Genomic DNA, 57671 nt, shown 5'->3' with positions numbered 1-57671 from the left:
GTTATTGGACGAGATGATGAAATTAGAAGAGTCATTCAGGTTTTATCGCGCCGTACAAAAAATAATCCTGTTTTAATTGGTGAACCAGGTGTTGGTAAAACAGCAATTGTAGAAGGACTTGCCCAGAGAATAATTCGGGGTGATGTACCTGAAGGATTAAAAGATAAGAAAGTAATTGCACTTGATATGGGTGCATTAATTGCAGGAGCTAAGTTTCGTGGTGAGTTTGAAGAAAGATTAAAAGCAGTCTTGAAAGAAGTTCAATCTCATGAAGGTGAAATTATTTTATTTATTGACGAGCTGCACACTGTAGTAGGTACTGGCACTACAGGTGAAAGCTCAATGGATGCAAGTAATCTTTTAAAACCTGCACTTGCCCGTGGAGAACTTCATTGTATTGGAGCTACAACGCTTGATGAATATAGAAAACATATTGAAAAAGATGCAGCACTTGAAAGAAGATTTCAGACGGTTCTTGTAGATGAACCTACTGTTGAAGAAACAATTTCAATTTTAAGAGGACTAAGAGAAAGATACGAAGTTCATCACGGAGTAAGGATTAAAGATGCAGCACTTGTTAGTGCAGCAGCACTAAGTCATAGATATATCTCAGATCGTTTTTTGCCTGATAAAGCAATTGATCTTGTAGATGAAGCAGCAGCAAAACTAAGAATTGAAATTGACTCAATGCCTGTTGAATTAGACGAACTAGAAAGAAGAAGAATTCAGCTTAGCATTGAAAGAGAAGCTTTAAAAAAAGAAATAGATGTTGCATCAAAAGATAGACTTGAAAAACTTGAAAAAGAACTTTCTGAAATTGAAAGTAAATCAAATGTCTTAAAAACTCAATGGCAAAAAGAAAAAGGAAGCATTTCAAGTATTCGTCAAATTAAAGAACAAATCGAAGAAACAAAAAGAAAAATTGAACAAGCAGAAAGAGAAACAGATCTTGCTCGTGCTGCAGAACTTAAGTATGGAAAACTCAACGAACTTGAAAAAAAATTAAAACAAATAGAGGCGTCCCAGCAAAGCATCTCTACAAATGGTCGCCTCTTAAAAGAAGAAATAGATGAAGATGACATTGCAGAAGTAGTTTCAAAATGGACACATATTCCTTTAAGCAAATTACTTGAGAGTGAAAAACAAAAATTAATTAAACTAGAAGAAGAAATTCATAAACGTGTAATTGGTCAGGATGAAGCAGTTATAGCTGTTTGCAATGCAATTAGAAGATCTAGATCCGGTTTAAGCGATCCTAATAAACCTGTTGGTTCATTTATATTCCTTGGACCAACTGGAGTTGGAAAAACTGAGCTTGCAAAATCTCTTGCTTATGTTTTATTTGATGATGAGCAAAATATGATTAGAATTGATATGAGCGAATATCAAGAAAGACATACTGTGAGCAGATTAATTGGTGCACCACCTGGTTATATTGGATATGAAGAAGGTGGGCAACTTACAGAACAAGTAAGAAGAAAACCATATTCAGTGATTTTGTTTGATGAAGTTGAAAAAGCTCATGCAGATGTTTTTAATCTCTTGCTTCAAATTTTAGATGATGGAAGACTAACTGATTCACAAGGAAGAAAAATTGATTTTAAAAATACAATAATTATTATGACAAGCAATATTGGAAGTCAGATTATTCTTGAGCACCAGCTGAGATTAAGTCTTGATAAGGTAAATTCAGAAATTGCTTATGATCAAATTAAAGAACAAGCATTTGAACTTTTAAAAGAACGGTTTAGACCAGAATTTTTAAATCGTGTTGATGAAATAGTTGTATTTAATCCACTAAGAACTGATGAACTTAAAAAGATTGTTGATATTCAGGTAGAAAGAGTAAAGAAAAGACTTGAAGATAAAAAAATTAAGCTAGAACTTACAGATGATGCAAAAGATTATTTAGGACGGATTGGCTATGATCCAAAATTTGGAGCCAGACCATTAAAAAGACTTATCCAAAAAGAACTTGAAAATGAACTTGCAAAAGAGCTTTTAGCCGGGAAGTTTCGAGACGGTGATATAGTAAAGGCTGATCATGATGGAGATAAAATGACTTTTTCAAAGGTAGTGGAGAAAGTAAAAGCCTAACTTATAATAGTAACCATGGGTTACATTAAACAGCTTCCAGAAGATTTAATAAAAAAAATTTCAGCAGGTGAAGTTATTGAAAGACCTGCATCTGTTGTAAAAGAACTTATTGAAAATTCTATAGATGCAAATGCTACAAAAATAGAAATAGAAATTAAAAGAGCAGGGAAATATATTAAAGTTTCTGACAATGGAAATGGAATTGAGCCAGATGATGTCCCTTTACTTTTTTCAAGACATGCAACAAGTAAGTTAAATGATTTTAATGAACTTTGGGAAATTAATACACTAGGATTTCGTGGAGAAGCACTTGCTTCAATTAGTTCAGTAAGTAAAATTATTTGTAGATCAAAACATAAAAATCAAGAATGTGGTTTTGAAATAACTTTTGCTCACGGGGAAGTAAATAAAAAAAGCTCATCAATATCTATTGGTACTGTTTTTGAGATAGATGACTTGTTTTATAATGTTCCAGCCAGACAGAAATTTTTAAAATCAGAAACAACAGAAGTTAATCATATCTATGATGTAGTTATTTCAGAAGCTCTTTCTCATTCAGAGATTTCTTTTTCTCTTTTAAATAATGATACTGTTCTTTTAAAATCAAGCGGTTCAAATGATTTGAAACAAGTGGCTATAGAATTATTAGGTACTGATTTAAAAGACAGATTAATTTCTCTATCTACAAAGAATAATTTTTTAGATCTTAATGGTTATGTAAGCGCTTTGGAGATTTTTAGATCTGATCGTAAATCAATTTTTATTTTCATAAATAAGAGACCTGTTAAGTGTCAAATAATTTCAAAGGCTATTACAAGTGCATTTGAAGGCCTTTTGCCAGGCGGTAAATATCCAATTGTTGTTTTAAATCTTACTTTTAAACCCGGATTTGTAGATGTTAATGTACATCCTACTAAAAAAGAAGTTAGGTACATGCAGCCAAACGATGTCTATAACTTGGTTTTGCATAGTATTCAAAACGCTGTTTCAGAATATTATAAAAAAGAATATAAGAAGAAGGCAGTTTATACTTTGGAAGAGGTCGCTATGCCAAAAGAGTTTACAGAAGCAGCTTTTGACTTTTATAGACCACAAGAAGAAAGACTAGAGACCAGAGACCAGAGACCAGAGACTGATGAACTACAACCGTCAAAAGAACAATTCGAAGGTCTGGCCTCAATGGTCAGATCTCTACTTAATATATCTAACTTAAAATGCAACCTAATCTACTCAGATAAACCAATAGCCAACATGTCAAAAATTGGAAGTAAAACAATTTTTGAAGTTGGTTCGATATTCAATGATAATTTACAAATTGTTTTTAGTGGAGAAATTATTGGAGAGGAAACATATCAAAAGAGCTTTTTTAATTCTTTATCAGATATAAGTGAAGAGATTTATAAAACAGTTTCTAGTAAAGAAGAAATAATTCAAAAAAAACTTATTAATCCTGACTTAGAAGAAGATGAGCAAAAAGAGATACAAAGAAAAAAACCACCAAAGTCCCTTCTTTACAAGATTTGGGAAAGAGATAACTGGACTTGTGTTTATTGCGGGAAACAACTTTTAGATCCAGAAGTTGTAAAAGAAGCTATTCCAAAAGCAAAAGATGCCTTTGTAAGTTATATAAATAATAATGGTGAAAAAGTTACAGTTCATATTTTGCAAGAACATAGTGCATCTTACGATCATTATTTACCAGTAAGCAAATTGCCTCAGTTTAATTTTGAAGAAGAGAATTTATTTGCTTGTTGTATTGCGTGTAATAGAAAGAAATTAAATTCGATGGAATTAAATGCCTGGAAACCAAATAGGCAGAATGGCTGGGATAAACCACTTGAAATAGCAAGCTTATGTTTTAATACCCCGGGGTCAATTATTTTACCAGTGTAACCTTCTTATCCAAACATGAAATCCCAGGCAATGTTTTTCCTTCAATAAACTCCATCGATGCACCACCACCAGTGCTTACATGAGTGAATGCATCAAAAGATATTTTTAATTTTTCAAGTGCTGAAACTGAATCCCCACCGCCAACTACTGTAACAGACTTCTTTTTTGTAGCTTCTACAAGTGCTTCTGCAACAGCTTTAGTACCTTTTAAAAATCTGTCATCTTCAAACATACCCATTGGGCCATTCCAGAATATTGTCTTTGACTGGCTGATTAGTTTTGAAAACTTTTCAATTGTTTTTGGACCAATATCTAAACCTTTATAGCCTTTTGGAATTTTGTCTATTGGGAAAGTGTGAAGAGTTGAGAGCTCAGTACAGATCATATCTTCCGGCAGTATTAAAGCAACTGCATGTTCTTCTCTTAGATTTTCAATTTCTTTAATTAATGGAATGCGGTTTTCTTCATATAATGAGTCTCCAATTTCACCACCTTTTGTTTTTATAAAAGTAAATGCCATTGCTCCACCAATTAATAAGGTATCTACTTTAGGGATTAATTGTTTTATTACTTCAATTTTACCTGAGATTTTGCTTCCGCCAAGAATTGTAGTAAATGGTCTGATTGGATTTGAAAGTACTTTATTTAAAGAGTCAACTTCTTTTTGTAAAAGAAGCCCGCCAAGACTAGGGTTTAAATAAGCACAAACACCCGCAGTGCTTGCATGTGCTCTATGACTAGTTCCAAAGGCATCGTTTACATATATTTCAAAAGGTTTAGCTAATTTTCTTGCGAATTCTGAATCGTTTTTTTCTTCTTCTTTATAAAACCTAATATTTTCAAGTAAACAAACATCACCTGGTTTTAAGTTTTTAATTTCTTTTTCAACCTCAGGTCCAATTGAATCATTTAGTTTTAATACTTTTTTATCAAGTAAATCTGAAAGTCTTTTAGCTATTGGATCCATCTTAAGATCTTCATCAAATCCTTTTGGTCTGCCTAAGTGTGAAGCAAGTATAACTTTTGCTTTTGAATTTATTAAGTATTTTATTGTTGGCAGTGAAGCTTTAATTCTTAAGTCATTTGTAATAAGAATCTGGCCATCTTTTTTTTCTATTGGAACATTAAAATCTACTCGTACAAGAATACTTTTATTTTCTAATTCTTTTTGTGGAATATCTTTTATTGTTAGTTGGTCCATAATAAAAAATTCAATGCTACTTACGTGCATTCACAAATGCTTTTAAGACAGCATTCATCTTGGTTTGATACTTTTCTCCCTGAGACTTAAACCATTCTAGTACATCACTATCTATTCTAAATGATATTGCGGTTTTGGTTCTGGGCATTTCAAGACTTGCACTTTTAAAAAAACTTTCACTTAGTTCTGGAATATCTGAATAATTTATATCTTCATCCTTAATTGATTGTATTGCTTTAGCTCTTTTTTTTGAGATACTCATAATATAATGTCCTTTCTTTTTATCCCATTCAAATTTCATTTATTGTATACACAATCTGTATATATTGTACCAACTATGGGTTAAGATTAACAAAGTGGGAAACTCTTACACTAAGCCTCCCCCAAGTTTAAAATTTAGTACTAAATTTTAAAGTATAGTTAAAATTGTAGGATTCTATTTAGCGTTTGCATAAGCATCATAAGCTACTAATTTATTCTTTCTTTTCTTTACCAGAACCACACATTCCTTCGCCACATTTTCCTTCAGTTGATTTAGCTTTAGTAGTGGTTTCTTTCTTTGCTTTTTTATCCTTTTTAAACATTTTCTTCATCATTTTTTTGGCACCGCATTTTCCTTCACCACATTTACCTTCACCACATTTGCCTTCTTGTGCAACTGAAATAGTTGGTACCCATGTCCCTATTGCAATGGCTAAAGCTGTTATTGTTGCAATTTTAGCTATATTTTTCATAATTTTCTCCTTTTATCATTTATTACCTTCTGACCTGGAGACGTAATAAATAAATATTTTATTCACGTCATTTATAAATAACTATAATATTATATAACTCTTCCTTTAGAGTGAGACTATATATAACAGCTTGGATACCCCTAAGTAAGTTCTATTAAAAATGCAACGTGTAAAAAAATTTAATATGAACAGGCGTGATTTTCTAATCCGAGTTCTTGCATTACCTGGCATTTTATCAGCTGTGCCGTTGTTTTATTACTTAAATCAATTCAAAAAAAAGATTCTTGATATTGATTGGTTAACTTTAAGAGTAGTCCAGGAGCATTTATTTCCATCTGATACAGATTCTCCAGGAGCAAAAGAGATTAATGCAACAAGCTATTTACAATTTGTCCTTTCTGATCCGTTTATTGAAAAGGAAGAAAAAAAAATAATTCTTTCTGGTATTCATCAATTAAATGAAACAGCAATGAAAAGTCATAAAAAACAATTTGTCCAGTTAACATGGAATAAACGTGAAAAATTGCTCGGCAACTTTTCTGAAACTAAAGATGGTGAAGAATGGTTATCTACTTTAATTACTTACATCTTCGAGGCTTTGTTTAGTGATCCTGTTTATGGAGGTAATCCCGATAGCATTGGATGGAAGTGGATTGGATATAAACCACCTTACCCACGCCCTCCAAAGAACAAACGTTATTTTGAACTAAAAAAATTATGACAAGAGATTTTGATGTATGTATTATAGGAAGTGGTGCTGGTGCTGGTCCTGTTGCATGGACAGTTGCACAAAGTGGTTATTCTATAGTAGTCCTCGAAAAGGGGCCATACTTTTCTAGTAAAGATTTTTTTAAGGATGAATTAGCTTGTTGTAGGCGGGATGTTTATACCCCACTTCTTAAAGATGAACAACATGTAATTGAAGAACTAGATGACGATGGCAAGTGGGAAGCAATTCCTACATCTATTTCAGGTGAAAGCTTTTGGAATGGAAATTGTGTAGGAGGTTCTTCAAATTTTATGAGTGGTTTTTTCCATAGACTAAAGCCTGAAGATTTTCACTTGCTATCTAGTTTTGGGCCTATTGAGGGTGCAAATGTTGCAGACTGGCCTATTTCTTATGAAGATCTGGAATCATATTACACTAAAGTAGAATCACAAGTTGGGATATCAGGTCAAGTTGTTTCTCATAAATACTTAGAACCTCGCTCAACAAAAAATTTTCCATATCCACCAACACAAGAACATCCTTTAGCTAAACAAATTGATCATGCGTGTCATATGCTTGGACTAAGTCCTCTACCAGTTCCAAGGGCTATTTTGCCTTACTCAACACTTAATAGAAATGGCTGCAGTTATTCTGATTATTGTGGCAGCTACGGATGTCCAACTGGTGCAAAAGGCTCATCTAGAGCAGCATTACTAGATCATGCAGTTAGATCCGGTCACTTAGAAATAAGACCTCATTCTAAAGTTTATAAACTAGCAAGCAATGAGCAAGGTAGAGTAATATTTGCTGAGTACTACGATAAAGCAAGCAAAAGACAAAAAGTTAGTGCAAAGATCTTTGTAGTTGCTTGTCAGGCAATTGAAACTTGTAGACTGTTGCTTTCTTCAATAGGGCCTAGACATCCAAATGGTTTAGGAAATAATTATGGTCAGGTAGGAAAAAATTTAATTTTTTCAGGTGGTGGCACTGGTAGTGGTGATTTATTTTACAGTGATTTTGATAAAGAACAAGCAGATGATTTAAAGGCTCAAAGACCTTTTATAAATAGAGCACTACAAGATTGGTATTTTATTGAAGATCTTGTGCCAAATAAAAAAATAAAAGGTGGCGTGATTAATTTTCTTTTTCGTCATCCAAATCCAATCTTACAAGCACAAAGACTAAAATGGTTAGAACAAGATGACCATGAGCAGTTGATTTGGGGATCCAAACTAAAAAAACGTTTAAAATCTTACTTTACTGAAGCAAGGCATCTTATGTTTGAAGTATATTGTGATTGGCTACCAAATGATGATTGTTTTGTTACCTTAGATCCACACGTTAAAGACACATGGGGAACACCAGTTGCTCGTGTCCGTGTTGGATCTCACAAACATGATCTTAAAATTGGGAATTATCTAGCAAACAAAGCAAAAGAGGTACTCTATAAACTTGGGGCTAAAAATATTGTTTCTAATATTAGTGGTTCACCACAACCAAATTTAGTTGTTGGTGGTTGTCGTTTTGGAAAAGATCCAAAACATTCTGTCCTTGATAAAAATTGCCTAGCACATGAGTGTGATAATTTATATATAACTGATGGTAGCTTTATGCCTACAGGAGGTAGTGTTCCTTATACATGGACGATTTATGCAAATTCATTTCGTGTAGCAGAGAACATTCTTCGTCACTTGTGAGATTTAGGATATCCCTACCTCGAATAAAATTAAGTAGTTATGCGTCTCTATATTGATGATTTTATTTTCACAAAACCAAGTCAAAACCACCAGTAGAAAAAATTAACAGACAGTATAGTTTAAGGATATCTAAAATAAGCTTTTCTAATTTCTTATTTGCTTTTTTAACATTTTTTAAAACTTCTTCGTGTGATGGTTTGTGATTTTTATTCCAAACATTGCTTATTACAGATATTGCTGCAAAGTCTAATCCAAGACTTTTTGCACATATAATTTCTGGAACAGTTGACATACCAACTGCACTTGCTCCTAATGATTGTAATAATTTAATTTCAGAATATGTCTCATATGTTGGACCTAAAACACCTGCATAGATTCCTTGTTTTAGATAGAGCTGAGAGCTCAATTTTGTTTTAAAGCCATAAGGTGGTTGTGTTATTCCATTTAAAATTCCTCTTTCAGTTGGTTGCATTAAATCTATAAATCCTGTGATTAGCATTAGATCTCCTACTTTAAATTTTTTATTTATTCCTCCAGCTGCATTTGTAATTAAAACTTTTTTAATGCCAAGTTCATAGATAAGTCTTATATTTGCTGCTACATCAGTAATGCTTAAACCTTCATACAAATGATGCCTGCCAGAAAAAACAAGAATATATTTGCCTTTTATTTTATATAACTTTAGGGAATGTTCGTGTCCTTTTATATTAGAGCTGAAAGCTGTCCTTTTATCTTCAAAAAGTTTTATGCCTGAGCCAGTTATAATTGCAATCTGGGGGATAATTTTTATATTGTCAAATTTTTTTAAAATTAAATGTTTTGTTTTTCTCATCTTTTTGCTTTTTGGCTACAAGTGTAGTTTAGCAAGTGTTCAAGCTAGTGAAAAGGTTGGGGTTTTATACAGCTATAAAAATGAAGATTCATATAAGACTAACAACATTATTGGGTTTGAAAAAGTTTGGGAATTGTTTCTTGAAACATTTGAGAAAACCTATTTAGATTACCAATTTTTATGTAACATTACAAAAGAGACAAAAATTGAAGATGTTGGTGTAAACGTAATTTATTTCCCGCTTGCAAATGATATCGATGAAGATGAACAAACTTTTCTGGCTAATTTTATAAATTCTGGTGGAAAATTAATTATTTCAAGTGGTATAGGGCCTGTTTCTGATACTCTAAAACTTTTTTTGTCTGAAAATGGAATTGATTTAAAACAAAACCTAATTGCAAAAAGTACTTTAACCCTAACATACAAAATTAATGACTCATTCGTTGAATTACCAGCAGATGATTTTTATTCTGAATTTTCTTTAAGTGGCTCAGTAAGAAAAGTAATAGCCAGGTGGAGAGAAAACAATCAGCTTGCAATTGGAAGTACAAAAAATATTGCTTATATTGGTTATAGCTGGGGGCAGGATATAGATAAAAATATTGATGTCAATGTTCTTTATTTAACCATTGAAAACTTTAGTATAGATTTACTTACTAGGCTTGTGAAACCTATTACAAGAGATGAGTATGCAACAATTTTAAAAGATATTGTACTTCTTAAAGAGCAAGCTTCTTCAGTTATTCAAATAGCAGAACAACTAGGACTGCCATTACCAAGGTATAAGCTTAAAAAACACTATGATGATGGTCTTGATCTTTTACATAGTTTTAATTCTAATTACTTGTTTAATAATTACAAACTAGCAAGAGAATATGCTGAGGCTGCAAAAAGTGAATTTGCAATTACTTACTCGTCAGGTGTACCTGCAAGAGATATAGAAATTCGTGCAATATGGTTAGATCGTGGAACCATAGTTGGTTCAAAAAATCCTCTTGAACTTAGAAAATTAATTAAAGATCTTGCAGCTGTAGGTTTTAATGTTATTTTTTTCGAAACAGTTAATGCAGGATTTCCAATTTATCCTTCAAAACTTTTGTCACAAAATCCACTTATAGAGGGATGGGATCCTTTACAAGTAGCTATTGATGCTGCTCATACAGCCGGAGTTGAGTTACATGCATGGGTGTGGACATTTTCTGTAGGCAACACAAGACACAATCTTTTAATTAGTAAGGAAGTAAATTATCCAGGACCTATAATTGAAAAATATGGGAGAAGCTGGATTTTATCCGGGGTAGATGGAAAATTAAGGGTTGAAATGCAGCCAGAGTTTTGGGTAAGTCCAGCAAATAAAAAAGCTTGTGTGTTTTTACAGGAATTATTTGCCGAGATTGTTAGTAACTATGATGTAGATGGATTACAGTTTGATTATATTCGGTTCCCATTTCAAAAGAAATATACACAGGTTGGTTATGATTTTATAACTAAAAATTCATATAGAAACGAAAAAAATAAATTACCAAAAACTGAAGAAATAGAAAACAAGATTTGGATGGAGTGGAAAGCAATGCTTGTAAGTGACTTTGTAAAAGATACAAGCATGAAGCTAAGAAAAGTAAGACCTAAATTAAAAATTTCTGCTGCTGTATTTGCTTTTGATCATTTAACTAGGATGCAATTAATTCAACAAGATTGGGAAACATGGCTTATAAATAATTGGATTGATGCAGTTTATCCATTTTATTATTCATTTACAAAAGAAGAAATCAAAGAAAAATACGAACGTGCTAAAAAAAATGTCAACGAAAAAGCAATTATAGTACCAGCCTTTAATTTAAGAGCATTAAGTGTTGGTGAACTAGCAGAAAGGATTACTACTGCAAAAAATCTAGGTACGCTTGGAATTGCATTGTTTGCAACAGAGCATCTTGGTCCTTCAAAGAAAGATCTATTAAAAAGAGGTCCTTTTAGAGAACAAACTCTTTTTATACCTTATAACGATCCCTTGCAAGCATCTCAAAGGCTTTTAGATGAGTTTACAACTATTGTTGAAAAAATTACTTTTAGGCAAGCTCAGTCAGTGCTGGCAGATATTGAAACTGAGAAAGAAGTATATTTTTTAAGTCAGGGATTAAGAAATGATTTCAGGAATTACACTTCTGACAAAGCTCCTGAGATAGAAAAAAAATTGCTTGATTTACAATTTAAAGTTAAAAATTGGCTTGGTTTAGAAAAATATTTAAATAGAGAACAAAGAGCAATGTACATTAATAGCTATCTAGATCAAATAAAAGTACTTTTAAATTATATGAGAACAAGAAATGTTAATTAGTTAAGAGTGTCGAATGCTTTATTACGCTCAAAGAGGGCCTGGAAGGTAATGTGGTCATCAGGCTTTCTTTCATCAACAAAACTAAAACGGCAAATCTGGCAGACCAGCACCAGAAAAATTCACAGGCACATTTTTAAATGTACATTTTACAATTACTCTACCGTTTTCATCCGTTTCAACATCTTCTTCTAACTTTTCAATAGTTCTAAATGTGTTGGTAAAAGTGGTTTGAAATGTACCACTAGCTTTATTGTCAACAAAAGTATCTACTAAGATTGTGACAGTACCTTGTGTCCTTTCTCCTTCTGGAGTTTCATTTGTAACTTCAATGATCTTCCCATCGCTTTTTCTTTCTTTAGAGATAGAAAACTCAAAATCAGTGCTTTCAAAAGTTACTGACTCACCACTTAAAAGGGTAGCTGGATTTGATAATGCTTCAACTACAGTGAATATATTTGCATTAATGGTGTTCTTTTCTGTATCCAGCTCTGAATTAATAGAGACTTCAGTTCTACCTGTAGATGCATCAGTTACAATGTTGTTATTGCTAGCTTTTATTCTTCGGAAAGGTACTTTACCATTAAATCTACAATTTGCCTGTCCACCAGTTATAAGCTCAACTTCAATCCCTTCGTCTTGTGCAAAAGTATAAGTACTGCAAAAAATTGAGCATGCCATGAAAATAAATAAAGAAAATAATAATCTTTTGAACATTTGATCCTCCTTAACTTTAGAAATGGATAAAACAAATATATTGTATCGCACTAAGCAAAGAAAGAAACCCTTGAACCTTATATTTTAAGAAAGCTGTTTGATTATCTTAACTCTTTCTCCATAAATATTTTTTTAGATCTATTTTTTCTTTTTTATTAAATTTTATTCCTTCTTTTTCAAGAAGCTTTTTTTGCAGATCAAGAGGAATGTTTATTAGTCTGTTTGTGCTTATTCCACCTTTTGAGTTTATTACTCGTTGCCAAGGGACTGAGGACGACTGGGCGAGACGGCGAGACGGCGAGATGGTGACTTGACAAGCCAATTTTTTCTTACGCCCATTCGCTAGTCTATTCAATGCCCATCCAACAACTCTTGGGTCAAGATTTAAAAATTGTCCTATTTGTCCATAAGTAGAAACTTTTCCTTTTGGAATTTTTTTAACAAGATTGTAAACTTTCCGATAGGTTTTCATAGTAAAATAATTAAACCATGTTAGCAACAAACCAATCAATTGGTACCATTTTGCAGCAAGATACTAAATTATTAAAATCCAAACTTTTAACTATACTTGCTAAACAAAGTTATAAAGAAGGAAAAGTTACTTTAGTTTCTGGCAAAGAAAGTAATTATTACATTGATGGGAAGTTAACTACCCTTGATGCAGAAGGAGGTACATTAGTTTCAATTTTGCTATTAAGAATGTTAAAAGAAAGTGTTACTGCAATTGGTGGTATAAGCGTTGGAGCTTGTCCTTTAAGCAGTGGGATTTCACAAATTAGTTATTTACTTGGAAAGAAATTAAATGCTTTTTATATTAGAAAAGAACCTAAAAAACATGGAACCATGAAATGGATTGAAGGCCCAATAAAACCATTTGATAAAGTTGCAATTTTAGAAGATGTAGTAACTACAGGGATCTCTTCTTTAAAAGCAGTTGAAAGAGTTAAAGAATTTGGTTGTACTGTTGAACAAGTAATTTCAATGGTAGATAGAAATGAAGGTGGCAGAGAAGTATTTAAACGACAAGGCTTAGATTACAATTACTTGTTTGATATACAAGAAGTTATTGAGAGATCAAAGATTTCACGTTAATATGTTCTACCTATGCCAACTGCAACAACAATTTCTGTAATCTTAAAGGATGGCTCTAAAAAAGAAATTCCAGCAGGTAGCACTGGACTTGATCTATCCAGATCAATTAGCAACAGCCTTGCTAAAAAAAGTGTTGGTCTTTTGTTAAATGGCGAGTTAAAAGATTTGGTCACTGTTTTAAAAGATGGTGATAAAGTAGAGATTATTACCCAGGATGATCTAAGAAGCTATGAATTCTTAAGACACAGCACAGCACATATTCTTGCTGAAGCTGTACAAAACTTATTTAAAAGTGCAAAGATTGCAATTGGTCCTGTTATAGAAGATGGATTTTACTATGATTTTGAAATCCCTGATCATAAGTTAACACCAGACGATCTAGTTAAAATTGAAAAAGAAATGCAAAGGATTATTAATGAGGATCAAAAATTTGTAAGAGTTAATATAAAAGATGTAGATAAACAATTAAAAGAATTTAAAAGTCAAGGAGAAAAATTTAAAGCTGAACTTTTAGAACAATATAGAAATGAAAATCCCATCTTATATGTTTTAGAAGATAAAAATGGAAAACCAGTTTGGAATGATTTATGCAGGGGACCACATGTTGTAAGTTCTAGTCAAATTAAAGCATTTAAACTACTATCAATTTCTGGTGCATATTGGCGGGCTGATGAAAAAAAAGAATCTTTACAAAGAATTTATGGAACATCTTGGTGGTCAAAAAAAGAGTTAGATGATTACCTAAACAAGATAGAAGAAGCAGAAAAAAGAGATCACAGAAAACTTGGCAGGCAGCTTAATCTCTATACAATGCATGAAGAAACTGGTCCTGGCTTAATTCTTTGGCATCCTAAGCTTGCATATGCAAGAAATCAAATTGAAAATTATTGGAAAGATTTACACCAAAGCAACGGTTATGAATTAGTTTACACACCACATATTGCAAGAAATGAATTATGGAATATTTCTGGACACAATGAATTTTATAAAGAAAATATGTTTTATATGACTATTGATGAACAGGATTATGTTTTAAAACCAATGAATTGTCCTTTTCATGTACTTATTTATAATTCAACTAGACATAGTTACAGGGAACTGCCAATTAGACTTGCTGAACTAGGAACAGTTTATAGATATGAACGTTCTGGTGTAATGCATGGCTTAGCAAGAGTAAGAGGGTTTACACAAGATGATGCTCATATTTTTTGCAGGCGAGATCAATATGTAGAAGAAATAAAAGGAGTTATTAAGTTAGTTGCTCTTATTTATGAAACATTTAAATTAAGTTATGAGGTAGAACTTTCTACAAAACCAAAAGATTCGATTGGGTTAAAAGAGATTTGGGATTTTGCTGAAGCAGGACTTGAAAAAGCTTTAAAAGAATATGGTTTAAATTATAAAGTTAATCCAGGGGATGGTGCTTTTTACGGGCCTAAAATTGATTTTAAATTAAAAGACACACTTGGAAGAATTTGGCAAGGAGCAACAATCCAGCTTGATTTTAATTTACCTGAAAGATTTAAATTGTTTTATATAGATAAAGATGGAAGTCAGCAGCAACCAGTTATGATTCACCGTGCAATTTATGGAGCACTTGAAAGATTTGCAGCTATTGTTATTGAACATTTTGCAGGTGCTTTTCCACTTTGGTTATCATATAAGCAAATTATTGTTTTACCAATTAGCGATCGCCATTTTGAATATGCAAAAAAAGTACAAGCTACTTTAAAAGAAAAAGGTATAAGGGTTGAAGTAGATGAGAGAGCAGAGTCAGTCAATGCAAAAATTCGTGATGCAGAACTTGAGAAAATTCCTTACATGATAATAGTTGGTGATAAAGAAGTAAGAGAAAATATAATTTCAGTTCGTGCAAGGAAAAAAGGTGATCTAGGTTCAATGTTACTTAATGAGTTTACAGAACAATTAATTAAAGAAATTAACTTAAAATCCATTTAATTTTTGATAATTGGTTAATTTATCTTTATCAATTTCGTATTTCAATTAAACTTTGTTGTAAAAGATATGTAAGTTATGACTATATGTTTTAGAAATATTTATAAGTTTTTTGTGCATTGTATCTTTATTCAATGTTTACTGATTTTTTCTTGCTTAATGGCCAATGCTTTATTAAAAGAGGAAATTAAACAAATATGGAAATATGGAGGTGAAACACCTCTTCGTGGAGAAATTTGGTATGGGCATGCATCTTGGTATGGTTCAAAATGGCATGGTAAAAGGACATCAAGTGGTGAAAAGTTTAGCAAAAATAAATTAACAGCTGCACATAAGACACTTCCTTTTAATACAATGGTTCTAGTTACAAATTTAAAAAACAATAAGTCAGTAATGGTCAGAATAAATGATAGAGGTCCATTTATTAGGGATAGAATAATTGATTTGTCTGAAAAAGCAGCAGAAAGAATTGATTCAAAGAAAGAAGGAATTGCTTACGTAAAACTTCAGGTTTTAATGCCAAGCAAATAGTTTATCTTCATAACCTAAGTTAAGAAGTCTTTCTAGCTAAAAATTAACAATCATTTAATAAATTTTCCTTCTCTATTTAACAGTTAGAGGTTATATTTTATATAGATGTCTAATTTGATTTCTAAAGCTTGTACCTGATTTAAGCTGAATAAGCAAATAAAAATAAAATATAAAATTAATCAAGGTATATAAAGTCAAATCTATTGGACATTGAATAAAAGAATTTGGATTGAGAAACATTTTATGAATTTGGTAGGTGTTTTGTTCGGTTAAAGCAAAGCATGGAGTGTACTTCAATGTGGAAAAAAGGAGCAGGCATGGCAGATATTGGAAAAGGAGCAATTGCTAATTTAATAGTTGACAGTGGATTACCTGAAGCAGAACAACTTGAACAAATTGAAATTGATTCTGGATTTGAAGATGCACTTCTGGATGATGATTTAGATTTAGGAACTATAGAAGAAGATCTTTTTGATCCAAGGCTTGAGCTAGGAACTGATGACTCAATACGATTGTACTTAAGAGAAATTGGAAGAATACCACTTTTACGTGCTGAAGAAGAAATAGATTTAGCAAGAAGGATTGCAAAAGGTGGATACGATGGTATTGTTGCAAAAAGGCAATTGGTCCAAGCTAACTTAAGACTTGTAGTTTCAATTGCTAAAAAATATTTAAACAGAGGTTTACCATTTCTTGATTTAATTCAAGAAGGGAATCTTGGTTTAATTCGTGCTGCTGAAAAATTTGATCCAGAACGTGGCTATAAGTTTTCTACTTATGCAACTTGGTGGATAAGACAAGGTATTACAAGAGCACTTGCTGATAAATCAAGAACAATTCGAGTCCCTGTACATATGGTAGAAACTATAAATAAGTTTAAGAAAATTACCAGAGAGCTTTCACAAGGATTAAATCGAAGGCCAACAGAACATGAGTTAGCAGCAGCCCTGGATGTTTCTGTTACAAAGGTAAAAGAAATTGTATCTGCAAACAGAACCCCAGTTTCTCTTGAAACACCGCTTGGCAAGGAAGAAGATAGCAGGCTAGGTGATTTTATTGCAGATGCTGAATCAGCTAGGCCTGACAGCTCAGCAACTGATGAGCTTCTTCGTGGTGATATTGAACAAGTCTTAAACTCGCTTTTACCAAGAGAACGTGAAGTAATCAGACTTCGCTATGGCTTGGATGATGGACGGGAAAGGACTTTAGAAGAGGTTGGCCAGCTATTTGGTATAACTCGTGAGCGTGTTAGACAAATAGAATTTAAAGCTATGAGAAAACTTAGACAGCCTGACAGATGTACAAAGCTTGAAGGTTATTTGACGCATTAAAGACCTCGTGACATTTGTAACAGAACATTAACCTAAACAGGGCACTTTTATTATCTTAATAAGTCCTTTATCTTAATATAGTTTCATTATTAACAAGGAGAAGTTGAAAGTTAAATGAACTATTCAATTCAAAAATTGGTAAATGATTTTATTAAGCGAATAGGACCAGATGATTTAAAAATGCTTGAAACAGTTCAGTCTGATATGGCATTAAACTATATGTATTTTTTGTATAAAAAAATCTATGGTGCTTATCCAACCGGTGAAGTGTATGAAGTTTTAGCAAGTATGTTTACTAGACTGAAAGCTGCTTAGTACTTACGTGTTCTTAGAATATAAATTAATTCTATAATTCCTGTAATTTTTATTTTTTTAGTTGTACCATATTTCACTAATATGATTTACAAGGATGAAATACAATTAAGCCAAAGTAAAATTACATTAGGTGGAAAAAAGATTGTACGCAGAACATTTGGTTTTGATGAAGTATCCTTAGTTCCTGGAAAAATTACACTTGATATTGAGCTTTGTGACACAAGTTTTATTTTAGGAAAACATAAATTTGATTTTCCAATTATTGCATCAGCAATGGATAGTGTAATTAGTCCACAAACAGCAATTGAAATAAATAAACTAGGAGGCCTTGGTGTTTTAAATTTACAAGGACTTTATACAAGATATGAAAATTATTCTGAAGTTATAAAAAAAATTACTGAGATTGACAATAATGGTTTTGTTCCACTTATGCAAGAACTTTATCAAGAGCTAGTAAAAGAAGATCTAATTAAAAAAAGAATTAAAGAAATAAAATCAAGTGGAGCAGTTTGTGCAGTGTCATGCACTCCCAATCTTGCAAGTCATTATGGGCTTCTTTCACAAGAAGCAGGTGCTGACATTTTTGTAGTGCAAAGTACAGTTGTTTCCATAGAACATAAGTCAACCGAGAAATCATCTTCTTTTAACTTAAAAGATTTTATTCAAAAAATGAAAATCCCAGTTATTGTTGGTAACTGTGTTACTTATGAAGTAGCACTTGAACATATGAAATCAGGAGCAAGTGCAATCCTTGTAGGAATTGGTCCTGGTGCAGCTTGTACAAGCCGTAGTGTTTTAGGTATTGGTGTTCCAATGGCAACAGCAATAGCTGACTCAGCAGCCGCTCGTGATGATTATTTTTCAAAAACAGGACGTTATGTTCATGTAATTGCAGATGGTGGAATGTCTGTAGGTGGAGATATTTGTAAAGCAATTGCATGTGGAGCTGATGCAGTTATGATAGGTTCTCCACTTGCAAGAGCAAAAGAAGCTCCAGGACAAGAGTTTCATTGGGGTATGGCAACACCAAGCCCTGTACTTCCACGTGGAACAAGAATTAAAGTAGGATCAATAGGGACACTAAAAGAAATCTTACTTGGACCTGCAAAGTTTGATGATGGTTCACAAAATTTAGTGGGTGCACTAAAAACATCCATGGCAACACTTGGTGCTCAAAATATAAAAGAAATGCAACAAGTAGAAGTTGTCATTGCTCCATCAATTCTTACTGAAGGAAAAACATTTCAAAAAGCTCAGAAGTTAGGGATGGGGAAGTAGTTTAATGTTTACATCATAAGCTTGCATTTTCCCAAGCTAATATTGATGCTTTTACTTCTAGGAATTAAAGTCTATTGCAACATGAAGTGAACTCGTCTTACACCAAAGGTATACGGTATACTATTCTTCATGCCAAAATTACACACAAACCATGCTGCTAAGAAACGCTTTAAAATTACAGCTAGTGGTAAAGTCTTGGCCAAAAGCTCAGGCAAGCAACACTTAAATGAGCATATGTCCAGCAAGAAAAAAAGACAAATAAAAACACCAAAGCTTCAAGTACATGAAACATTAGTTGATCATGTGATGAGACAGTTACCATACAAAAATTATGCGAGGTAAGAAATAGTGAGAGTTAAAAGAGGCAGAGCTACAAGAAAAAAGCATAAAGCAGTTTTGGAAGCTGCAAAAGGTTATGTAGGTTCTAAAAGCAAACTTTTTAAATCAGCAAAACAAGCTGTAATGAAAGCTTGGAGATATGCATACAAGCATAGACGTCAAAAGAAAAGAGATTTTAGAGCACTGTGGATTACAAGAATCAATGCTGCATGCAGAGAACACGGTTTAACTTACAGCAAATTTATAAACGCATTAAATAAATCAAATATAAAACTAAACAGAAAAATTCTCGCTGATTTAGCAGTAACTGACAAAGATGCCTTTAAACAATTGGTTTCACAGGTGAAGGCGGCTTAAATACTCTTGCACAAAATCATCCAAGTCTCCATCTAAAACCCTTTGAACATCACGTGTTTCATGTTTTGTACGGGCATCTTTTACACGGCCTTCATCTAAAACATAAGATCTAATTGCATTTCCAAAGGTAGCAGAAACTGTTTCTCCTTTTATTTCTTGAATCTTTGCCTCGTGTTCTTCCTCACGTTTTGCAAATAATTTACTTCGTAAGATTTCCATTGCTCGTTCTTTGTTTTGGAGTTGGCTTCTTTCTTGATCACAACGTACAACAATTCCACTGGAAATGTGTTTTATCCTAACTGCTGTTTCTACTTTGTTTACATTTTGACCACCAGCTCCTCCTGATCTCATTGTGTCTATTTCAATATCTTCTGGTTTGATTTCTACTTTTGAGTTTAATTCTGGAATTACTGGTGTAACTTCAAGTCCTGCAAAACTTGTTTGACGACTGTCTTTCCCAGCTTTATACGGTGACTTTCTAACTAATCTATGTACGCCTTTTTCAGATCTTAAATAACCAAATGCAAAAGGACCAGAAATTTTAAAAGTAGCACTTTTTATTCCTGCTTGTTCTCCATCAGATCTTTCAAGCATTTCAAACTTATAACCATGAAAAATCTCTGCCCACCTTTGATACATACGAAGTAACATCTCTGCCCAATCTTGTGCATCTGTCCCACCAGCTCCTGCATTAATTGAAACAATTGCATCTGAGTTATCATATTCTTCACTTAAAAGCTGTTCTATTTTATAAGACTCAAGTTCTTTCCTTAATTTAGAGACTTCAGTTTCAATTTCTTTTAAGATATTATTTTCATTTTCTTTTACTGCAAGAGTAAATAAATCATTTACTTCAGAAAGCCTAGTAGACCACTTTAAAAACTTTTCTTTTTTATTTTTTAAATAACTAAAATTACTACTTAATTTTCTTGCTTTATCTTGATCACTCCAGATATCTGGCTTTGCAAGTTCTTCTTCAAGTTTCCTTATTTCAGAATTAAGATCATTTAAATCAAAGCAACCCCCTTATGGATTGCCATGTTTCATTTAGGTTATTTAATTTTATTTGTAATTCAGTTATATCCACGAGGAAAAATATATCACACTTGCTATCTTTTTAACTTTCAAGTTCATATAATCTTTTTTTCATAAGTTCCATTAAAACATTTTCCTTTTGTTTAGGACTTGTTGCTTTAAGCCATTGAGAACCTGGATGTTGAGATTGTTCAAATATTTTTCTATGAGGATTTGCAACTTCTATTTCTTTGTTCCTAGGCCAAGCTGGATTCTTAGCTAGATGATTTATTACTTGTCTAATAGTATTTGCCATAACTAGTAATAATTAGTAAATCATTTGAAACACTTATTCAAGTTAAGATAAAAATATATTAAAAATTCTAAAAAAGACAACTTGGTTAAGATTTTCTTCTTAACCAAATCAGAGATTTTACCTGATTATATTTTTTTGTTAAATCATGTACCATTATCGATTAAGTTCAAATTATAAAAAATAAAAAGGAGAATATCATGACAACAACAATAACTGACGCGACTTGTAAACCCTCAGGAAGAAGGTGGGATACTCTAATTCGTTCGGCAACAGCAGGAAAAATGAATTGGCAAGCACTAATAAACAACCAGAAAAGGTTAACCAAAGAGATGGGGGAAGAAAGATTTAATCAACTCTTAGAAACTGCTTTAGCAGGCAGAGGTCAAGGTAACTTTATTTAAGACACTTGTTAATAACACAGTAATATCTGCTGGTGAAATACCACCTATTCTTGATGCCTGACCAATAGTAATTGGTTTAATTTTGTTTAGCTTTTCTTTTGCTTCATTTGAAAGGTGCTTCATTGATTTAAAATCAAGATCTTGTGGTATTTTTATTTTTTCAAATTTATTAGCTTGTGAAACTTGATAAAGCTGTCTTGTAATATAACCTTCGTATTTGATTTCGGTTTCTATTTCATACTGATGAGCTGACGGCTGACAGCTGATAGCTGACAGCTTTTCTGTACACTCATATGTAACACCTGGCCTCTTCAATAAGTCAATTAATGAAATTGGTTCATCAATAGTTTGATCATACTTAGCTAAAATCTCATTGTTTTCTTTTGTTGGTTGGATCTTTGTTTTCTCAAGTCTAATTTTTTCTTCTTTAATAATTTTTATTTTTTCATTAAAGATTTTCCATCTAAAGTCATCAACCAAGCCAATTTCTCTTCCTAGTGGAGTCAATCTTTGATCAGCATTATCTTGGCGTAAAAGAAGTCTGTATTCAGATCTTGAAGTAAGCATTCTATAAGGTTCATCCATTTCTTTTGTAACTAAATCATCAATTAATGTCCCTATATAACTTGACTCTCTGTCAAAAATAATCAAGTCTAAATTTTTTATATATCTTGCTGCATTAATACCAGCTACTATGCCTTGAGCAGCAGCTTCTTCATATCCACTAGTGCCAAGCACCTGACCTGCTATAAACAAACCTTCTACCTCTTTTGCCATAAGTCCATGATTAAACTGAGTACCAGGAAAATAATCATACTCAACAGCATAAGCTGGTCTTATAATTTTTGCATTTTCAAGTCCAGGCAAAGAATGTACAATATCCCATTGAATCTCAATGGGCAGACTTGTAGAGCAGCCTTGCAAATAAATTTCTTTTGTATTTCTTCCTTCAGGTTCTAAAAATAAATGGTGTGATGGTTTGTCTTTAAATCTAACTACTTTATCTTCAATAGAAGGACAATAACGTGGTCCAACACACTTTATAATGCCAGCATAAATTGGAGACTTATTTAAATTTGCTCTTATAATTTCATGTGTTTTTTCATTTGTTCTTGTCAAATAACAAGGGACTTGTTCTCTAATTATTTTGTTTGGTAAGAAAGAAAAGAACGATGGTGTTTTATCTCCCCAGTGTTTTTCTAAAATTGAAAAATTAATTGATCTATCATCAAGCCTTGGTGGAGTTCCTGTTTTAAGTCTTTTGGATTTAAAGCCTAAAGATACAAGTGACTCTGTTAAACCATATGATGCAAACTCTCCTGCACGCCCACTAGAACTGGATTTTAAACCTATGTGGACTTTTCCTGCCAAGAATGTACCAGTAGTTACTATTACTGCTTTTGCATAGATAATTTCTCCAAGTGAAGTCTCTATTCCTGTAACTTTTCTTGATTGTAAAGTTTCTTCAACAAAAACTTTAGTTACCATTGCTTGATAAATATCTAGGTTGGGTATATTTTCAAGGTGGTGTTTAACCCACATTGAATATTCTTTCTTATCTGATTGAGCTCTAAGTGATCTAACTGCTGGTCCTTTGCTTAGATTTAAAGTCTTTAGCTGAAGATAAGTAGCATCAGCTGCAATACCCATTAGTCCGCCTAGAGCATCAATTTCTTTAACAAGATGAGATTTTGCTGGTCCACCAATAGCAGGATTACAAGGCATCATAGCAATGGTATCTAAATTTAAAGCAAGTAAAAGAGTTTTAACCCCAAGTTTTGCACAAGCATGTGCTGCTTCACATCCTGAATGCCCTGCTCCAATAATAACTACATCGTAAAATCTATCCATATGATTTAAGATCTAAAATTATTGTACAGGATCAACCTGAAACATGAAACACAAAAAAGAAAATTTAACTCAAATCAATGATTTTTCTGTTGTAAAGCATAATGGAAACACTGATCATAGTAAGAATGAAATACCAAGCATAAAACCAACCAATGTTGAAGGACATTATCCACGCTTCATGTTACATGGAGCAGTCAACTTGCTTAATGAGGATTTAAGAGAATTAAGCATCATCCTTGAAAGCTTTCTTCCACACATAGATAAAATTGGAATCCAATTAAATGAGACAAAACCATTAATAAAAGAAATAATTGCTGGTACAGAAATTTTTAGAAGATTAAAAGGTGTAAGTCAAGTTGAGTTATTACCTTTTGCATTTAAACAAGTACCTTGGTTTACAAGATATACTCACTCTTGCCTAACTTATGTATTTGGAGATCATATTATAAATAAGCTCCGGCCTACATTAAATTTAAATGACATAGAACTACAAGCAACCAAACTTTGTTTTTTAATTCATGATATAGGTCACGGACCATTTAGCCATTTAACTGAAAGAGCTTTTAAAAAACCAAAAGGTAGAAGTGGAAAAATACCAAAGGAATATGACCATGAATATTGGACAAGAATACTTTTAAACGAACTTCAAGATCAATTATTTGACACAAACAATAATCCATATTTAAATAAAAAAACAAACAAAGAAGAAAAAGAGAAACTTGAGGTATTTTCAAAAGCTAAGGAAATTATTTCTAAAGAAGATAAAATCATTTTTTCCCGGCTGCTTTCTAGCCAGATTGATTTAGATAGACTGTCAAACTATCTTGGTGACAGGATTGTAGTAAATGCGATTTTAGAAGAAAAGGACATAAAAGACGAAGAAACAATCAAACTTTTAAGTACGACAAATGAAACAATAGAAAACATAAAACGTATAATTAATAATTTTGTAGTAATAGGAAAAGATGAAATTGCTATTCATGAAGATGCAGTAAATCCTGTCATTCATTACTTACTTGACAGGCATATAATTAGGTACTACCTTTTAAAACATTATCGCCGCGAAGCAGCAAACAATTTACTAGAAAAAATTCTTTTACGTGCACAATATCTTGTTAGAAATAATCAACTGGATTCTTTAGGCAAAACAGACTTGCTTGTTCAAACATGGCTTTTTGGGAACCATACAGAAGCAGAATTTATAGAGTTAGATGATCAGCTCGTGTTTAATCAAATCCGAAAGTGGGGGAAATATACAAACGATCCAATACTGCATGATCTAACTCTTAGATTTACAGCACATAATTTCTTCTTGTCATATTCTTGTGAAAAAAACAACAAGCCTGTAAAACCAAATAAAGAATTAATTGATCATATAAAAGATAAAGTAAACAACGAACTAAATGTGGATATTTCTTTTTACTCTAAAGAATTAATAACTGATTATTACTTTACTTATGAAGAAACTACATCAAAACCATATCATACTGACAAAGATGAAATTACTATCTATACCTCTGACAAAAAAGTTAAAAAACTATCGTCTTACATCAAAGACACAAAAAATGAGCTTGGTGAAATTCTCTTAAATACTGAGTTCGAAAGATATTTATTTGTGGTGCCGCAGGAAGTAGAATTGTAAATCGAAAATCGATTTATATTCCCATCCCATGGATATAATCATCAATATTTTGAATGGTATCTTTCTTTGGTTCTCTGCCATTATCTTCTAAGAACTTTGGCAATGGTTGCTGGTCTAGAATCTTATCTACTTGGCTTGATGTATTTGTTTCTTTTGAAAGAAGTTTTACTGCTTCTTCAAGTTCTTTTATTTTTGTAACTAAACACTTAATTGCATCTGCTTCTGGATCTGGTAACAAATTGTGGTTTAAAGGATCTCGTTCTGAAATTTTTCTACCTTCATAAACTACAATCCTTGCTGGAATACCTACTACAGTTGAGTTTGCTGGAACATCTCTTATGACAACTGAGTTCGCACCAATTTGACAATTATCTCCTATCTTTATATTCCCTAAGATTTTTGCACCACAACCAACTACAATATTGTTTCCTAAAGTTGGATGTCTTTTTACTTTTTTTGTACTAGTCCCGCCTAATGTAACTCCTTGATAAATAACTACATCATTACCAACTTCACTAGTTTCACCAATTACAACTCCTTTTCCATGATCTATAAAAAATCTTTTTCCTAATTTTGCTCCTGGATGAATCTCAATTCCTGTAAGCCATCTTGAAACATGGGAAATAAACCTCGGTAAAATTGGAATTCTAGTCTTGTAAAGAAAATGTGCAGCCTTATGAGAAATAAGAGCATGTAAACCAGGATAACAAAACAAAACCTCAATCCAGGAAGTACTTGCTGGATCTTTTTTTTGGATATTTTTTATTTCTTCATTTAGCCAGAATAACACAACATCCCTACTTAGCTACTGCCATTGCTGGTTCTAATAAATTAGCAAAAAGTGCAGTTGATAAATATCTTTCACCAGTACTTGGCAATATTGTTACTATTAGTTTACCCTTATTCTCAGATCTCTTACCAATTTCTAAAGCTGCATAAACAGCAGCCCCTGAACTAATACCAGCTAAAATTCCTTCTTCTCTTGCAAGCTTACGACCAAACTCAATAGCTTGATCGCTACTTACATGAAAAATTTCATCAATAACTGATCTGTCTAAAATATCAGGAACAAAACCAGCTCCAATACCTTGGATCTTATGAGGAGATGGTTGACCACCAGCAAGTACAGGAGATTCTTTTGGTTCAAGAGCAATAAGCTTTAAAGATGGTTTTCTTGGTTTTAAAACTTGCCCACAACCAGTTATAGTTCCACCAGTACCTATACCACTAATAATAATGTCTACCTTGCCGTCAGTATCCTTCCAGATTTCTTCTGCTGTTGTTTGTCTATGAATTAAAGGGTTAGCAGGATTTTTAAATTGTTGAGGCATAAAAGCATTTGGCGTTTCCTTTACAATTTCTTCTGCTTTTGCAACTGCTCCTTTCATGCCAAGTGCACCTGGAGTTAAAACAAGTTCAGCACCAAAAACTTTTAATAGCATTCTTCTTTCTATGCTCATAGTATCTGGCATTGTAAGAATAAGTTTATAGCCTTTTGCACTAGCTACAAATGCAAGTGCAATTCCAGTATTTCCACTTGTTGGTTCAACTAAAACCGTTTGCCCGGGTTTTATTTTCCCTTCTTTTTCTGCCTCACGTATCATACTCACACCAATTCTATCTTTTACCGATCCAAGTGGATTTTGACTTTCTAATTTACATGCAATAATTGTTGAAGGATCTAAGCCATATTGTTTATTTAACTTATTTAATCTTACAAGTGGCGTGTTGCCAACCAGTTCTGTAATATCGTTTGCTATATTCATATATTTCTCCTTATCTGATTAAATTATATCCTTACTTAAACAAGTGTTGCAATCTTTTAAACTCCTCACTTCCTGCTTCATAGGCTATTTCAAAAAGTATAGTTTCAACTGAACTTATAATTCCTCCAGCACTTTTAATTTTTTCTAATGCAATTTCTTTATTATGAGGTACCATTGTTGAAATTGCATCTGATGCTAGATGTACCTGAAAGCTATTATGTATAAGATCTAAAGAAGTTTGTAAAACACAAACATGAGCTTCAATCCCACAAATAGCAACCTTTTCAATTTTATTTTTTTTTAAGTCTTCAACAAAATCAGGCTTTCCACAACAACTCATTGATTTCTTAGAGAAAAATTTTGCATCTTTTAAAAGTTCTTTTAATTCACCAATTGTAGGTCCTAATTTTTCTGGGACTTGTTCAGAGACAATTATTGGTACTTTATATATATTTGCACCTGATAAAAGCAATTTAATATTTTTAATAGTTTCTTCATTGTTATATAAATGAGGAACAAATCTTTCTTGATAGTCTATAAGTAAAACTACTGAGTTTTCCTTAGTAAAAAGATTTGGATGTCTTTTTTTAGAGATCATACTACCAGTTACTTCTTTCATCTCGTGTTTTTTTATTCTCAATTTGTTCTTTTAAGGACTGAATTTGGTTTTCACCAATCTCTTTTTTTATTTTCCCTTTTATAATTAGATCTCCCTTTTTTTTCTTTTCTCCTTTTTTAATTAGCTTGTTTCCTTCAGTAATTAACTTCCTTGCTTCTTGTAGCCTTTTATTAAAAATTTTATCAACCTCATCAAGTACTGATATTGCTTCTTGTTTAACTTCTTGATTTGCAGCAGGTGGAGAACTCATTGAAAAAATACCAGCAAAAGAATAACTTGTTGTATACAAAAATAAGATTAAAAAGAGAACTACTTTTTTCATTAGTAAATCCCTACAGCTATTTTTTTATCAACTTTACACACTGATTCAAAAGCATAAGCTGCATTTAACAATAACTCTTCACTTAATGCAGGGGCAATTATTTGTAATCCAATTGGTAAACCTTTAGAATCAAAACCACACGGGACAGAAATTGCTGGCAAGCCTGCCAAGTTAGCAGGAATTGTTGCAATGTCAGAGAGGTACATGCTAAGTGGATCGTCAGTTTTAGAACCAAGCTCAAAAGCAGTAGTTGGAGAAGTAGGTGAAACTAAAAGATCTAATTTTTCAAACGCATTTAAGAAGTCTTGTGTAACTAATTTTCTAACTTGTTGTGCTTTTTTATAATAAGCATCGTAATATCCAGAACTTAGCGCATAAGTTCCTAGCATAATTCTTCTTTTTACTTCCTGCCCAAAACCTTCTTCTCTAGTGCTGTTGTACATTGCTAGGATATCTTTTGAACCAGGAGTTCTTAAACCATACTTAACACCATCATACCTAGCTAGATTTGAACTTGCTTCTGCAGTAGCAATAATATAATAAACAGGAACTGAATATTTTACATTTGGCAATGATACTTCAATAACTTCAGCCCCAAGGTCACTAAAACTTTTGACAGCATCTTTAATTGATTTTTTTATTTCAACATCTATTCCTTCATCCATTAACTCTTTAATAAGACCAATTTTTTTACCTTTAACCGTGCCTACATTTAAATATTTTAAATAGTCTGGAACATCAATATTTAAAGAAGTACTATCTTTTGGATCATAGCCGCTCATATATTGTAGAACTAAAGCTGTGTCATAAATATTCCTGCCAAAAGGCCCAATTTGATCCAGGCTGCTTGCAAATGCAATTAATCCAAACCTTGATACTCTTCCATAAGTTGGTTTTAATCCAACAACACCACAAAAACTTGCTGGCTGTCTTACAGAGCCACCTGTATCAGTACCAATGCTTACAGGTGTTTCCATTGCTGCAACACTTGCTGCCGAGCCTCCTGAACTTCCACCTGGAACAGTATTTAAATTCCAGGGATTTTTTGTTTTTTTAAAAGCAGAATTCTCTGTAGAACTACCCATTGCAAATTCATCCATGTTTGATTTTGCAAGGCAAATTGCACCTGCTTCCCATAATTTTGATGTAGCTGTAGATTCATAAGGTGCTATGAAATTTTCAAGTATTTTAGAACTACAAGTTGCAGTATAGTTTTTAACACAAATTACATCTTTTACAATTATTGGTACACCTGCAACCCATCCAAGCTTTTCACCTTTTGTAATTTTTTTATCTAACTCTTCTGCTTGTTTATAAGCAAGATCTTTAGTTATAGTATTTAAAGCCTGTATTTTTGGCTCTACTTGATCAATATGTTTATAAAACGCATTTACGATCTCTTTAGCAGAAACTTCTTTATTTAAAAAAAGTTTGTTTATTTCTTTAGCTGATTTATTAATGAGTTCGAGCATTAATGCTAAAGTATTCTAATATATTTTAAGTTGGTTGGTTACTAGGATGGAAATTTTGTTAATAAGACATGGGCAAAGCAAAGGAAATGAAACTTCTACTGTTCAGGGACAAACTGATGAAGGACTCTCTAAGCTTGGGAAAAAACAAGCTACAGAATTATCAGATTGTTTTAAGGCTGGAGATCTAAATGCAATATATTCAAGTGATCTAAAAAGAGCAACAGAAACTGCTAGGCCTACTGCAAGAAAATTAAATATTAAAATAAAAATAGATCCTAATTTTCGTGAAGCAAGCTTTGGAATATGGGAAGGCTTAACTTATGAAGGAGTAAAAGAAAAATACAAAGTTGAATATTCAGCATGGTATAAAAATTACTACGTAAGACCTGGTTGGTTTGAAAGCTTTGATTCTCACTTTAAAAGAATAAAAAAAGCAATAAAAAATATTTTACAAATTCATAAATCTAACGAAAGAATTGCAATATTTACACATGGGGGTTCTATAAAAACACAACTAGCTTATTTTCAAAAGCTTAAAGGAGAAGAACTTTCAAGACTTACAATAAAAAATGGTAGTTTAACTTCAGTAGAATTTAATCCTACAACACAATATGAAAAAGGAAAGTTAATTTATTATAATAAAGAAGTAATTAAAAATGGATGAACTTAATTTAGACGCTGAAAGTGTAACTAGAAATAAAACGTATGATTCGTTTGATCACTTAAAACATCTTTTAAAAGTTGGTTGGCCGCCAGATAGCCAATTAATAAAGAAATACTTAAAAGAAAATAATTTATCAAATAATGACTTACATAAAGCTATAGAACTCTTACGAAATACGTTTTAATTGTGAATTCTTTGAAATTCTTTCATATCTTTTATATAATTAAAATCTAATTTAGAGGACATAATCATGGCAAAAAAAGGTGATCGGGTAATAATAACTTTAGAATGTACTGAGGCAAAAAAAGAAGGAAAAACTCCCTCAAGGTACACTACTACAAAAAACAAAAGAAAGCAAACTGAAAGACTAGAGTTAAAAAAATATAATCCATATTTAAAAAGATATACACTCCACAAAGAAATTAAATAAGTTGGAGAATCAGATGTCTTTTAAAAACAAGATTTACTCCTTTAAAAAATCAGCAAGAATAATTATTGATTGTTTTCTTTTTGCTTTGTCATTAATAATCTCTTACAAACTTAGACTAGAACATAATTTATCCTCAAATATACAAAACTGGTATTGGACAACACAATTACCATTTGTTTTAGGCTTTGTAGTCTCTATAAGGTTAGTCTTTTTGTACATATTCCAAATCTACAGCAAAATGTGGCGTTATACAGAAATTGGAGAAATACTAGAACTTACAAAACCAATTTTTTTATCCTCTGTAATTTTAGCTATTCCAAGAATGATTGGTCTTGCTGCAATTAATCATATTTTTGTAATTCCAGTTAGTGTGATTATTATTGATTCATGTATTAGTTTAATTTTACTTTCTTCTGCAAGGCTTATTAGAAAATGGCAAATTTTAAATAGGGAAATAAAAAAAAGAAAAAAGTCCCGTTTAAACAAAATAAAGAAAAAAAGAACTATCTTAATAGGTGCTGGACAAGCAGCTCAAGAGCTAGCCAGGAAAGTATTACAACACCCAGAACTTGATATTGAAATAATTTGTGCACTAGATGATGCTGAAAGAAAACAAAACATAAAAATTACAAATAATGTTAGAGTTGTTGGTCAAATAAAAGATTTACAAAAAGCAGTAAGTGAACATGAAATAGAAGAAATTATTATTGCTATACCTTCAGCTTTACCAAAACAAATTAGAGAAATCATAGAGCTCTGCCAGAAAACAAAATTAGAGATAAAAATAATTCCTGGTGTTGATCAACTAGCAGAAGGTAAAGTAACTATTGAACAAATTAGAAAAGTAAGTCTTGAAGACTTACTTGGGAGAGAACCAGTAGATCTTTCAATACCTGAAGTTTCTAATTTTATAAATAATAAAACTATCTTAATAACAGGAGCTGGTGGTTCAATAGGTAGCGAACTAACAAAGCAACTAGTAAAAAACTTTTTACCTCAAAAAATATATATTTTAGGTAGAGGAGAAAATAGTATATTCCAACTGCTACAAGAACTAGCTAATTTGAATTTGACTAATACAAAAATCATGCCTATTATTTGTGACATAAGAAATTACAAACAACTATGCAATCACATTCAAAAAATAATTCCAGATGTAATTTTTCATGCTGCAGCACATAAACATGTTCCTCTAATGGAAGATCATCCACATGAAGCATTTGAAAACAATGTTATTGGAACAGACAACGTTGCAAAAATTTCTGGTGCTTTAAAAATAGAAACATTTGTAAATATTTCAACAGATAAAGCTGTAAACCCAATTAACATAATGGGTTGTACAAAAAGGCTTGCTGAGCTTGTAGTAAATGCATATGCAAAAGAATTCACTGATACAAAATACATCTCAGTTAGATTTGGTAATGTAATAGGAAGCAGAGGAAGTGTAATTCCAATTTGGGAATCACAATTAAAAAATAATCTGCCAATAACTATTACAGATAAAGAAGCTTACAGATATTTTATGACAATGTCTGAAGCTGCACAATTAGTCATTAAAGCAAGTGCTACAGGTAATTCATCTGAAATAATGGTGCTAGACATGGGTAGTGAAGTAAATATCTATAATTTAGCAAAAGATTTTATGAGATTATCAGGACATGATATTGAAAATATCAAAATTATTTTTACTGGACTTAGAGCTGGAGAAAAGTTACGAGAAGATCTTGTGGGTTACTATGAAGGAGCCATTTCAACAAAGCATAAAAAAATATTAGTAATTAAACCACAAGCTCGCTTACCAAGCCTTATTAAGTCAACAATTAATGAGTTACTTAATCTTGAAGCTGATCATGAAACCTTTAAAAATAAGTTATTAACAGAAACAAAATTACTAAATGAAAGTAAAACAACGGTAAGTTTAGCAACTAGCACAACTTAATAAGATCTGTTTAATTTTTTCCACAACTAAACCTTGGATCTCTTTTGTAATTTCTGGATACATAGGCAAAGATAGAATTTCATTGCAAACCTTTTCAGTAACAGGCAGATCTCCTTTCTTATAATTTAAAGAGCTAAAAGCTTTTTGAAGATGTATTGGAATAAGATAATAAATTAATGTTTCTATGCCATGCTCATTTAACTTTTCATACAGGAGATCTCTATGTTTAGTTCTAACTGTATATTGATGAAAAACATGCTGGCAAGAGGGTTTTACAGTAGGTAAGATTATGTCTAAATCTTCAAATAAGATATCATAATGTTTTGCGGCTTGAGTTCTTTTTAAATTCCAATCATCTAAATATTTTAATTTTATTCTTAAAATTGCGGCTTGTATTTCATCTAACCTGCTATTTAAGCCAATGTAATCATGAACATATCTTTTTGGTGAACCATGAACTCGCAGTTGCTTTATTTTCTTAGCAACATCTTCATTGTTTGTAAAAATTGCACCGCCATCACCACATGCCCCTAAATTTTTTGTTGGGAAAAAACTTACTGTTCCTATATCTCCAAAAGTACCAACAAACTTATTATTAAGCTTTGCTCCAATTGCTTGAGCGCAATCTTCAATTACATAAAGCTCATATTTTTTTGCAATCTCAACTACAGAGGCAATTTCACAAGGACCTCCATACAAATGTACCGGTAAAATTGCTTTTGTTTTTTTTGTAATCCTTTCTTCAATTTTTTGTGGGTTAATATTATAATCATCTTCTTTAATATCGACAAACACTGGTTTTGCAGATGCTAGTGCAATAGCTTCACTAGTAGCAAAAAAACTATTAGCTACAGTAATTACTTCATCACCATGTCCTATTTCTAAGGCTCTTAAGGCTAAATAAATTGCATCAGTACCATTAGCGCACGAGACTACAAACTTACAGTCCAGATATTCAGCTAGTTCTTTTTCAAATGCTTCTACATTTTTTCCAAGTATATAATGTCCTGAACTAAGTACATTTAAAACTGCTTCCTTAATTTCATTTTGAATTAAAGCATATTGTTGTGTAAGATTAACTATTGGAATTTTTTTTGTAATTAGATTCACGTTAGCTAAAGCTTTTATTTTTTCTTGTGAGAGAGAGCTTGTTTTTTCCTTTTCCTTTTCAAGACTTTTAAAGCTCTCTTCATACCTTTTTGTTGTTTTAATTTCATATTTTTACTTACCTCTACTCAGCTATAACAACAGGATTATTTAGAACTGAAATGCTACTTGGATTAATATTAACTATCGGGCCTTTTACTATTTCAGTATGGCCTTTTTGAGGAAAAGCTACAACAAGTTTTGATGTCCCTACACCTCTTGAAATTAAATCAACATCAACACTAAAGTCTTTATCTGCAACTTCAGTAAGCAATATTTCTACTCCTGGCCCTCCTTCATATAAAGAACTAGAACTAAATGATTTTGCAGAAATACCTGGCGCTAATATTGCATGTCCAAAAGTTTCATCTAGATCTACTACTTTTTTATCAAAAATTATTGGTATGAAAATAGATTCTTCTTTTTGAGAAGGCCTTTGTATTTCTAAAGTAATTTTATTTTGACTCATCTTAAACTTTTTTTTGCTTCCATCAGTATTTTCAGAGATTTCTACTTCATTACTTGATTTAAAATTTACTTTTACTTCTTCATTTAACACTGTCCCTTTTGAAGGAAGAGCAGGTTCATCTGCTACTTTAATCAATGAAACTAAGGTTTCTCCTCTACCAATTTGTTTAAGCAAAACCTTTAGTGTCAACGCTTCTGGCAAACCACTTTCATCAAGCTTTATTAAACCAACTCCAGGACCTACCTTATCCTTGGAGCTTGAGGCAACAGCAAGAATATTACTTGTTGCTAATCCTTCTAAAGATACTTTATCAAAATCTAATACCATTGTATCTATCATAATTGGAATAAAAAGTGTTTGTTGATCTTTTGGAATATTGTTAATGGAAACATCAATTGAATACTTATCATGCTCACCTTTTGCAAGTACACTATTTGTACAAAACAAAACTACAAAAAATATTATGGCTATATAATTTTTCATATCGTTTTTATTTTATATCATAATAAAAAAAAGAGAGACATCAAATTGATGTCTCTCTTTTAATCTGTAAAGCTTGGCTTTACTCAACGAGAGAATTCGAACAAGCACCTCTAGCTTTAATCTTCTTAGCACTTGTACCACCTCCGGTAGAAACATTCACATAGCTACCGTTAGGTATACATTCATCTGCGGAGTAACTTGCTTTTATTTGGTTACTCTTTACCTTTGTGCTAGAAGCTTCTCTGTCAGTAGGCACTATTGATACAGTAGTGTCATTTTTTACAAATTTCTTACCAGTGATTGTAAGTTTTGTTCCAGATGCTTTATTTACACTTACTGCATTTGTTACTTTTGGAGCTTTGCCCTCTCCTGCTGTAACTGTAATATCGCCAAGAGCTATTGTTTCACCACTTACTACTAGTGAAAGTGGCAATGTACCTGACATAGACACATCAATAATAGCTACTCCAGCTGTATTATTGCCTACAAATTCTACTTTTGAACCATTAAGTGTAGCAGTTGCTCCCATTGCTAGATTTTCAACAGACAATGCTACTGCTGCTTTTCCTGGACCAACTACTGAAGTAGGGCCAAGTAATGCAAATGTTCCAGCAGTTGTTGATGCTGCTGAGTTAGTTACACTATCTGGGCTAACTGTAGCTACCACACTGCTTGTAACATCAGTACCTCCAGCTGCTTCAACTTTGCTTACACTAATCATTGTTGCACCAAGAGCTGTACCTGGTTTCAACATTGCAGTAAGCACTGCCTTACTATCTGTGATAGTACCATCCCATGCTGCACTTAAAACACTTCCCATAACTTCAGTTAAAAGTTGAGTTGCACCAGTTCCCATAAATGTTACCCCACTATCAACAGTTACTACATTTGGAGTGCTGAAGTTTAATGTAACATTTACAGCAATGGTATCATTAACTGCTTGACCATTTATTGTAATTGTAATTGTATCTGCACTAAGCATTCCAGCACCTCCACTACTAGTGCTGCTGCTTGTTGTTGAACTTGTTGTTGAGCTGCTAGCAACTGTTACTGAACTAACATCTGCTGATGCCATTGCTCCAGTTATTGCAGTACCACCAAGCATGTCTAAAACATTTCCAACAGCAAACATTGAAGTGCCTGCCATTACCCCAGTCAATGGAACTGTAATTGTAAAACTAGCAGGAAGCGCTGTTTCACTTATGATACCAACACCTTCTGACATACCTCCAGTTAAAACCAGGGCAGGACTTACACTGGATGTTGCTGATCCTAAAGTTATAATACTAGTATCTACCGTTACCTCTACAGCAAGTCCTTGTGTACTGCCAGGTACACCACTTACTGATATTACTGCTTGTGATGGTGATGCTGTTTGTGCTTTTGCAGTTGGCCAATTAAAACCAAATAGACCACTCAAAATTAACACTGCCAACATACACGAAGTTGCTTTTTTAACCATTTTATTTTCCTCCACCCTTTCCAATAACCTTTAAAACTCTAAATGACTCCTTGATTCCCTATAGCTTATTTCTTTATTGACTTATTATTTTTTTCTATAGAACTATAAAAATTAATTTAATTTAAAAGAGAGGCCCCCAAAGATGGGGGCCTCAATGTTTACGAGCTTCTTAGCTTAGACCAAGTGCAGACTTGGCAGCTTTAATTACGCCTTGTAGTTTTGAACCACCTGAAGTAATAATTGCTCCAAGACCACCTTGAGCTGTGATGTAAGTTGTCAGTTCTGACAAAGTTACTGAACCATCTGATCCTGCTATTGCGTTGAACACGTCATCAGCAGTTTGGCCACCACCACCGCCAGCACAAAGAGCTGTCTTCGTTACTGAGGTAGTCTTAGTTCCACTAACTGATTCAGCTACAGAAACTGATACGCTTGTTGCTGAAGCTGCACAATCACCTCTAAGTTTTGCAGTAAATGAGCCGTCTTCTGAGGCCACTACTGTAACTGAATCATATGTGGTTGTGCCACCAGTTGTTACTACAACTTCAGCACCACCATCTACTGCTCCTGCTGTACCTGTTACAGTAACAACAATATCAGTAGTAGCAGCTCCACTTGAGGATGCAGTTGCTGCTAGTGAAGATACTGTGATCTTGCTTGCATCTGCATTCATTGCTGAGGTTACTACCTTAGCAAATGGATTTATTTGTGGAGTACTTTGCGCTGTTAGCCTGGAAGTAAGCAATTGATTTGCTAAGCTACCAGTTCCAAGTTGAACACCTGCGGCTTCAAGCTGAGTAAGTGCTTTTGCCGAAGCTTGTACATATGGTGTGAATACTGTTGGAGTCGATGCATTATTTCCAGATGCAGCTCCTGGAGTATTAACAACTATACCAGCATCTTGTACAAAGAACACAGCAGATGCAATGAGATCAGTCGTAGTACTGCTTGCAGCAGTAAACTTAAGATTCTTCACTGTAATTGTCGTAGTCGATTCCATTGGATTAGCAGCACCACTTGCTGTATTTTTCTTGACACCTATTACTACAGTACCAATCGGTGGATTTGGATCTACTGTGGCACTTGTAACAAGTGTTGGTGTCCCATCAATTACAAGCGAGTCATCCGAGAAGCTGACATCAGCTGTTGCTGGAGCAGCAGAGAATGCAGTACCTGCGGCTGGGATTAACCAGATTTGACCTCTTGACAATACTGTTGAAAGCAAGGAATTTTCTGGGTCCAAATTACGTGGAGATACTCTCCCGCCAATTGGAATTGCTCTTGCATCAAGCTCAGTAATCTTAACTGGATGTGAAGTTGTTACTCCACCAGTAGATAACCTTGGCGTTGCACCAATCATCGCATTGGTAGATGTTTCACCTTTAGTTGAGGTAGCAACATCATCAGCAAATGCAAAGCCTAGCGCTTGTGTTGCTGCACCAAGCATGGCCTTGCCAAGATTAGCAACAATGCTTGGGCTGTTGACTTTGTTTTGTGCAATTACTGATGCTTCAAGATTGCCAGTAACTGCAATAGGACAGAACAAGTCTTGAGCATCAATTCTTATTAAGACCGCATCAGTTGTCACTGCATCTGTACCTGTACCAAGAGCTGATACAATTCCAAAGTGCAACTTAGCTGGTGTAGTACCCGCTGCTGGAACTACTACGTTTGCATTTGTGATTGCTGCATCACCAGTACCACTTGCTGCAAATGTAGCTGTCACACCACCTGTTTGAGTTATTGTATATCGTGCAACGTCATTACCGCCAAGTGAGCCTGCTGTAGCTGATGAGGATGATGCTGTATTGTTGTCATCTCTATCATCAATGACATCACAACCACTAGGAAGTTGCACTTCAAATACAGTACCTTGACTTCCTCCACCAACCTGATTAAGCAGTTCACTAAACCCGGTAGCATTAAGTTCACTAACCAAGATACCTCTTGATTCGCCTTGAACAGTTGGAGAACCAGCAATTACTGTAGTACCAGAAACACTACTACTAGCACCACCAGTAAAGAATGCTGGAGCTGGAGCTATAGTACCTCCTGAACAAGCACTCATTACAGCTGTATCAACTGTTCCACTTGTAATTGCGCTTAATACTACACTTGACTGTCCGCCACTTGAACAGCTAATCCCAAGCTGGCTGCTTTCTGATACTGCCACACCCTGAGCAGATGCAAGTATACTAGTTTGTCCAGTTGCTGGTACACCAACTAACTTAGCAAGATTTAACGTGGTTGTTCCTATTAAGTTGTTACCAGATACTTGAGCAATAAGGTTTACATCTGAACTGAAAGTATTGCTGACATTAGTTACAGCTAATCTTGGAGTGATTGCAATAATATCTCTTGTAGCATCAAAGCCATTTTGTATCGGTAAGATTGTCAAAGTGTTATTGGTACAAGACGCATATAAGATGGCATTATCAAGAGTTTGTGAGTCAGCCACCATTGTTGTACCAAGAATACCACCAGCCAGGAAGGTCGGGTTTGTAGTTGTTGCTCCTGGAGTAGTACCAAAGATATTCGTCAGTGATTGAGTAAAGAAGTTTGTTGCACTGCTAACAAGGAACCTTGTCCCAGCTTGTGAAGCAGCAAGTCTTTGTTGTGAGCTGGTAGTTGTTCCAAAGTCAACTGCAGTACCAGCTGCATTGACTGCGCTACTTACAATTGCAAACCACCCAGCAACTGGATTTGTGCTAGTTCCACAATAGAGGTGTAAGTCAACAAACGCTGGATTATATGGTTCTGCAGCTAATGTACCAGGTACATTACCATTACCAAAAGAGCCCGTTAATAAATTAGCACCATTTGTATCAGTAGTACCTGCAATTCTTGACTCTTGTACTGCAAGACCAGGGCCACCTGTTACTGATGCAATTCCCCATGTACCACCAGCTGCAAAAGCAGCAGTTGATACAGAGCTAGTTGCTGAATCAAATAGCGCTGCTCTAAGTGCACCAAGATAACCATGTCTTGAAGTTTGTCCTGCTGCATGTCCTGCTGCTGATGGAGCAGCTCCTGGAGTTGAACTACTAAGAATGATATCTACTGCACTAAGTGTAGTAGTTGCTGCAGCATTATCATCCGAGAATGTAACAGTAATAGGCGCTGCCACTGAGTTACCAAATGTAGCAGTTAAGTCAAGCGCTGATCCAGACGGCACTTCTGCTGCTGAATCAATATCACTTAATAATTCACCTGTTGCAAACACCTGGTCTTTAGTAGAAGAACCAGTCCCTGCTGTACCACGAATTAAGATGGGTTCTAAGTCAAGTGAAGCTCCTGCAGCAGAGGTTGTAGTATCAAATACATTTACTGTTGTATTTGCACCTACCTGACCTAATGCTACTAGATTTGCACTTGCTGCATGTTTATCGTATAAATCTGTCGAGTCATCATCAGCATCTAATACAGCTTCAAGCTGTCCTGCTGGTGATGTTATTGTACATAAATTAATCGTTCCGGAAATACCTGGTATTGCTGCTGCTGCTGTTGTTGTCCCTGCACCACCAGCTGTAGTCGTTGTAGCTATTGCACCAATTCCTGATGGTGGATTTGCCTCAATAGTTGCTGTCAGTGTCCCACTCAGAGAAACATCTCCAGATGGTGGAACTGCAATACCTAAACCTGTAATTGAAATGGTAGCTGTGTTACTGCCCGTATTTGTTTTAGGATATGTTTCAACACCTGCACCACCAGTAGTATCACCATCTCTTGCAATTGCAACAATTGCTCTCCCAATTCCTGCTGTACCAGTAGTTACAACACCTACACTAATTGCTAGGTTGCTATCTGGCGTACCAGTTGTATTGTCGCTTGATAGTGCATTTGAAATTGTCGCATTTGCAGGAAGTATTTCATTTGAATTTCCAGCTGTTGTATCCTGGAAGCCTGGAACTACAACAAAGTTTGTACCAGTAGGTGGAACAAATGAAAATACATTACCTGTAACATTACTAGCTGCCGAGATGTCGCCTCCTGTAGTTGCATTTGCAGTTGCACCATTTGCTGATCCTGAAGGTGCGGCGTCCTGTGCTGGTGAAAGTTCAGCAGCTGTTAGCGTGATTTGTATCGTACCAATGTTATATACCGTCACTAATGCACCAGTTGAAGTAGTACCTGAATGTTGAAAACAAGTACCTGCTGTAGGTGCAGTAGTAGTTATCGCTGCTTGAGCACTTGGCCCAACAAGCGACAGTAAATTTGAAAACACAAACGCGAAAACAAACATGAGCGCAATTCTACGCTTAGTCCTTTTCGATGAAATCAATTTCATTAATTTCTACTCCTTTTTTTTTCTTTACTTTGAATTAAATTTCTTAACTTATACATAACTTCGTATTCAGGCCAAAACATTTTTGAAATTCTTAAGTATCAAACCTCAAAAATTTTTAAACCTAATTACACCAGGGTTAAGAATACACCAGTCTGTTTGAACTTAAACACAATCATAAAGTTCCTCTTAACACAAAATATTTATACAAAAAAGTATTACCGGTTTATATTGGGTTAATAGTTTCAGCCAATGCCTTGTGGAATTTCAAGATTCAAAAAATCTTCCTAAAAACTTGGGTTATATTATTTTGAGAACTTTTAGGAGAAATCCTAAATGAAAAAAGATATACCGCTCAAAACAATTTGTCAAAGTTCAAAAAAATCTAATGTTTTAAAATTAATGTGTCTTTAGTAAAAGTGCAACAAATAAAATCTAAATCACTTACAAAAAAAGAACTTCTCAATAACAAAAAGAGGAAAGCCTTAAATCTAACAAATTCAATTTATCTTCTTTCTACCATAGCTATCACTTTATTTATTTACTTCTTTTCTTTATTTAGAGAATGGCAAGCTTTTGATGAAAGGGTCTTCTATAATGAAACAATATTCCCTATACCTACAAGACTCGACGAAATTAGTGAGCTTATAAAATCATTTGTATTAAACTATCATATAGAGTCAACCAATACCTTTTTTTCAAATAATCTCACAGTACGCTCCAATACATTAGCTTCAATCCTGGTTCTAATAACATCTTTCTTCTTAAAAAAGAACGCTTTCTTATATCACCTTCTTCAACTGAGCATACATCTTTTAAATGTAATTTTAGTATGGTTTATATTCAAGAAGATTGCAAAATTAATTGCACAAGAAATCCCTTCTAAAACCAGTTATTTATTTGTCTCTTTGTTTACCTTATTATGGAGCTTACACAGTGCTAATACTGAAGCAATTCTTCTTGTAACAAATTGGGATACTTTGCTGACATATACTTTTTGTTTTAGTTTTATTCTCTATGAAGTTTCACTAATTGAAAGCAACAGATTTACCGTTTCAAAGCTTAGTACTTTTGGTATTAGTATACTTTTTTTTCTTACCATGCTCTTTACCGAGTATGCTTATACACTACCTTTAATCTTATTTTTCATTATTTTCTCATTCACTTACAAAAATCTAAACGACATAAAAAGTGCTCTTTTGATTTCAGTAAAAAAAACAAATCCATATTTTTTAGGAATAATTTTTTACATCATTACTTCCTTAAGTAAGGAGGATTCTCCTTTAGTAAATATATTTCAAGCTAACTTCCCCGGAAGTAATAACTCTTCTTCCTTTCTTTATGCTTTTAATGTTTTTACTGAAAGAAATTTATGGCTTGTTCCACAAATTTTTACTCATTTATTGAAAATATTGTTTTTCCCGATTACTCTTTCGACATATCAATCAAACCTAATTCCACTAGCAAAAACTTTAATAGAACCAATCTCAATACTTTGTATGGCTATATATTTCTTGTTTTTAACCTCACCGATAATTCTATTTTTAATTTTTAGAAAAACAAGGGGCTCTTTTATCTGTCCTTTAATCTATGCTTTTTTCTTTTCGGTTTTTCCATTTTTGCATGTAATTCTTCCTACTTATTGCTTGGCTGCAGACAGATATTGTTATTTCCCTTCTTCAGTACTATTTTTAATACTTTTTTCTATACTTTTTCTCAAAATAAAAAACCAAGTCTCTTATAATTCAAAACATATCACCATAACTTTATCTTGTGTACTAGTTTTATTAGGAATTAGAACATTAGTCAGAAGTCAAGAATGGAATAATTCATACTCCTTATATCAATCAGCACTAAAAGTTGAAAAAAATCCATTGTATAAAGGGCAAAGATTAATAATATTTGCAGATTACATTGGTGCAATGGGTAATCAACTACAAATGGAAAAATCTTTAAACGAAGCTTTTACTAAACTTAAAACATCAATTAAAGAATTAAAAAAACTAAGAAAGAAATATCCACGACAACCAATTACATTAAAACTATACGGCTTGGACTACGATACACTCCTTATGAAAGCTGCATATGGAATTGCAACAATTAAACATGACAACTTTCAGGAACCAGCAGAAAAAACACTTAAATACTTTGAAAAATTTATAAAAAATAAGCTGCACCTTGCAAGTGTGAATCAGTTCAACTTATATGCAGATTTACTTTCTAAGACAAATAACCAGAACAAAGCAAAAGAGATTTTAGAGTATGCATATAAAAAATATCCGTATTCATCATCAGTAATATATTCATTAGCAGATTACTATTTACTTTATGAAAACAATCTCGATAAATCTCTACAGCTTCTTCAAAGAGCTTACAAGCTTTATCCAAACAATGTACTAACACTTTATAAGCTTTTTAAATATTATGAAAAAACAAATGATCTTCCAAACCAAGCAAAGTTTGCTTATCTTTTAGGACTTAGGGAGCACTCAGCATCAAGCTATCAAAGAGCAGTTCAGATTTATCTAGATCTAAACCAACTACCTCTTGCATATAAAGCATTAAAAAAGCTTGCAAGACTAAGAAATGCTGATCCTATAACTTTTTTACTTACAAGTAGATATCTTGATTTAGTAGGAAAGAGAGAGAATATCTTACAAACTTTAACCAGTGCATATTTTCTTGCAAAAAGCCAAAAAAATACTGATCCAACTGTTACTAAAAGTATTTTACTAAGTTTAATAAACGTAAACTCTCATGTAGGAAAACTTGATGATTCCAAAAAATACTTAAAAGAGTTTCAGGCAATGAAAGACTTAACTACTGAGGATAAAAATAAAATTAATGAGTTCAAAACTAAACTTGGAATTAAATAAAGTAAAGCCTAATTGGTTTTGTACCTTAGCAGTAGCAATTGTATTTTTAATATATTCTTTATCACTAAAAAGAGATTGGCAATATTTTGATGAAAGAATTGTCTATAATGAAGGACTTTTTCCTGTCCCACATAGCCTGCACGATTTATTTGAAATAATAAAAACTTATACCTTTACTTATAACCTTGACTCACAGAATGCATTGTTTTCAAATATTATTACTTTGCGCTCAAATTTATTTGGAGCAATATTAAATATCATTATTTCTTACTTATTTAATAAAAATAATTTTTTTTACCATATACTTCAAGTTTTAATTCACTTAACTAATACATTATTTGCCTGGTTAATTCTATATAAACTACTCAAACTTAAAAATTTGAACTCTTCAATATGTTCTTTTACAGCAACTTTTCTCTCCCTACTGTGGGCATTACACCCAGCTAATGTTGAAACAGTATTACTTGTAACTAATTGGCCTTCACTTTTTACATATACGTTCTGCTTTAGTTTCTTACTACATATCATAACAAAAATAGAAAATGGAAGTTACAAAAACTCTATAAAGGAAGGAACATTACTTACTCTACTTTCTTTTATAGCCATGCTTATCAGCGAATATTGCTATATCATTTTTGCAATATTGTTTTTTATTTCACTAGCATTGATCTGTCCTAAGCAAAGTTCAGCAAGAAAAGCATTTGTTTCTTCTCTAGAGTTAGTATTTCCATATATACTTGGACTAGTATTATTTGTTTCTTACTATATTTTCAGAGCTTTTACACTTGGCATAGAAAGTTATTTAAGTCAAGGTTCATTTAGCACTTCACTTGAAAGAATCTTATGGATTTCACCACAGATTTTTTTACACTTTATAAAGTTATTTTTCTTCCCTAAAGCACTTTCTATATTTCAGTCAATTTTATTAGAGCTATCTTCTTTTTACCCTATTCTTGCTCTTTCCTTACTTATTTTGCTCATTGCCTTTCCAGCTGCTTTAGTGTTCCTAAATAGAAGATTCATTCCTGTCATTTTCGTTTATGGTTTACTCTTTTCACTCTTTCCATTCTTACAAATCATTTCTCCAGGCTACTGCTTAATAGCAGAGAGATATTGTTATTTTCCATTGTTTATTTTGCTCTTAACTGTTTGTCAACTAATATCAAAACAAAATAAAGTCATCATTTTGATTTTTTCTGTTATTATTTTAATTTTTGGTATTAGAACTACCTATAGAATCCTTGATTGGAAAGACTCTTACACCTTATATAACTCTGCTCTACACGCTAGTGAAAAAAAATTGTATAAAGGGCAGGTACATTCAGTTCTTGGTTATTACTTTACCTCAATAGATAAGAAAAAAATGAACAAACACATGAAGTTAAGCATAAAATACTTAAAAGATGCTATTGCAGAATTAGACACTAATAAAAATGGAAGGGTTTCAAACATATTGAAACTCTATGGCTTAGATAGAGAGTCATTAATAACCACTGCTGCTTTTACCATTGCTTCAATAAAATTTGAAGATTTTAAAGAATCACCACAAGAAATTTTAGATTTCTATGAGCCTTATTTAAATCAAAGCTTAGAAAGTACTGGCAATTCACAGCTCAATTTATACTCAAAACTGTTAATTGCCACTAGTCAAGAGAAAAAAGCAATTAATATTTTAGAGTCTGCAAGAAAAAGGTATCCTACAAGTCCCTTTTTAATTTACACTCTAAGTAATTTATACTTAAAGAATAAGGACATAATTAATGCTGAAAGAATTATCAGTGAAGGTTATCTCTTATATCCATCAAATAAAAGAATGCTACTTAGAATGATAAAACTTTGTGAATTAAAAAATGATCAGTTGAATCTAGCTAAATATGAATACTTATTAGGGCTTAGGACTCATTCACAAGTTGCCTATCAGAGAGCTGCTCAAATATATCTCTTTTTAAATAGGCCTAATGAAGCAAAGTTCATTATTGATAAATTATTGACTTTAGATAAAGGCAATGTAATAACATTACTTTTGCTCAGCAAATATTTTCATCAAAAAAAAATATAAAATATATTGAATCATTAAAATCAAAACTGAACGTAAGCTGATGAAAAATTTAAAATTAAGTTTAATGTTTCTATTTTTAACCCTTGGTCTTATATTTTTATTCTTTTATCCTACATTGTTTTACAAGGTTAAAGCATATGATGAACTAATCCCATTTAAAGAAGTTCTTCTTCCAAGTTGCTTTTCGCTATCCGAGATTTTTGAATTAATTTCACTTCTAGGTTTACATAATCATTTTGAGGCCACAAACACAATGTACTCAAACATTGTTTCACTACGCTGTAATCCACTCGGTAATCTCCTGCAAATGCTAATCCAGTGTTTCTTTAAGAAAAATCCTTTCAACTACCATCTATACAGCCTTGTCTTGCACCTTATAAACACTGTTATTCTTTTCCAATTAATTACCAGAGCGTCCAATATTTTTAAAAGCACAAATTCAAATCAATCACAGAATTTTTACAGATTGCTTTTAATATCCTTGCTTACTATATTTTGGTCTACACACCCAGCAAATATAGAGTCAGTTTTACTTCTTACAAATGCTAATATAGTTTTAAGCTACACATTTTGTCTCTTAGCCACTTACTTGTATTTAAGTGCTATCCCAAATGACTTTAAGCTAGTTAAGCTTTCACTACCAAGATCAAGTGTCATTTTTATTTTATACTTGTTAGGACTCTTTACTGCAGAATTCCATTTTTTGTTACCATTCATACTTATTAGCTACACAACTGCCATAAACTATTTCTTCAATAAAAAATCCTTATTAAGCTCCTTTAAGCAATCACTTCTAAGTGCAATGCCATTTGTTTTAGGTGTAATAATTTTTATAATCTCTTTTTTGTTCTCACACACCAGCAAGAATATTAGTATTCAATCAAATCTTAGTCTTATTTTAGAAAGAATCCTTTGGCTTGCACCACAAATCATATTTCATCTTATAAAACTAGTCTTCCTGCCAATAAAGCTCTCAATTGATCAAAGCCTTTTAGTTAACTTAGGCAGGTCGTATTTTGATCCTTATAGTATCTTTTGTGTATTATTTATATTTCTTCTTGTAACTTTAGCAATGATTTCTTTATCTAAGGCAAAGAAAACGTTTCCTTCATTCTTTATATTTTTCTTTTTATTTCTTCTATCACTGGTACCTTTTTCACAAATGCTAGCACCTTTATATAATCTCTGTAGTGAAAGATATTTATATCTCCCTACCCTCGTACTAACCTTTGGTATTTCACACTGGTTATTCCAAGTAACAAATAACAATAAAACATTTGCAAAAGCTGTAATTCTAGTCTTTATAATAATTGCCCCATATACAATTAGAGCTTACTTTAGAACTTTAGACTGGAGAGATAGTTTTACTCTTTATTACTCTGCAGCTAAGGCAACAGATAACCCATTGTATAAAGCATTTAGACTAAAAGGACTAACACCACAAAACAAAATATTCTCAAAATACATAGAAAGAGAAGTAGAGCCCAAATATATAAAACTTGCTTATTTAAATTTAAAAAAAGCAATAAAAATTTTAAGTAAAGAAACACAAGAGTATGACTCGTCAACTCCTAATATCTTAAAAGTTTATGGACTTAATCCTGCATCACTTCTTTCTAAAGCAGCCTGTACACTAAGTCAGGTAGATTTTACACTAAACAACAATCTTAAAAGAGCACTTACAATCATAGCTCCATATACATCTAATCTAAATTTATTCAGTATTGCAAATTTGTCATTTTACGGTTCATTACTCTTTTATAATAACCAGCTAAACGAAGCTGAAAATGTCCTTAGATTTGCACATAAAAAAGATCCATATGCAACATACATTATTTTTCCATTATGTGATTTAATCCAACAAAAATATGGAACCTTAGACGAAGTTGAAAAGTTAACTTTACATGCATTTAAATATTATCCATACGATACATTTACTCTACTTGTAATGAAAAAAATATATGAATTAAAAAGGGATTACGACAAGCTTGCTTATTTTTCCTATGTATATGGCTTAAGGCATCATTCTATTGATGATCTTAAAACCTCATATAGTTTATTTACACTGACAAATAAAAAAGACTGGGCTAAGAAATCACTAAATAAAATTAGATTTTTAGAAAAGAAATTAAAAATCACCTAGTATGCAAATCAACAAAAAATCACCACTTGTATTTCTTTTTTTTACATGTTTAATTGTGTTTGGATTTTATTTTCACACTTTAAACTATCCATGGAAACACTATGATGAAAAGATTGTTTTTGACGAAGCCTTGCTTCCTATCCCATGTTCATTTTTAGAAATATTTGAACTTATAAGAGAATTCGGGGTAATTAATTTCTTTGAAGCTGCAAACCCTTTCTATTCAAATATTTCAAACTTAAGAGGAACACCTGTTGATGTATTGTTTTTCTTGTTCATCTTCTTTATATTTAAAAAATCTACATTTGCTTATCATTTGTTTTCACTTATTTTACATCTTGCTAACACTGTCCTTTGTTTTTATCTGCTAAGTCAAGTTGTAAGCACTTATAACAATAAAACTTCAAGCTCCATAAAATATACAATTATTTCTCTATTAACACTCCTTTGGTCACTTCACCCAACAAATATAGAATCAATACTGCTAGTTACAAACATAGGCTCACTTGTAACTTATTTCATGTGCTTACTTATATTCTGGATATTTATAACTCACAAGAATAAAAACACTGTAGGATTTAACTTACAAGATTCAATAATTCTTTTTATTATTTATCTTTTCCCTTTGCTCTTAAATGAATATTCAGTTACATTACCTGTTGCACTATTTTTTTATTTTTTTGCCACAGATACTTTTAAAAACAAAAAACCACTTGGCCAATCATTAATAAAAGCATTAAAAGATATTTTGCCTTTAATGTTCTCACTAATTATATTTTTTATTTATTATTTTATTTTTTCACCAAAAAGGATTTTGGCTGAAAGTAACTTGCTTGTTAATTTTGAGCGTATATTTTGGCTTGCACCACAGATACTTATACATTTCTTTAAGTTAGCTGTCCTTCCTATAAATCTATCTGTAGATCAAAGTGCACATGTACAACTATCAAACTCGATTTTTGGAATCTATAGCATGATATGTTTTCTAATTACACTTATATTATTTTCTGCAACAGCTATATCCATATTTAATGCAAGAAAAAAAACTTGTTTTTATTTTTTAATATTTCTGCCATCTTTAATTACATTAATCCCCTTTCTTCACATTCTTTCTCCAATATACACACTAGCAAGTGAGAGATATTTATACTTACCACTGTTCTTTTTTATATTTGGATTATCACACATTATATTTGAGCATCTTAAGTCAAGCAACAAAACAATATTAATTACAGTGATCATTTTTTTCATTGTTCTTACATATAGTATAAGAACTTTAAATAGAATATTTGAGTGGCAAAATAATGATACATTTTTAAGTTCTGCTATAAAGACTGCACCAAATAATTTATATAAAGGTCTTAGATTATTTACTCTCTTAAACTCACTACAAATATCCAACCAAAGTATTTCTTACTTAGAAGCAAAAAAATACATAACTCAAGCTAAAAGTTATTTAGAAAAAGAAATTAAAAATCTAAAAACACAAAAGGCAAAGCAAAATGATAAGACACCAAAGATTATTAAATTCTATGGATTGGACAAGAACACATTACTTGCTAAATCTTATTTTCTGCTTGCTCTTTTAAATTACAGTTTAGATGGAGACTCTGAAAAAGCATTAAAAACATTTTCTCCATATGCTAAAAACTTAAAAGTTTTAGATACTACTATTCTTGATTTTTATTATAGAATTCTTTTTCTAACTAAAAACTCAGAAAAAGCAGAATTAATTCTCTTAGATTCTCTAAACAAAAAAAGAATAAGTCCTATATTATATATCGCTCTTTCTGATCTTTATGAATACAAATCAAATGATTTAAAACTAACTGAATATTATTTAAAAGAATCATTTAAGTATTTCCCTTATGATCCACTAACTTTATTTGGGCTAAAAAGATTGTACAAAAAACTAAATAATCTTGAATTATTTGCATATTACTCTTACTTATATGGACTTAGGATGCATGATCCTAGTAGCCTTAAGGAATCAACAGTTGTATACATCACCCTAAATAACAAGGAAAGAGCTGAAAAGTTGTTAAAAAAATTGCTGGCTTATTACAAGATCGATAGTCAAATAATCAATATCAAAACCATGTTTAAAGATAGATTTGGACCTATCTAATTTATAATTTAGCTATGCAAAAAATAAGGACTTACTTTTTTCTTTTAACTACACTAATAATTGTCTTTTTATTCTATGCTCATACATTAGGTTATCCCTGGAAACATTTTGATGAACAAATTATATATAACGAAACGGTGTTACCTGTACCATATTCTTTTTCACAACTCATTGAATATCTAAGACATTTTGGAATTAATAATTTTTTTGAAGCTTCAAATCCATTTTATTCATCAGTCTCAAATCTAAGATGTGATCCTGTTAATAATTTTATTACTCTTTTTGTTTACCTAATTTTTAAAAAATCATACTTTTTATATCATCTCCTTTCACTCTTTCTGCACCTCTTTAATACTGCCTTGCTTTTTTTAATAATAAAAAAAATCTCAATTACATTTATAAATAATCAAAATCAATTCCAGTCTTTACGACTACTTTTAACATCAATACTCACACTAATGTGGTCATTACATCCTGCAAATATCGAATCAATACTATTTGCATGTAATTGGTCTGCAATATTAACCTATAGCCTCTGTACAATCCTTATATTTTATTTTGTTAATTTTGGACTAGAAAACAATAAGATAAATCCGGTCGTAAAGTTTATAACTGTTTTTATACTCAGTTTAATTCCTTTATTTAATTCAGAATACTCAGTAACTTTAGCGCCAGTAATATTTTTTTATCTGCTTACAAACACTATCTATAGAACTAAAAACATCAACCAGTCTTTATACAGTACCTTCGTAGAAACATTACCACTGCTCATTTCATTAGGATTATTTATTATTTTCTTTTTATCATCACCAACCAAGTCAAATTTGCACTTAACAAATTCGCTTTATCTACATGAAACGATTCAAAGATTCTTTTGGCTTTCTCCTCAAATATTTTTTCATCTCATAAAATTAATTTTCTTTCCGCTAAATCTTTCAATAGACCAAACAGCAATGGTTTCTTTTTCAAAAACTTTGTTCTCTTCATATTCAATATTCTGTAGTACTTTATTTCTTACTATAATAATCATTTTATTGCTGTCACTCTTCTTTTGTAAAAAGAAAATATTTTACTTAATGTTTAGCACTTTGTTCTATTTTTCAATTACAATTTCTCCTTTTTTACACATACTCTCACCTTCTTACTGCATAGCTAGTGAAAGATATTTATATTTCCCCATGTTCATGCTCATGTTTGGCATATCACATTTTGTATTTTATTTAATATCAAGAATTACACATAAGCAAATAATAATTCTTACCATTGCTTCAATATTTCTACTGATTCCACTAAGCATTAAAAGCTATACAAGAACACTTGACTGGGAAAATAGTGTCTCATTATTCACATCTGCTCTAAATACAGCACCCAACAACTTGTTCAAAGCTATTAGATATGAATTTCTTGGAAGCATCTTACTTGATTATTATAAAGATGAAGAATCTCAACAAACAGGAAAAAACTATATAAATAAATCAATTAATTTGCTTGAAGAATATATTAAAGAGCAAAAGGCTATAGATAAACAATTTGGAAACTCAATACCAGAAGTTATAAAATCCTACGGTTTAGATCCTAAGACCTTGCAGGCTAAAGCAGCCTATCTGTTAGCATTTACCAAAATAGGACTTTTAAAAGATTCAGACTTAGCCTTTAAAATAATTGACAAATATCTAAGCAATCTACAAATTACTGATACTCAAATACTTGATTTATATCTAGGGCTTCTTTTTGCAAGGAAAAGTTATGATAAAGTAGAAACGATATTAAAACATGCCTTAGAGAAAAAACTTAGTCCGACCTTATTAGTTATTTATTCAGAGCTTTATAAAGCAAAATACAATGATTATAAATCTGCTGAAGAAAGTTTAAAAAAATCTTTTAAGTATTTCCCGTACGATTTACAAACCCTGTCAGGCCTTAAAAGATTTTATCTGGAAACAAACAAAGCCAGAGAATTTGCTTATTATTCATATTTACTTGGAATAAGGATGCATTCATTGGAGAGTTTATATAATGCATACAACATATACACAAAACTCAATGATAAAGAGATGATTGAAAAATCACTAAAAAATATTGAACTAATAGAAAATAATTCTATTTAAGAAATGCTTTAATAAGATTTAAAAAGTCTTGTTCTACTGGTTTATGATCACTATTAAATGTAACAAGTTTTACTTGTTTGTTTAAAGTTTTTAGTTTATTAAAATAAAACTCAATTTGCTCTTTTGGTACATGGGTATCTAAAGCACCTTCAACTAATGTTATTTTTGCATCATCAGGGATTCCATTTATATAGCTTAGTGGTGATGAAAGTCTCATCTGTTCATAGGGGTCTTTAAACTTAAAGAAATGTTTTTTAAATAAGGATTTAACATTGTCTCTTTTTGTATTTAAGAAATTATATTTAAAATCAGTAATAGGAAATATTGCTAGTACTTCAGAAACTTTAGATTTAATATTTTGATCTGCCTGACTTAACAAATTTAAAGCTACTGAGCCACCTAAAGATACTCCTGCAAATTTAATCCTTCTAGTATTAAATTTATTTACTATGGTATGGACCTCTTGTAATGTCTCATTAATTAACTTAGGAGATGGCCATAACCAATAAGTATCGTAGCCAAAACTTACAAACACCAAATCTTTTCTATAAATATCTCCCAGCATAGAAAGAAAAAAACCACCTAAATCATATGGACCAAGCAGAAGAGATTCATCATTACCAGCTCCTTGAAAATAAAAAACTAAATCTACAGGCTGATTTATATTTGCAGGATATTGCCTTTCAATTGGTGTATGAATTAAAACATTTATAATTTTTGCTTCTAATGGATATCGTTTCCAAAAAGGAGGAAACATAACCAAACTTAACAGAAGTAAAAGACCAAAAAATATTAATAAAGCTTTTTTTTTCATCACTCAATATTCTATTTTAATAAAGCTTGAATTACTTCTCCAAATTCTTTGCCTGGTGATAAATGATCTGTATTAAACTTTAGAAGTTTAACATTTCTCTTAAGTTCTTTTAGTTTATTATAATAATCTTCAATTTGTTCTGGTGGTATATGAGTATCATTTGTACCTTCTATAAGAGTTATTTCAGTATGGCTAGGAATGCCACTTATGTAGTTTACAGGAGAAGATAGCTTCATTTGTTCTTTCGGGTTTTCAAACTTATCAAAATATTCTTTTAGCAAGGTATAAATGTTTTCTCTTTTTGTTGTAGAAAAAGTATAATCATAATCAATAATTGGAAACATCGCTAACACATTTGTAATTTTATCTTTTAGATCCCGATCCGCATTACTTAAAATATTTAATGCTAAGGCTCCTCCTACAGAGATGCCTACAATAAATATTTTTCTTGTATTAAATTTGCTTGATATTTCATGAATATTTTCAACTACATCTCTAACTATTTCAGGATTTGACCAATGAAATCGTGGGTCATATGCAAAACTAACAAATACTAAATCTTTTCTATATACATTATTAAGATCAGGAATATTTAACCCGCCAAATGGAAAATCTGCCAGTAAAAGTGTTTCTGCAGAACCTCCTCCATTTAAGTAAAACACTAAATCTACAGGCTTATTGTTATTATTATGTTCTCCAACAGTTGATAGATTCTCTTTTGCTGTGTGGATTAAAATATGAGTTACCTTAGCACTTATAGGATTAGTTACAACAAACGTAAGTAAAAAAAACAAAGTTAATGTTGTAAGCCCTTTAATAATAAGCAAGCTTTTCATACCTACTGGCCTATTATACTTAAATTCATGGAAAAAAATAAATTGGAGACTGTGCCTAAAAGTAAACAAGCAAAGCAACATAAAAAAAATTGGTCTTGGTCACTTAACATTGACTTGTTCATATGTTTAACTATAATTTGTATCCTATATATCCCTACTATAAACCGTGAATGGCTTTTGTATGACGAGAGAATAATTGTAGATGGAACATACTTTGCAACCCCATTATCACTTGGTGAAATATTTGAAATAATAAATAATTTTGGTCTAAATTTTAATGTGCTTTCTTCCAATACAATTTATAGCTCAAACTACTTAACTAGGACATGTCCGCTTGCCCAAATATTTGGAATGCTTATAAACTTTTTCCTAAAGAAAGAAGCAGTTTTATATCATATATTTAATCTGGTTCTACATTTAATAAACACTGTACTTGTATTTTATATCTTAAAATTAACTTTTAAATCAACAAACAATCTTAGTAGACTACCGGTAATACTTTTGACCCTAATATGGGCTACTCATCCCGCTCTTACAGAATCAATATTACTATCAATTAACTGCGGAGCAACTTTTAGTTACATTTTCTTTTTTTCCTTACTCCTTGATTTTTTACTAAACAGAGACAAGAACACTTCCTTTATAAGAAGATTAATCATTCCTATTATATTTTTCATTCCAATGCTTATAAATGAATACATTGCTGCACTTCCTGTAATCCTATTTTTTATCTCAACACACTCAGCATATAAAACAAGTTCACTAAAAGCTGCATTTAAAAAAGCTTTCCAAGAAACTGCTCCATACTTAATAGGTCTACTTTGTTATGTATTATATTTTTTCTTTACTACCAATTACCAAGCAAGTCACCTGGCAGCTGAAAATGAATTCGTGGTTTTTTTAGAAAGAGTGTTTTGGCTTTCACCACAAATATTTTTCCACTTACTGAAAGTAACATTTCTACCCCTAAAGCTTTCTATTGATCAAACTGTCTTTGTCAGCCTTGGGAAAACATTGTTTGATCCATATTCATTGTTTTGTATCATTTTTCTGGTTTGTTGGCTTTTTATTCCATTAGCTTTTTACATCTTAAAAAGAAAGCTCGAAAATTTATGTTTTACAACCTGGACATTCTTTCTGGCTCTACTGCCATTTCTTCATATCTTAATGCCATCATATACTCTTGCAGCTGATAGGTACCTATACACCTCTATTATGTTCTTAGTCCTAGGAGCAGGGAAAACATTAAGCAATTTAACAAAAACCAAACAACTCCAATTAACAATATCAACAGTACTATCTGTTATATTAATTTTACTTTTTACAAGAGCCCTCTATAGAACTTTTGACTGGAAAGATAATTATTCTTTTATAAATTCTTCATATAAAATGAGTTCTAATCCATTATTTAAAGCCATGAGACTTGGGATGCTTGGAAAAGCTATGGCTGTATTTGAAGGAGAAAAAAAAGAAGAAATAAAAAATTACTTTTTTCAAACTCTGGATTTACTAAGAGAAGCCAGGGACAACTTAACAAAAGAAAGAATAAAATTCCAAGAAAAATTACCTCTTGTAATTAAAGTCTATGGACTAGACTATGATTCCCTTCTTTCTAAAGTTGCCTTTTTAGAAGCTTCGTCAAGGTGTCTTGAATTAAATGAAGGTTACAAAATTGGTCTAGAATTACTAAAACCTTATGTAAAAATTATGGGTAAAACTGAGCCAAGAGTCTCAGAACTTTATGCACATTTATTAATAAGTGATAAGAAATACGGCTTGGCAAAAAAAATTTTATTAAAAGCTAATGAAACCTACCCTAATACTCCTTTTACATTGCTTAGATTAATTGATTACTTTATAAAATATGAAAACAACAAAGAAAAAGCAGAGAAGTATCTAATGCAAGCATTAAAATTCCATCCTTACGACAAAGCTGTTTTATTAAAAGCAATAGAGTTTTATCAATTAATTAACTCACCAAGCCTTACAGCTAAGTATGCATATCTCTATGGACTAAGAGCCCAATCAAAACTTGCTTACAACCAAGCACTATCTATATTTCTAGACTTAGGAGATCTTAGCAATGCAAAAAAAACAGTCAACAAACTTCTAAAAATAGACTCACAAGATCCCCAAACCTTATATCTTGTAAGTAATTATTATTATAAAGTTAATGATCTTCAAAAAGCACTAGAATTTCTTTTAAGAGCATACAATACAATTTCAAGCTCAGATACTAAGTTAGCCTTCAGCATAACTTACGCATTAAGCAGATTGTACATTCATCTGGGAAATAAAGACGAAGCAATTCGATTTTCACAAGACGCCTTACGATTTGCTAGAACAAACTCTGATTCACTTCATCAACTTGCAAGATTATATAAATCATTAAACCTGACTGAATATTTTAACTATTGCATAAAAGAAATTTTCAATCTACAGAATAATACAGGATAACAGATGAACAAGAAAAACAATTATTGTTTAATTATAGGACTTCTTGTTTGTGTAATAGCAGCGCTAAGTATCTATATTCCTACTTTGAGTCGTCCATGGGTTTTTTATGATGAGAGAGTTATTTATAATGAAGATTTTTCTCAAATTCCCACAACATTTACTGAAATATTTGAAATAATAAATAATTTTGGCCTTGTTAATAACTTCAACTCAAGTAATTTTCTATACACTTCAAACTCCGTTAATAGAAGTAATCTACTTGGTATACCATTTTTACTAACTGTTGGTTATCTTTTTAAATTAAATCCTTTTTTATATCATGTACTAAATTTGCTATTTCATGTAATTAATACTGTTATTGTTTATTTAATAATCTCAACAATTTTTCCTACAAGATCTTTATACACAGTCTCTATCACTACTTTAATAACGTTAATCTGGGCGTTACATCCTGTACATGTTGAATCAATTCTTTTGTCCACAAATATTGGGGCAACATTAAGCTATATAGTTTTCTTCAGCTTGTTTTTAGACTTTATTAAAAACAGAAAAAGGAATTATCTAAAATCAAGAACATTATTTTTATCAATTCTTTTTTTAATGCCAATGTTATTAAATGAATATATTATTGCTTTGCCATTAATTTTACTCACATACTCATTGATTGAAAACAAGTTAGCAAAAGGTCAATGGCAAGTTGCACTTAAAGATACATTTACAGAAACAAAACCTTATTTTATAGGGCTTGGTATTTTCTTAATATATATTCTGTTTTCACAATTTAATTCATTTCAGGTTTCATCATCCAGTCCTATGATTTTATTTCTTGAGAGAATCTTTTGGTTATCTCCACAGATTTTTATTCATTATTTAAGCTTAATTTTTTACCCTGAATTGCTTTCATTAGATCAATCATCACATATAACATTAGGAAACTGGTTGTTTGATGGATATGCTGTATTTTGTTTGTTATTCTTATTTTCCTGGTTATTTGTACCATTTGTAATTTTTAAGTTCAAAAAAGATACTCATAATTTATTGTTATTTTCAGGTTTATCTTTTATAAGTCTTATTCCTTTCTGTCAAATATTAACACCTACATATTGCTTAGCCGCGGAAAGATATTTATATACTCCCGTCTTTATAATTATATTTTGCATTACGAAGTTAATAACCAACTGGATTACAAAAATCTTTCCTTACAAACAATGTTTCATAGCTTTCTTGTCTATAAGCCTTTTATTACTTACCATAAGAACTACCCTCAGAATACAAGACTGGAAAGACAACAAGTCACTAATAAACTCAACTATTAATACCAGTACAAATTTATTATATAAAGGACTTCGTACAAGTCTACTCCCTGAGATTATTTTACAAAATGATCCTCAAAATACAAGTGAAGCAAAAAAATACTCACTGGCTTCGTACAATTACTTTCTTAAAGCAATAAAATTATTTAAGAAGGAGAAAATTAAATATTCTAAAATACCTTTAATACTACAATCATACGGATTAGCTCCTGATTCATTAATAGCTAAGAGTGCTTATTATATATGTTATAAAGCATTTGAAGAAAACGATAATTATAAATACTATCTTAAGTTTTTTAAGGATCACATTAATAATATAAATGAATTAGATCCTCAAAGTCTTGAACTTTATGCAAATTTATTAATTAAGAACAACAAAGTCAAGAAATCAAAAAAAATATTTGAATACGCATATAAAAAATTCCCAACAAGCCCTTTTATATTAGTCTCGCTTATTAGATTTGAAAAAGATATAGAAAATAATTTACCTAAAGCAAAAAAGTACTTAATAGAAGGAATGAAACTATATCCATATTCAAAAAGAATATTATTTGAATCCTTAAGTTTGTTTCAGAGAGAAAACAATTTACCAGACTATGCCAAACATTCTTATTTATATGCACTACGAACACATAATAAATTTCATTATCATGAAGCACTAGTTGGATTTTTAACATTAAATCAGCTTAATATTGCCAAAAAAATAATTAAAAAATTAATGCTACTTGACCAAAATGACCCTCGTACTTTTTATCTATCAAGCAGTTATTACATAAAAACGAATGAACTAGATAAAGCCTTGCAAGAATTAAATCAAGCTTACACACTTATTAAAAATAATCAAAAAGATTTACAACTCTCATTTAACATAAGTTATACACTTGCATACCTATATTTAAAACAGGGCGATCTGCAAATTGCAACAGCATATGCTCAAGAAGCTCTTAAGTATGCAAAAGACAACTCTATTAATTTAAACAAGATAAAAGCTTTACTACAATAATCACATATCCGCAATTTTTCCTAAGCAATTAAATTAATATATTTTTTCTCAAATTAATTTAAGAACAATAAAATAATTGATGAGGTCTTTACATTCTTTTAATTTAACTACTCGGGGGCAAGCCCCCGAGATTAGAACCTTTCCCCACTAAACAATCCTAATTGCCTTGCTGCTTTTTCCTCCCTATCCATCTCTCTAACCTGTTCTTGTACATATTTTCTTACTGCTTTCTCATCTCCATT

At 31.9% G+C, this 57671-nt stretch carries 46 protein-coding genes (1 of these 46 running past the window's edge); 26 read left to right on the top strand and 20 right to left on the bottom strand.

Translation table 11 applies throughout. From position 1 onward, the window contains the following. Both clpB and mutL read left to right on the top strand, forming a co-directional pair. A protein-coding gene (clpB, locus tag HYY52_01750; GenBank protein MBI2995419.1) for an ATP-dependent chaperone ClpB crosses the window boundary here: on the top strand, positions 1–2097 show its 3' portion. Its footprint begins 552 nt before the window's first position; 2097 of the gene's 2649 nt are visible here — the last part of the coding sequence; its start codon lies beyond the left edge, outside the window; it ends in the stop codon at positions 2095–2097. Between the two features lie 15 nt (positions 2098–2112). Beyond that, entirely contained in the window at positions 2113–3990 is a 1878-nt protein-coding gene (gene mutL / locus HYY52_01745) for a DNA mismatch repair endonuclease MutL (protein MBI2995418.1), read from the top strand. On the opposite strand, the gene HYY52_01740 is transcribed toward mutL, so the two are convergent. The 3 genes from HYY52_01740 to HYY52_01730 form a co-directional block, all read right to left on the bottom strand. Continuing rightward, positions 3974–5191, bottom strand: a complete 1218-nt coding sequence (locus HYY52_01740) for a phosphoglycerate kinase (GenBank protein MBI2995417.1) — start codon at positions 5189–5191, stop codon at positions 3974–3976. The two genes, mutL and HYY52_01740, sit on opposite strands and share 17 nt — an antisense overlap. 16 nt (positions 5192–5207) lie before the next feature. Beyond that, positions 5208–5453 carry a BrnA antitoxin family protein gene (locus HYY52_01735; GenBank protein MBI2995416.1) on the bottom strand — a complete coding sequence of 82 codons (246 nt, stop codon included), beginning with the start codon at positions 5451–5453 and terminating at the stop codon, positions 5208–5210. A gap of 211 nt (positions 5454–5664) precedes the next feature. Next, positions 5665–5928: a hypothetical protein gene (locus HYY52_01730; protein ID MBI2995415.1), complete on the bottom strand. Its 264-nt coding sequence runs from the start codon at positions 5926–5928 to the stop codon at positions 5665–5667. A 157-nt stretch (positions 5929–6085) separates the two neighbouring features. Between HYY52_01730 and HYY52_01725 the strand changes: the two genes are divergently transcribed. After that, positions 6086–6646: a gluconate 2-dehydrogenase subunit 3 family protein gene (locus HYY52_01725; GenBank protein ID MBI2995414.1), complete on the top strand. Its 561-nt coding sequence runs from the start codon at positions 6086–6088 to the stop codon at positions 6644–6646. Next, on the top strand, positions 6643–8331 hold the full coding sequence (locus HYY52_01720; GenBank protein MBI2995413.1) for a GMC family oxidoreductase: 1689 nt from the start codon (positions 6643–6645) through the stop codon (positions 8329–8331). Before HYY52_01725 ends, HYY52_01720 begins: the two co-directional genes overlap by 4 nt. A gap of 67 nt (positions 8332–8398) precedes the next feature. On the opposite strand, the gene HYY52_01715 is transcribed toward HYY52_01720, so the two are convergent. Further along, positions 8399–9163, bottom strand: a complete 765-nt coding sequence (locus HYY52_01715) for a purine-nucleoside phosphorylase (protein ID MBI2995412.1) — start codon at positions 9161–9163, stop codon at positions 8399–8401. Between the two features lie 4 nt (positions 9164–9167). Between HYY52_01715 and HYY52_01710 the strand changes: the two genes are divergently transcribed. Continuing rightward, positions 9168–11498, top strand: coding sequence for a family 10 glycosylhydrolase (locus tag HYY52_01710; GenBank protein MBI2995411.1), 2331 nt, complete (start codon positions 9168–9170; stop codon positions 11496–11498). Positions 11499–11579: 81 nt separating this feature from the next. Here HYY52_01710 and HYY52_01705 read toward each other — a convergent pair whose 3' ends face one another. Next, the gene (locus HYY52_01705; protein ID MBI2995410.1) at positions 11580–12212 is read right to left on the bottom strand and encodes a hypothetical protein; all 633 of its coding nucleotides are present in this window, start codon (positions 12210–12212) and stop codon (positions 11580–11582) included. A gap of 106 nt (positions 12213–12318) precedes the next feature. After that, entirely contained in the window at positions 12319–12684 is a 366-nt protein-coding gene (locus HYY52_01700; protein ID MBI2995409.1) for an MGMT family protein, read from the bottom strand. 17 nt (positions 12685–12701) lie between these two features. Here HYY52_01700 and pyrE point away from each other — a divergent pair, with 17 nt between their 5' ends. The 8 genes from pyrE (at position 12702) to rplT (ending at position 19411) form a co-directional block, all read left to right on the top strand. After that, positions 12702–13304: an orotate phosphoribosyltransferase gene (gene pyrE, locus HYY52_01695; protein ID MBI2995408.1), complete on the top strand. Its 603-nt coding sequence runs from the start codon at positions 12702–12704 to the stop codon at positions 13302–13304. A gap of 30 nt (positions 13305–13334) precedes the next feature. After that, positions 13335–15263, top strand: coding sequence for a threonine--tRNA ligase (thrS, locus tag HYY52_01690; GenBank protein ID MBI2995407.1), 1929 nt, complete (start codon positions 13335–13337; stop codon positions 15261–15263). 75 nt (positions 15264–15338) lie between these two features. Next, positions 15339–15791, top strand: coding sequence for a septal ring lytic transglycosylase RlpA family protein (locus HYY52_01685; GenBank protein MBI2995406.1), 453 nt, complete (start codon positions 15339–15341; stop codon positions 15789–15791). Between the two features lie 317 nt (positions 15792–16108). Then, positions 16109–17122 (top strand): RNA polymerase sigma factor RpoD, encoded by a 1014-nt coding sequence (gene rpoD, locus HYY52_01680; GenBank protein MBI2995405.1) that lies wholly within the window; start codon positions 16109–16111, stop codon positions 17120–17122. A gap of 114 nt (positions 17123–17236) precedes the next feature. Beyond that, positions 17237–17437 (top strand): hypothetical protein, encoded by a 201-nt coding sequence (locus HYY52_01675; protein ID MBI2995404.1) that lies wholly within the window; start codon positions 17237–17239, stop codon positions 17435–17437. 81 nt (positions 17438–17518) lie between these two features. Continuing rightward, positions 17519–18715, top strand: a complete 1197-nt coding sequence (locus HYY52_01670) for a GuaB3 family IMP dehydrogenase-related protein (protein ID MBI2995403.1) — start codon at positions 17519–17521, stop codon at positions 18713–18715. A gap of 129 nt (positions 18716–18844) precedes the next feature. Then, the gene (rpmI, locus tag HYY52_01665) at positions 18845–19057 is read left to right on the top strand and encodes a 50S ribosomal protein L35 (protein MBI2995402.1); all 213 of its coding nucleotides are present in this window, start codon (positions 18845–18847) and stop codon (positions 19055–19057) included. Positions 19058–19060: 3 nt separating this feature from the next. After that, the gene (rplT, locus tag HYY52_01660; protein ID MBI2995401.1) at positions 19061–19411 is read left to right on the top strand and encodes a 50S ribosomal protein L20; all 351 of its coding nucleotides are present in this window, start codon (positions 19061–19063) and stop codon (positions 19409–19411) included. Here rplT and prfB read toward each other — a convergent pair. Continuing rightward, positions 19391–20498 (bottom strand): peptide chain release factor 2 gene (gene prfB / locus HYY52_01655; protein ID MBI2995400.1). Its coding sequence is split into 2 segments (ribosomal slippage): positions 19391–20434 and positions 20436–20498, totalling 1107 coding nucleotides; the frame shifts between segments, so codons are not numbered across the junction. The genes rplT and prfB overlap by 21 nt on opposite strands. Before the next feature lie 30 nt (positions 20499–20528). Next, entirely contained in the window at positions 20529–20741 is a 213-nt protein-coding gene (locus HYY52_01650; GenBank protein ID MBI2995399.1) for a hypothetical protein, read from the bottom strand. Positions 20742–20938: 197 nt separating this feature from the next. Between HYY52_01650 and HYY52_01645 the strand changes: the two genes are divergently transcribed. Continuing rightward, complete coding sequence (locus tag HYY52_01645; protein ID MBI2995398.1) at positions 20939–21142, top strand: hypothetical protein; 204 nt, start codon at positions 20939–20941, stop codon at positions 21140–21142. On the opposite strand, the gene mnmG is transcribed toward HYY52_01645, so the two are convergent. Beyond that, positions 21110–22993 carry a tRNA uridine-5-carboxymethylaminomethyl(34) synthesis enzyme MnmG gene (gene mnmG, locus HYY52_01640; GenBank protein MBI2995397.1) on the bottom strand — a complete coding sequence of 628 codons (1884 nt, stop codon included), beginning with the start codon at positions 22991–22993 and terminating at the stop codon, positions 21110–21112. The two genes, HYY52_01645 and mnmG, sit on opposite strands and share 33 nt — an antisense overlap. Before the next feature lie 43 nt (positions 22994–23036). Here mnmG and HYY52_01635 point away from each other — a divergent pair, with 43 nt between their 5' ends. Continuing rightward, complete coding sequence (locus HYY52_01635) at positions 23037–24635, top strand: HD domain-containing protein (protein ID MBI2995396.1); 1599 nt, start codon at positions 23037–23039, stop codon at positions 24633–24635. Positions 24636–24648: 13 nt separating this feature from the next. On the opposite strand, the gene cysE is transcribed toward HYY52_01635, so the two are convergent. The 5 genes from cysE to gatA are packed head-to-tail and all read right to left on the bottom strand — an operon-like array spanning position 24649 to position 28814. Further along, on the bottom strand, positions 24649–25425 hold the full coding sequence (gene cysE / locus HYY52_01630) for a serine O-acetyltransferase (protein MBI2995395.1): 777 nt from the start codon (positions 25423–25425) through the stop codon (positions 24649–24651). Between the two features lie 7 nt (positions 25426–25432). Further along, positions 25433–26401 (bottom strand): cysteine synthase A, encoded by a 969-nt coding sequence (gene cysK, locus HYY52_01625; GenBank protein MBI2995394.1) that lies wholly within the window; start codon positions 26399–26401, stop codon positions 25433–25435. Positions 26402–26432: 31 nt separating this feature from the next. After that, positions 26433–27020, bottom strand: a complete 588-nt coding sequence (locus HYY52_01620; protein ID MBI2995393.1) for an isochorismatase family protein — start codon at positions 27018–27020, stop codon at positions 26433–26435. Then, positions 27001–27342, bottom strand: coding sequence for a hypothetical protein (locus HYY52_01615; protein ID MBI2995392.1), 342 nt, complete (start codon positions 27340–27342; stop codon positions 27001–27003). Before HYY52_01615 ends, HYY52_01620 begins: the two co-directional genes overlap by 20 nt. Beyond that, positions 27342–28814 (bottom strand): Asp-tRNA(Asn)/Glu-tRNA(Gln) amidotransferase subunit GatA, encoded by a 1473-nt coding sequence (gatA, locus tag HYY52_01610; protein MBI2995391.1) that lies wholly within the window; start codon positions 28812–28814, stop codon positions 27342–27344. Before gatA ends, HYY52_01615 begins: the two co-directional genes overlap by 1 nt. Before the next feature lie 46 nt (positions 28815–28860). Between gatA and HYY52_01605 the strand changes: the two genes are divergently transcribed. The 4 genes from HYY52_01605 to HYY52_01590 all read left to right on the top strand — a co-directional run bounded on the left by HYY52_01605 (position 28861) and on the right by HYY52_01590 (position 31847). Beyond that, complete coding sequence (locus HYY52_01605; protein MBI2995390.1) at positions 28861–29478, top strand: histidine phosphatase family protein; 618 nt, start codon at positions 28861–28863, stop codon at positions 29476–29478. Then, positions 29471–29662, top strand: a complete 192-nt coding sequence (locus HYY52_01600) for a hypothetical protein (GenBank protein MBI2995389.1) — start codon at positions 29471–29473, stop codon at positions 29660–29662. The genes HYY52_01605 and HYY52_01600 overlap by 8 nt, the downstream gene beginning before the upstream one ends. Before the next feature lie 66 nt (positions 29663–29728). Further along, positions 29729–29908 (top strand): 50S ribosomal protein L33, encoded by a 180-nt coding sequence (rpmG, locus tag HYY52_01595; GenBank protein ID MBI2995388.1) that lies wholly within the window; start codon positions 29729–29731, stop codon positions 29906–29908. Between the two features lie 13 nt (positions 29909–29921). Continuing rightward, positions 29922–31847 carry a polysaccharide biosynthesis protein gene (locus HYY52_01590; GenBank protein ID MBI2995387.1) on the top strand — a complete coding sequence of 642 codons (1926 nt, stop codon included), beginning with the start codon at positions 29922–29924 and terminating at the stop codon, positions 31845–31847. Here the strand turns inward: HYY52_01590 and HYY52_01585 are convergent. The 4 genes from HYY52_01585 to HYY52_01570 all read right to left on the bottom strand — a co-directional run bounded on the left by HYY52_01585 (position 31827) and on the right by HYY52_01570 (position 39650). Beyond that, positions 31827–32948, bottom strand: a complete 1122-nt coding sequence (locus tag HYY52_01585; GenBank protein MBI2995386.1) for a DegT/DnrJ/EryC1/StrS family aminotransferase — start codon at positions 32946–32948, stop codon at positions 31827–31829. The two genes, HYY52_01590 and HYY52_01585, sit on opposite strands and share 21 nt — an antisense overlap. A 130-nt stretch (positions 32949–33078) precedes the next feature. After that, complete coding sequence (locus HYY52_01580) at positions 33079–33945, bottom strand: hypothetical protein (protein MBI2995385.1); 867 nt, start codon at positions 33943–33945, stop codon at positions 33079–33081. A 79-nt stretch (positions 33946–34024) separates the two neighbouring features. Continuing rightward, entirely contained in the window at positions 34025–35407 is a 1383-nt protein-coding gene (locus HYY52_01575; GenBank protein MBI2995384.1) for a hypothetical protein, read from the bottom strand. Positions 35408–35576: 169 nt separating this feature from the next. Further along, positions 35577–39650, bottom strand: coding sequence for a hypothetical protein (locus tag HYY52_01570; protein ID MBI2995383.1), 4074 nt, complete (start codon positions 39648–39650; stop codon positions 35577–35579). 461 nt (positions 39651–40111) lie between these two features. Between HYY52_01570 and HYY52_01565 the strand changes: the two genes are divergently transcribed. From HYY52_01565 to HYY52_01545, 5 genes are all read left to right on the top strand, one after another. Next, a complete protein-coding gene (locus HYY52_01565; GenBank protein ID MBI2995382.1) occupies positions 40112–42568 on the top strand; it encodes a hypothetical protein in 2457 nt (818 codons plus the stop codon). Further along, a complete protein-coding gene (locus HYY52_01560; GenBank protein MBI2995381.1) occupies positions 42537–44627 on the top strand; it encodes a hypothetical protein in 2091 nt (696 codons plus the stop codon). Before HYY52_01565 ends, HYY52_01560 begins: the two co-directional genes overlap by 32 nt. Positions 44628–45429: 802 nt before the next feature. Continuing rightward, a complete protein-coding gene (locus tag HYY52_01555; GenBank protein MBI2995380.1) occupies positions 45430–46770 on the top strand; it encodes a hypothetical protein in 1341 nt (446 codons plus the stop codon). 1 nt (position 46771) lies between these two features. Further along, a complete protein-coding gene (locus HYY52_01550) occupies positions 46772–48898 on the top strand; it encodes a hypothetical protein (protein ID MBI2995379.1) in 2127 nt (708 codons plus the stop codon). 1190 nt (positions 48899–50088) lie between these two features. Continuing rightward, positions 50089–51006, top strand: a complete 918-nt coding sequence (locus tag HYY52_01545; GenBank protein ID MBI2995378.1) for a hypothetical protein — start codon at positions 50089–50091, stop codon at positions 51004–51006. On the opposite strand, the gene HYY52_01540 is transcribed toward HYY52_01545, so the two are convergent. Both HYY52_01540 and HYY52_01535 read right to left on the bottom strand, forming a co-directional pair. Next, complete coding sequence (locus HYY52_01540) at positions 50999–51820, bottom strand: alpha/beta hydrolase fold domain-containing protein (protein MBI2995377.1); 822 nt, start codon at positions 51818–51820, stop codon at positions 50999–51001. The genes HYY52_01545 and HYY52_01540 overlap by 8 nt on opposite strands. A gap of 11 nt (positions 51821–51831) precedes the next feature. Continuing rightward, entirely contained in the window at positions 51832–52656 is an 825-nt protein-coding gene (locus HYY52_01535) for a prolyl oligopeptidase family serine peptidase (GenBank protein ID MBI2995376.1), read from the bottom strand. 51 nt (positions 52657–52707) lie between these two features. Here HYY52_01535 and HYY52_01530 point away from each other — a divergent pair, with 51 nt between their 5' ends. Together HYY52_01530 and HYY52_01525 are read left to right on the top strand one after the other, a co-directional pair. Further along, on the top strand, positions 52708–55113 hold the full coding sequence (locus tag HYY52_01530; protein MBI2995375.1) for a hypothetical protein: 2406 nt from the start codon (positions 52708–52710) through the stop codon (positions 55111–55113). A 3-nt stretch (positions 55114–55116) separates the two neighbouring features. Then, positions 55117–57429, top strand: a complete 2313-nt coding sequence (locus tag HYY52_01525) for a hypothetical protein (GenBank protein ID MBI2995374.1) — start codon at positions 55117–55119, stop codon at positions 57427–57429. Positions 57430–57671 lie beyond the last annotated feature (242 nt).

The organism is Candidatus Melainabacteria bacterium, assembly GCA_016193285.1.
Taxonomy (GTDB): domain Bacteria; phylum Cyanobacteriota; class Vampirovibrionia; order 2-02-FULL-35-15; family 2-02-FULL-35-15; genus JACPSL01.
Note: the sequence above shows the minus strand (reverse complement) of the source record. Positions and strands in the feature narration are given on the sequence as shown.

Bases quoted from the DNA above. Each gene is read 5' to 3' on its own strand.
- HYY52_01735 (MBI2995416.1), bottom strand. From the start codon at position 5,453: ATGAGTATCTCAAAAAAAAGAGCTAAAGCAATACAATCAATTAAGGAT.
- HYY52_01555 (MBI2995380.1), top strand. From the start codon at position 45,430: ATGCCATTTGTTTTAGGTGTAATAATTTTTATAATCTCTTTTTTGTTC.
- HYY52_01570 (MBI2995383.1), bottom strand. From the start codon at position 39,650: ATGTTTGTTTTCGCGTTTGTGTTTTCAAATTTACTGTCGCTTGTTGGG.
- HYY52_01535 (MBI2995376.1), bottom strand. From the start codon at position 52,656: ATGAAAAGCTTGCTTATTATTAAAGGGCTTACAACATTAACTTTGTTT.
- HYY52_01620 (MBI2995393.1), bottom strand. From the start codon at position 27,020: ATGAAAGAAGTAACTGGTAGTATGATCTCTAAAAAAAGACATCCAAAT.
- HYY52_01615 (MBI2995392.1), bottom strand. From the start codon at position 27,342: ATGAAAAAAGTAGTTCTCTTTTTAATCTTATTTTTGTATACAACAAGT.
- HYY52_01715 (MBI2995412.1), bottom strand. From the start codon at position 9,163: ATGAGAAAAACAAAACATTTAATTTTAAAAAAATTTGACAATATAAAA.
- HYY52_01725 (MBI2995414.1), top strand. From the start codon at position 6,086: ATGCAACGTGTAAAAAAATTTAATATGAACAGGCGTGATTTTCTAATC.
- HYY52_01635 (MBI2995396.1), top strand. From the start codon at position 23,037: ATGAAACACAAAAAAGAAAATTTAACTCAAATCAATGATTTTTCTGTT.
- mnmG (MBI2995397.1), bottom strand. From the start codon at position 22,993: ATGGATAGATTTTACGATGTAGTTATTATTGGAGCAGGGCATTCAGGA.
- HYY52_01670 (MBI2995403.1), top strand. From the start codon at position 17,519: ATGATTTACAAGGATGAAATACAATTAAGCCAAAGTAAAATTACATTA.
- HYY52_01600 (MBI2995389.1), top strand. From the start codon at position 29,471: ATGGATGAACTTAATTTAGACGCTGAAAGTGTAACTAGAAATAAAACG.
- gatA (MBI2995391.1), bottom strand. From the start codon at position 28,814: ATGCTCGAACTCATTAATAAATCAGCTAAAGAAATAAACAAACTTTTT.
- HYY52_01740 (MBI2995417.1), bottom strand. From the start codon at position 5,191: ATGGACCAACTAACAATAAAAGATATTCCACAAAAAGAATTAGAAAAT.
- HYY52_01575 (MBI2995384.1), bottom strand. From the start codon at position 35,407: ATGGTTAAAAAAGCAACTTCGTGTATGTTGGCAGTGTTAATTTTGAGT.
- HYY52_01605 (MBI2995390.1), top strand. From the start codon at position 28,861: ATGGAAATTTTGTTAATAAGACATGGGCAAAGCAAAGGAAATGAAACT.
- mutL (MBI2995418.1), top strand. From the start codon at position 2,113: ATGGGTTACATTAAACAGCTTCCAGAAGATTTAATAAAAAAAATTTCA.
- HYY52_01580 (MBI2995385.1), bottom strand. From the start codon at position 33,945: ATGAAAAATTATATAGCCATAATATTTTTTGTAGTTTTGTTTTGTACA.
- HYY52_01560 (MBI2995381.1), top strand. From the start codon at position 42,537: ATGAGTTCAAAACTAAACTTGGAATTAAATAAAGTAAAGCCTAATTGG.
- HYY52_01700 (MBI2995409.1), bottom strand. From the start codon at position 12,684: ATGAAAACCTATCGGAAAGTTTACAATCTTGTTAAAAAAATTCCAAAA.
- HYY52_01590 (MBI2995387.1), top strand. From the start codon at position 29,922: ATGTCTTTTAAAAACAAGATTTACTCCTTTAAAAAATCAGCAAGAATA.
- HYY52_01540 (MBI2995377.1), bottom strand. From the start codon at position 51,820: ATGAAAAAAAAAGCTTTATTAATATTTTTTGGTCTTTTACTTCTGTTA.
- HYY52_01675 (MBI2995404.1), top strand. From the start codon at position 17,237: ATGAACTATTCAATTCAAAAATTGGTAAATGATTTTATTAAGCGAATA.
- HYY52_01705 (MBI2995410.1), bottom strand. From the start codon at position 12,212: ATGTTCAAAAGATTATTATTTTCTTTATTTATTTTCATGGCATGCTCA.
- rpmG (MBI2995388.1), top strand. From the start codon at position 29,729: ATGGCAAAAAAAGGTGATCGGGTAATAATAACTTTAGAATGTACTGAG.
- HYY52_01645 (MBI2995398.1), top strand. From the start codon at position 20,939: ATGACAACAACAATAACTGACGCGACTTGTAAACCCTCAGGAAGAAGG.
- HYY52_01650 (MBI2995399.1), bottom strand. From the start codon at position 20,741: ATGGCAAATACTATTAGACAAGTAATAAATCATCTAGCTAAGAATCCA.
- rpoD (MBI2995405.1), top strand. From the start codon at position 16,109: ATGGCAGATATTGGAAAAGGAGCAATTGCTAATTTAATAGTTGACAGT.
- HYY52_01545 (MBI2995378.1), top strand. From the start codon at position 50,089: ATGTTTGGCATATCACATTTTGTATTTTATTTAATATCAAGAATTACA.
- HYY52_01550 (MBI2995379.1), top strand. From the start codon at position 46,772: ATGCAAATCAACAAAAAATCACCACTTGTATTTCTTTTTTTTACATGT.
- HYY52_01525 (MBI2995374.1), top strand. From the start codon at position 55,117: ATGAACAAGAAAAACAATTATTGTTTAATTATAGGACTTCTTGTTTGT.
- HYY52_01720 (MBI2995413.1), top strand. From the start codon at position 6,643: ATGACAAGAGATTTTGATGTATGTATTATAGGAAGTGGTGCTGGTGCT.
- cysK (MBI2995394.1), bottom strand. From the start codon at position 26,401: ATGAATATAGCAAACGATATTACAGAACTGGTTGGCAACACGCCACTT.
- pyrE (MBI2995408.1), top strand. From the start codon at position 12,702: ATGTTAGCAACAAACCAATCAATTGGTACCATTTTGCAGCAAGATACT.
- HYY52_01685 (MBI2995406.1), top strand. From the start codon at position 15,339: ATGACTATATGTTTTAGAAATATTTATAAGTTTTTTGTGCATTGTATC.
- rpmI (MBI2995402.1), top strand. From the start codon at position 18,845: ATGCCAAAATTACACACAAACCATGCTGCTAAGAAACGCTTTAAAATT.